The organism is Vibrio wakamikoensis (assembly GCF_050337275.1).
GTDB lineage: Bacteria > Pseudomonadota > Gammaproteobacteria > Enterobacterales > Vibrionaceae > Vibrio > Vibrio chaetopteri.
In genome coordinates this window covers 230,686-288,356 of the sequence record NZ_JAKJST010000012.1, presented here as the reverse complement: position 1 = coordinate 288,356, position 57,671 = coordinate 230,686, and the positions used below count along the sequence as shown (strand labels likewise).

The 57,671-nt window shown below is 45.4% G+C and carries 52 protein-coding genes (2 of these 52 only partly in view); 23 read left to right on the top strand and 29 right to left on the bottom strand.

Annotation, left to right across the window (positions count from 1 at the left end):
* A protein-coding gene (locus tag L4C42_RS02045; RefSeq protein WP_353498579.1) for a DUF2867 domain-containing protein crosses the window boundary here: on the top strand, positions 1 to 279 show its final stretch. Its footprint begins 1,146 nt before the window's first position; 279 of the gene's 1,425 nt are visible here — the last part of the coding sequence; the start codon falls outside the window, past its left edge; it ends in the stop codon at positions 277 to 279.
* Positions 280 to 460: 181 nt separating this feature from the next.
* Here L4C42_RS02045 and L4C42_RS02040 read toward each other — a convergent pair whose 3' ends face one another.
* The 3 genes from L4C42_RS02040 to rsuA all read right to left on the bottom strand — a co-directional run bounded on the left by L4C42_RS02040 (position 461) and on the right by rsuA (position 3,229).
* The gene (locus L4C42_RS02040; protein WP_353498578.1) at positions 461 to 1,114 is read right to left on the bottom strand and encodes a DUF2913 family protein; all 654 of its coding nucleotides are present in this window, start codon (positions 1,112 to 1,114) and stop codon (positions 461 to 463) included.
* Positions 1,114 to 2,319, bottom strand: coding sequence for a Bcr/CflA family multidrug efflux MFS transporter (locus L4C42_RS02035; protein WP_353498577.1), 1,206 nt, complete (start codon positions 2,317 to 2,319; stop codon positions 1,114 to 1,116). The genes L4C42_RS02040 and L4C42_RS02035 overlap by 1 nt, the downstream gene beginning before the upstream one ends.
* Before the next feature lie 211 nt (positions 2,320 to 2,530).
* Positions 2,531 to 3,229 carry a 16S rRNA pseudouridine(516) synthase RsuA gene (rsuA, locus tag L4C42_RS02030; RefSeq protein ID WP_353498576.1) on the bottom strand — a complete coding sequence of 233 codons (699 nt, stop codon included), beginning with the start codon at positions 3,227 to 3,229 and terminating at the stop codon, positions 2,531 to 2,533.
* A gap of 70 nt (positions 3,230 to 3,299) precedes the next feature.
* Here rsuA and radD point away from each other — a divergent pair, with 70 nt between their 5' ends.
* The 5 genes from radD to rplY all read left to right on the top strand — a co-directional run bounded on the left by radD (position 3,300) and on the right by rplY (position 8,021).
* Positions 3,300 to 5,036 carry a DNA repair helicase RadD gene (gene radD, locus L4C42_RS02025; protein ID WP_353498575.1) on the top strand — a complete coding sequence of 579 codons (1,737 nt, stop codon included), beginning with the start codon at positions 3,300 to 3,302 and terminating at the stop codon, positions 5,034 to 5,036.
* Between the two features lie 72 nt (positions 5,037 to 5,108).
* Complete coding sequence (locus L4C42_RS02020; protein WP_353498574.1) at positions 5,109 to 5,531, top strand: PepSY domain-containing protein; 423 nt, start codon at positions 5,109 to 5,111, stop codon at positions 5,529 to 5,531.
* A gap of 33 nt (positions 5,532 to 5,564) precedes the next feature.
* Entirely contained in the window at positions 5,565 to 6,221 is a 657-nt protein-coding gene (locus tag L4C42_RS02015) for a response regulator transcription factor (protein WP_353498573.1), read from the top strand.
* Entirely contained in the window at positions 6,214 to 7,581 is a 1,368-nt protein-coding gene (locus L4C42_RS02010) for an ATP-binding protein (RefSeq protein ID WP_429759111.1), read from the top strand. The genes L4C42_RS02015 and L4C42_RS02010 overlap by 8 nt, the downstream gene beginning before the upstream one ends.
* A gap of 161 nt (positions 7,582 to 7,742) precedes the next feature.
* A complete protein-coding gene (gene rplY / locus L4C42_RS02005) occupies positions 7,743 to 8,021 on the top strand; it encodes a 50S ribosomal protein L25 (RefSeq protein WP_353498571.1) in 279 nt (92 codons plus the stop codon).
* A gap of 297 nt (positions 8,022 to 8,318) precedes the next feature.
* On the opposite strand, the gene L4C42_RS02000 is transcribed toward rplY, so the two are convergent.
* The 7 genes from L4C42_RS02000 to L4C42_RS01970 form a co-directional block, all read right to left on the bottom strand.
* Positions 8,319 to 9,581, bottom strand: a complete 1,263-nt coding sequence (locus tag L4C42_RS02000) for a metal-dependent hydrolase family protein (RefSeq protein WP_429759109.1) — start codon at positions 9,579 to 9,581, stop codon at positions 8,319 to 8,321.
* A 294-nt stretch (positions 9,582 to 9,875) separates the two neighbouring features.
* Positions 9,876 to 11,699: a bifunctional sugar phosphate isomerase/epimerase/4-hydroxyphenylpyruvate dioxygenase family protein gene (locus tag L4C42_RS01995; protein WP_429759107.1), complete on the bottom strand. Its 1,824-nt coding sequence runs from the start codon at positions 11,697 to 11,699 to the stop codon at positions 9,876 to 9,878.
* Between the two features lie 9 nt (positions 11,700 to 11,708).
* On the bottom strand, positions 11,709 to 12,782 hold the full coding sequence (locus L4C42_RS01990) for a Gfo/Idh/MocA family protein (protein ID WP_429759105.1): 1,074 nt from the start codon (positions 12,780 to 12,782) through the stop codon (positions 11,709 to 11,711).
* 46 nt (positions 12,783 to 12,828) lie between these two features.
* Positions 12,829 to 13,755: an AEC family transporter gene (locus tag L4C42_RS01985; RefSeq protein ID WP_353498567.1), complete on the bottom strand. Its 927-nt coding sequence runs from the start codon at positions 13,753 to 13,755 to the stop codon at positions 12,829 to 12,831.
* 9 nt (positions 13,756 to 13,764) lie between these two features.
* Complete coding sequence (locus tag L4C42_RS01980; protein WP_353498566.1) at positions 13,765 to 15,030, bottom strand: TRAP transporter large permease; 1,266 nt, start codon at positions 15,028 to 15,030, stop codon at positions 13,765 to 13,767.
* A gap of 9 nt (positions 15,031 to 15,039) precedes the next feature.
* A complete protein-coding gene (locus L4C42_RS01975; protein WP_429759102.1) occupies positions 15,040 to 15,534 on the bottom strand; it encodes a TRAP transporter small permease in 495 nt (164 codons plus the stop codon).
* A 65-nt stretch (positions 15,535 to 15,599) separates the two neighbouring features.
* Entirely contained in the window at positions 15,600 to 16,604 is a 1,005-nt protein-coding gene (locus L4C42_RS01970; protein WP_353498564.1) for a TRAP transporter substrate-binding protein, read from the bottom strand.
* Between the two features lie 416 nt (positions 16,605 to 17,020).
* Here L4C42_RS01970 and L4C42_RS01965 point away from each other — a divergent pair, with 416 nt between their 5' ends.
* Positions 17,021 to 18,238, top strand: coding sequence for a LysR family transcriptional regulator (locus L4C42_RS01965; protein WP_353498563.1), 1,218 nt, complete (start codon positions 17,021 to 17,023; stop codon positions 18,236 to 18,238).
* Here L4C42_RS01965 and L4C42_RS01960 read toward each other — a convergent pair.
* Positions 18,206 to 18,460, bottom strand: coding sequence for a hypothetical protein (locus L4C42_RS01960; protein ID WP_429759299.1), 255 nt, complete (start codon positions 18,458 to 18,460; stop codon positions 18,206 to 18,208). The genes L4C42_RS01965 and L4C42_RS01960 overlap by 33 nt on opposite strands.
* Between L4C42_RS01960 and L4C42_RS01955 the strand changes: the two genes are divergently transcribed.
* The 6 genes from L4C42_RS01955 (at position 18,348) to L4C42_RS01930 (ending at position 25,199) form a co-directional block, all read left to right on the top strand.
* Positions 18,348 to 19,241 carry a DUF1932 domain-containing protein gene (locus L4C42_RS01955; protein WP_429759099.1) on the top strand — a complete coding sequence of 298 codons (894 nt, stop codon included), beginning with the start codon at positions 18,348 to 18,350 and terminating at the stop codon, positions 19,239 to 19,241. The genes L4C42_RS01960 and L4C42_RS01955 overlap by 113 nt on opposite strands.
* A 64-nt stretch (positions 19,242 to 19,305) precedes the next feature.
* Positions 19,306 to 20,259: a Gfo/Idh/MocA family oxidoreductase gene (locus tag L4C42_RS01950; protein WP_353498561.1), complete on the top strand. Its 954-nt coding sequence runs from the start codon at positions 19,306 to 19,308 to the stop codon at positions 20,257 to 20,259.
* Between the two features lie 9 nt (positions 20,260 to 20,268).
* Positions 20,269 to 21,273, top strand: a complete 1,005-nt coding sequence (locus tag L4C42_RS01945) for an aldo/keto reductase (RefSeq protein ID WP_429759097.1) — start codon at positions 20,269 to 20,271, stop codon at positions 21,271 to 21,273.
* A gap of 64 nt (positions 21,274 to 21,337) precedes the next feature.
* Positions 21,338 to 22,069: a PIG-L deacetylase family protein gene (locus L4C42_RS01940; protein WP_353498559.1), complete on the top strand. Its 732-nt coding sequence runs from the start codon at positions 21,338 to 21,340 to the stop codon at positions 22,067 to 22,069.
* A 245-nt stretch (positions 22,070 to 22,314) separates the two neighbouring features.
* Positions 22,315 to 23,253, top strand: coding sequence for a TAXI family TRAP transporter solute-binding subunit (locus L4C42_RS01935; RefSeq protein WP_353498558.1), 939 nt, complete (start codon positions 22,315 to 22,317; stop codon positions 23,251 to 23,253).
* An 11-nt stretch (positions 23,254 to 23,264) separates the two neighbouring features.
* Positions 23,265 to 25,199, top strand: coding sequence for a TRAP transporter permease (locus L4C42_RS01930; RefSeq protein ID WP_353498557.1), 1,935 nt, complete (start codon positions 23,265 to 23,267; stop codon positions 25,197 to 25,199).
* Between the two features lie 384 nt (positions 25,200 to 25,583).
* Here the strand turns inward: L4C42_RS01930 and L4C42_RS01925 are convergent, their stop codons facing one another.
* From L4C42_RS01925 to L4C42_RS01905, 5 genes are read right to left on the bottom strand one after another with little or no spacing between them, the layout of a single operon-like run.
* Complete coding sequence (locus tag L4C42_RS01925) at positions 25,584 to 26,423, bottom strand: class III extradiol dioxygenase family protein (RefSeq protein ID WP_353498556.1); 840 nt, start codon at positions 26,421 to 26,423, stop codon at positions 25,584 to 25,586.
* A 2-nt stretch (positions 26,424 to 26,425) separates the two neighbouring features.
* A complete protein-coding gene (locus L4C42_RS01920) occupies positions 26,426 to 26,776 on the bottom strand; it encodes a protocatechuate 4,5-dioxygenase subunit alpha (RefSeq protein ID WP_353498555.1) in 351 nt (116 codons plus the stop codon).
* Position 26,777: 1 nt separating this feature from the next.
* A complete protein-coding gene (locus L4C42_RS01915) occupies positions 26,778 to 27,656 on the bottom strand; it encodes an amidohydrolase family protein (protein ID WP_353498554.1) in 879 nt (292 codons plus the stop codon).
* 18 nt (positions 27,657 to 27,674) lie between these two features.
* On the bottom strand, positions 27,675 to 28,748 hold the full coding sequence (locus tag L4C42_RS01910) for a 4-oxalomesaconate tautomerase (protein ID WP_429759093.1): 1,074 nt from the start codon (positions 28,746 to 28,748) through the stop codon (positions 27,675 to 27,677).
* Positions 28,741 to 29,418 carry a 4-carboxy-4-hydroxy-2-oxoadipate aldolase/oxaloacetate decarboxylase gene (locus L4C42_RS01905; RefSeq protein WP_353498552.1) on the bottom strand — a complete coding sequence of 226 codons (678 nt, stop codon included), beginning with the start codon at positions 29,416 to 29,418 and terminating at the stop codon, positions 28,741 to 28,743. Before L4C42_RS01905 ends, L4C42_RS01910 begins: the two co-directional genes overlap by 8 nt.
* A gap of 347 nt (positions 29,419 to 29,765) precedes the next feature.
* Here L4C42_RS01905 and L4C42_RS01900 point away from each other — a divergent pair, with 347 nt between their 5' ends.
* Together L4C42_RS01900 and aroQ are read left to right on the top strand one after the other, a co-directional pair.
* Positions 29,766 to 30,605: a shikimate dehydrogenase family protein gene (locus L4C42_RS01900; RefSeq protein WP_353498551.1), complete on the top strand. Its 840-nt coding sequence runs from the start codon at positions 29,766 to 29,768 to the stop codon at positions 30,603 to 30,605.
* 14 nt (positions 30,606 to 30,619) lie between these two features.
* Positions 30,620 to 31,063, top strand: a complete 444-nt coding sequence (aroQ, locus tag L4C42_RS01895; RefSeq protein WP_429759091.1) for a type II 3-dehydroquinate dehydratase — start codon at positions 30,620 to 30,622, stop codon at positions 31,061 to 31,063.
* Between the two features lie 151 nt (positions 31,064 to 31,214).
* Here aroQ and L4C42_RS01890 read toward each other — a convergent pair whose 3' ends face one another.
* Together L4C42_RS01890 and L4C42_RS01885 are read right to left on the bottom strand one after the other, a co-directional pair.
* Positions 31,215 to 33,581, bottom strand: a complete 2,367-nt coding sequence (locus L4C42_RS01890; RefSeq protein ID WP_429759089.1) for a GH36-type glycosyl hydrolase domain-containing protein — start codon at positions 33,579 to 33,581, stop codon at positions 31,215 to 31,217.
* 34 nt (positions 33,582 to 33,615) lie between these two features.
* On the bottom strand, positions 33,616 to 34,620 hold the full coding sequence (locus L4C42_RS01885) for a LacI family DNA-binding transcriptional regulator (RefSeq protein ID WP_429759087.1): 1,005 nt from the start codon (positions 34,618 to 34,620) through the stop codon (positions 33,616 to 33,618).
* 256 nt (positions 34,621 to 34,876) lie between these two features.
* On the opposite strand from L4C42_RS01885, the gene L4C42_RS01880 reads away from it, so the two are divergent.
* The 6 genes from L4C42_RS01880 (at position 34,877) to L4C42_RS01855 (ending at position 42,560) form a co-directional block, all read left to right on the top strand.
* Positions 34,877 to 36,103, top strand: a complete 1,227-nt coding sequence (locus tag L4C42_RS01880) for an ABC transporter substrate-binding protein (protein WP_429759085.1) — start codon at positions 34,877 to 34,879, stop codon at positions 36,101 to 36,103.
* Positions 36,104 to 36,183: 80 nt separating this feature from the next.
* On the top strand, positions 36,184 to 37,077 hold the full coding sequence (locus L4C42_RS01875; protein ID WP_429759083.1) for a carbohydrate ABC transporter permease: 894 nt from the start codon (positions 36,184 to 36,186) through the stop codon (positions 37,075 to 37,077).
* A gap of 3 nt (positions 37,078 to 37,080) precedes the next feature.
* Positions 37,081 to 37,989, top strand: coding sequence for a carbohydrate ABC transporter permease (locus L4C42_RS01870; RefSeq protein ID WP_429759081.1), 909 nt, complete (start codon positions 37,081 to 37,083; stop codon positions 37,987 to 37,989).
* A 4-nt stretch (positions 37,990 to 37,993) separates the two neighbouring features.
* Positions 37,994 to 39,079: an ABC transporter ATP-binding protein gene (locus tag L4C42_RS01865; RefSeq protein ID WP_429759079.1), complete on the top strand. Its 1,086-nt coding sequence runs from the start codon at positions 37,994 to 37,996 to the stop codon at positions 39,077 to 39,079.
* A gap of 20 nt (positions 39,080 to 39,099) precedes the next feature.
* Complete coding sequence (locus L4C42_RS01860) at positions 39,100 to 39,303, top strand: hypothetical protein (RefSeq protein WP_353498544.1); 204 nt, start codon at positions 39,100 to 39,102, stop codon at positions 39,301 to 39,303.
* Between the two features lie 431 nt (positions 39,304 to 39,734).
* Positions 39,735 to 42,560: a glycine betaine ABC transporter substrate-binding protein gene (locus L4C42_RS01855; RefSeq protein ID WP_429759077.1), complete on the top strand. Its 2,826-nt coding sequence runs from the start codon at positions 39,735 to 39,737 to the stop codon at positions 42,558 to 42,560.
* 121 nt (positions 42,561 to 42,681) lie between these two features.
* Here L4C42_RS01855 and L4C42_RS01850 read toward each other — a convergent pair whose 3' ends face one another.
* The 10 genes from L4C42_RS01850 to L4C42_RS01805 form a co-directional block, all read right to left on the bottom strand.
* Complete coding sequence (locus L4C42_RS01850; protein WP_353498542.1) at positions 42,682 to 43,242, bottom strand: aldolase/citrate lyase/malate synthase family protein; 561 nt, start codon at positions 43,240 to 43,242, stop codon at positions 42,682 to 42,684.
* Between the two features lie 402 nt (positions 43,243 to 43,644).
* Complete coding sequence (locus L4C42_RS01845; protein ID WP_353498541.1) at positions 43,645 to 44,019, bottom strand: hypothetical protein; 375 nt, start codon at positions 44,017 to 44,019, stop codon at positions 43,645 to 43,647.
* Between the two features lie 4 nt (positions 44,020 to 44,023).
* Positions 44,024 to 45,343, bottom strand: a complete 1,320-nt coding sequence (locus L4C42_RS01840; protein ID WP_429759074.1) for a hypothetical protein — start codon at positions 45,341 to 45,343, stop codon at positions 44,024 to 44,026.
* A gap of 390 nt (positions 45,344 to 45,733) precedes the next feature.
* A complete protein-coding gene (gene proX / locus L4C42_RS01835) occupies positions 45,734 to 46,741 on the bottom strand; it encodes a glycine betaine/L-proline ABC transporter substrate-binding protein ProX (RefSeq protein ID WP_353498539.1) in 1,008 nt (335 codons plus the stop codon).
* Complete coding sequence (gene proW / locus L4C42_RS01830) at positions 46,734 to 47,852, bottom strand: glycine betaine/L-proline ABC transporter permease ProW (RefSeq protein ID WP_353498538.1); 1,119 nt, start codon at positions 47,850 to 47,852, stop codon at positions 46,734 to 46,736. The genes proX and proW overlap by 8 nt, the downstream gene beginning before the upstream one ends.
* Positions 47,853 to 47,856: 4 nt before the next feature.
* Positions 47,857 to 49,044 carry a glycine betaine/L-proline ABC transporter ATP-binding protein ProV gene (gene proV, locus L4C42_RS01825; protein WP_429759072.1) on the bottom strand — a complete coding sequence of 396 codons (1,188 nt, stop codon included), beginning with the start codon at positions 49,042 to 49,044 and terminating at the stop codon, positions 47,857 to 47,859.
* A 373-nt stretch (positions 49,045 to 49,417) separates the two neighbouring features.
* On the bottom strand, positions 49,418 to 50,644 hold the full coding sequence (gene glpC / locus L4C42_RS01820) for an anaerobic glycerol-3-phosphate dehydrogenase subunit GlpC (RefSeq protein ID WP_429759289.1): 1,227 nt from the start codon (positions 50,642 to 50,644) through the stop codon (positions 49,418 to 49,420).
* Between the two features lie 23 nt (positions 50,645 to 50,667).
* Positions 50,668 to 52,050, bottom strand: coding sequence for a glycerol-3-phosphate dehydrogenase subunit GlpB (gene glpB, locus L4C42_RS01815; protein WP_429759070.1), 1,383 nt, complete (start codon positions 52,048 to 52,050; stop codon positions 50,668 to 50,670).
* A complete protein-coding gene (gene glpA, locus L4C42_RS01810) occupies positions 52,047 to 53,729 on the bottom strand; it encodes an anaerobic glycerol-3-phosphate dehydrogenase subunit A (protein WP_353498534.1) in 1,683 nt (560 codons plus the stop codon). Before glpA ends, glpB begins: the two co-directional genes overlap by 4 nt.
* A 215-nt stretch (positions 53,730 to 53,944) precedes the next feature.
* Positions 53,945 to 54,706, bottom strand: a complete 762-nt coding sequence (locus tag L4C42_RS01805) for a DeoR/GlpR family transcriptional regulator (protein ID WP_353498533.1) — start codon at positions 54,704 to 54,706, stop codon at positions 53,945 to 53,947.
* Positions 54,707 to 55,022: 316 nt separating this feature from the next.
* Between L4C42_RS01805 and L4C42_RS01800 the strand changes: the two genes are divergently transcribed.
* Together L4C42_RS01800 and glpK are read left to right on the top strand one after the other, a co-directional pair.
* The gene (locus L4C42_RS01800; RefSeq protein ID WP_042498305.1) at positions 55,023 to 55,883 is read left to right on the top strand and encodes an MIP/aquaporin family protein; all 861 of its coding nucleotides are present in this window, start codon (positions 55,023 to 55,025) and stop codon (positions 55,881 to 55,883) included.
* 54 nt (positions 55,884 to 55,937) lie between these two features.
* A complete protein-coding gene (gene glpK / locus L4C42_RS01795) occupies positions 55,938 to 57,455 on the top strand; it encodes a glycerol kinase GlpK (protein ID WP_353498532.1) in 1,518 nt (505 codons plus the stop codon).
* A gap of 10 nt (positions 57,456 to 57,465) precedes the next feature.
* On the opposite strand, the gene L4C42_RS01790 is transcribed toward glpK, so the two are convergent.
* Positions 57,466 to 57,671: the 3' portion of a DUF3995 domain-containing protein gene (locus L4C42_RS01790; RefSeq protein WP_353498531.1), read on the bottom strand. Its footprint extends 283 nt past the window's final position; 206 of the gene's 489 nt are visible here — the last part of the coding sequence; its start codon lies off the right edge, out of view; the stop codon is at positions 57,466 to 57,468.

Below are 57,671 nucleotides of genomic sequence, written 5' to 3'. Positions count from 1 at the left end.
GAAGGGCCAGGGCTAAAGGTGGGTGACTTTATCGATTCATGGAAAGTCATTCGCTGCGAGCCGCCTTACTTTCTATCCCTTCTATTTGGGATGAAAGGGCCTGGACTTGGACGGCTAGAGTTCACCATCACAGACCATGGTGACAAACGTGAGATAAACATCAGCGCTTGGTGGCACCCTAAAGGCTTTTTAGGACTACTGTATTGGTTTGCGATGATGCCAGCTCACCTGTTCATTTTTAAAGGCATGGTTCGAGCTATTGTTCGCAAATCTAAATAGTTCGTAAAGCTAAATAGTTGGTAAAGCAAGGCGATTCGCAAAACTAACTAAACAGATAGCAAGCCCAGTTAAACGAGTATGACATTGATTCAGAAACAAAAAAGCGTAGCACCCATTAACTAAGATGGAGCTACGCTTTTCTAAACCAGCTTTTTTGAACCAACTCTTTAAAACCAAATAGCTACGCTTTAAATGAAAGCGGAATTTCCGCTAACTGCGTACCCTGGTTAAGTGGATAAACAAGGTACTCACCGTGGTATTTCACTTTCGACTTATAATCGGTCACTTTGTGAAGCATAAATCCAGCCTCATAAGCTTTCGTGACGAACTCAGCGTGGTTACCACGAACAAACCAGCTCATTGGTTTCACTAGGTTCTCACCATCAAAGCAGTCATCACATTGATTAGCACACACAGCAAACGAGTTGGCGCCATCGGTGAAGAATTGGACTTTGCTGCCATCGGTCAATACTTCCGACGTACACACGCCCCAGCCAGCTTGTTCCATATCATCAATGAACTGCTCGATTTTAGCATCAGTAATCGGGGCTATCTCGCAACCGAAGAAGCCTTCGTAATAGGCAGAGATGCGTTTGAACGTAGGCTCTAGCATCGACTCATTGCCCTTAGAACGCCCAGTCTTTTGCCATTGGATAAGGTTCGCACTCGTCGCTTTACCAAAACGTTGAGTTTTAATCGCACGTGTTACCCACCTCAACAAAAAGTGGTTATTCGATACAGGTGAGTTAATCAACTTCCCTGTTGCGTGCTCTGCCGCCAACTCTTCTAATGCTGAGTTCACGACCTTTTGAATTTCTGAATAATATGCAGACATTACGCTTTCTTTCCAAACGTCCAATACAAGGCGGCGGATAATACCGAACAAATCGCCATTAATGCAATCATTGGCCACGGTGTACCACTCGGTAAAAACGCCACAATAGCGCCGACCACCGATCCTGTGCCAAATCGTAACGTACCCGCTAACGACGAAGCTGTGCCAGCCATTGTCGGGTAACCACTAAGCAGTAAGCCCATAGCATTACTACCAATCGTAGACAGCGTACCAACAAATAGCATCACAAACGGCACAATGCCCCAAATACCAAGATCAAGTACGCCACTCACTAATAGCCCCATGCCAGCAAATAGCTGGACACCGATACCAAAGCGCAGCATACCGTGCAAACCTACTTTCTTAACAAAGCGGCCGTTTAAACTGGTCATGATGATCATAGTCACAATGTTCAGCCCAAACAGGTAACCAAATTGATCAGGCGACACACCATAGATATCAATATAGACAAACGAACCGGCTGTCAGAAAGGCAAACATGCCCGCAAATGAAAATGCACCGGAAAAAATAAGCCCCATCGCAACTGGGTTGTGACAAAGACGCAGGTAATTTTTTATTGTGGTTCTAAATCGCAGCGGTTGTCTGTTTTCTGGAGCCAGCGTCTCTGGAATTTTCCAAAGAACAGCTGCAATAACGATCACCGAAAAGCCGGTCAACACCCAAAAGATTGAGCGCCACCCAAACCAAACGGCAAGATGACCACCAATCATTGGTGCAACCAAAGGTGCCAAGGTAATAACCAAGGTAACAAACGACATCGTGCGCGCGAAGTCTTCTTTATCAAACATGTCACGAACGACAGCTTGGATAATCACCGCGGCAGCAGCACCAGCAAACCCTTGCGCAGTACGAACCAAAGTAAGCGATTCAATACTGGTCGTGGTCGCACACACTGCGGAGGCAACACCGAAAAAGAACACGCCAAATAACAAGATAGGCCTGCGTCCAAAACTGTCCGCAAGCGGGCCATGCAAAAGCTGACCAATAGCAAACCCAGCGGTATACACGGTTAACGTGATTTGCACAGCGCCAGCGGTGACACCCATATCCTGCGCGATCGTTGGCATCGCAGGGAGGTACATGTCAATCGCCAGCGGCGTCAATGCACCAATAGCGCCAAGCACTAAAAACAGTAACAAACCAAGTTGGGGTGTATTGGGCTGCGATGTGGTTTGAGAACTCATATCGCTCCTAAAACGTCGATGAGCCGCATTCCTTGCTTTTATGCTCATGTTTTACTCAACGTCCCGTTGAGTGAGGTTGGTTGTGAAACTGGCTGCGAGAATAGGAAGGTCGTCAGCACAAAGCGCAGTCTGCTTTGCACTGATTAGATTAGGGGCTCACAGCCACTGTGTTCACAAAATGAATCTAAACTTATAAATCAAACTATTAGTATTACTTTTTCCAGACTGAGTCAATTTCTTCTTGAGTGAGATAACGATACTCGCCCGGCTCAAGCATCTCATCCAAAACAATTTCACCCACACTCTCACGATGAAGACCTTCAACCTTGTTGCCAAGTGCCGCAAACATGCGCTTAACTTGATGGTATTTGCCTTCATGAATAGTCAATAACACTTCGTTATCATCAATGATTTCAAGCTGCGCTGGAAGGGTTGGCGCTTTTTCGTTTCTAAGCTCGATGCCTTCTTCAAACGCTTGCTGATAGTTTGGCTGAACAGGATCGGCCAACCACACGCGATAAGTCTTAGCACACTTGTGTTTTGGCGATGTAATTCTGTGTGACCACTGACCATCATCGGTAATTAACACCAGGCCGGTAGTATCCACGTCCAATCGACCAGCAAAGTGGAGATTTTCCATTTTCACTTCATCAAGCAGCACAAAGGCCGTGTGGTTAAAACCATCTTCATGAGAGCAAACAAAACCATCAGGCTTAAATAACATGATGTAGCGAGGCCCTTGCATACGCACCTCACGATCTTGCCACTCAACACAGCTCTCTTCTGTTACCTTGATTGCACCACTCTTTTGAATCACGCCATCAACAGTCACGTCACCTGACTTGATGATTCTTGTGGCTTCTTTACGTGTAGCGCCTAACGCGTCACACAAAAACTTATCTAAACGCATGAATACCTCGTTTTCATTTCGTGGGGTATTATAGAGGGGTTTTTCAAAATGTAGAGTAAAACTGAGCCGTATGTACACGCTTCGACCTTATCAAGCCGACTCCGTTAAAGCCGTTATCCATTATTTCCGCAAAAATGACACCCCAGCTGTCATCGTGCTCCCAACAGGCGCCGGTAAAAGCTTGGTCATTGCTGAGCTCGCTCGCCTTGCACGCGGTCGAGTACTCGTGCTCGCCCACGTTAAAGAGTTAGTGGAGCAAAACCACGCAAAATATGAAGGCTACGGCCTGAAAGGGTCGATATTCTCAGCGGGTCTCGGGCGCAAAGAAACCTCCGAACAAGTCGTCTTCGCTTCAGTACAATCTGTGGTGAGAAACCTTGATGCATTCGCCAATCAGTTCTCATTGCTGGTCATCGATGAATGCCACCGCGTGCCAGAGACCAAAACATCGAGCTACCAAAAAGTCATCAGTCATTTATGCGATATTAACCCTGGCATAAAAATACTTGGACTGACCGCGACCCCATATCGCCTTGGTGTCGGCTGGATTTACCAATATCACACCAAAGGCTTGGTGCGTAGCGATGAGCCGCGCTTCTTCAAAGACTGTATTTTTGAACTTCCGATTCAGTACCTTTTGGATGAAGGATTCCTTACCCCTGCAAAACTCATTGATGCTCCAGTACTGAGCTACGACTTCTCTCAGTTAAAGCCCACCAGCATGGGTAAATACAAGGAGTCGGAAATGGACTTGGTGATTGAGCAGTCCAAGCGCGCGACGCCTCAGATTGTGGAGCAGATCATCCGCTACAGTGAGGATAAGCAAGGCGTGATGATTTTTGCCGCAACGGTGCGTCACGCACAAGAGATCCTTTCGCTGCTGCCAGAACAAGCCAGTCAAATCGTCATAGGCGATACACCAACGCCCGAGCGCGACGACATCATAACCCGCTTCAAACAGCGAGAAATCAAATTCTTGGTCAACGTATCCGTACTAACCACAGGCTTTGATGCGCCGCATGTCGATTTAATTGCGATACTGCGTCCAACTGAATCCGTCAGTCTGTATCAGCAAATTGTTGGCCGTGGCCTTCGCCTTTCTGATGGAAAAACGGAATGTTTAGTACTCGATTATGCAGGAAACACTTACGATCTCTATCAACCTGAAGTTGGCAACCCAAAACCCGATTCAGACTCGGAAATCATTACCATCCCCTGCCCTGCCTGCGGCTTTAACAATGACTTTTGGGGTAAACTCGATGCCAACGGTTTTTTAATTGAGCACTTTGGCCGCAAATGCCAAGGCTACTTTACCGATGAAGAGACTGGTGAGCGTGAACACTGCGACTATCGATTCAGAGCCAAATACTGCTCTGAATGTGGCGCAGATAACGACATTGCCGCTCGAATTTGTCACGAGTGCGACGCTACCTTGGTCGACCCAGATAAAAAACTCAAAGAGGCGCTCAACCTTAAAGACGCATTAGTCTTCGAGTGCGTCGACATGAACCTGCAAGTTCATAAGGATGACAAAGGCAAAAGCAGTCTGCGTGTTAATTACATTGGCGACAACGATGCTCAGGTGAGTGAGTTCTGGTCTTTGAGCACCAAAAAGCAAAAACAGACCTTTTTATCTAAATTCGTGCGCCCGCATTTGGCGGATAAGCATCGTGAGTTTGACGCCACCTCGCCAACTAAAGTGGTAAACAATCAGCACAGGTTTAGATTGCCCGCTTTTGTCATTGCTCGTAAAAGTGGCCGTTTCTGGAAAATGCGCGATAAAGTATTCGATGATGAATTAAACTGAAAACCTGTTCAGGTTTGATTCATATTTCGCCCTTTATATTAATACCATGTTTGATAACGCTGAGATCTTGCTATGCCTTACCCAGTAAATAAAATCTTTGCCACACTCGCTCTTTCAGCCTCGCTAGTCGTACCTTTAACGGCAAACGCAGGCTTTTTCTCTGACGACCAAGCTGCTAATAAACAGAGCGGTCACGAGTTAGTCCAAGATGTAGAAACGGGTGATACTCGCGTAGAGTTCGATGAAGATCAAGACGAAGTCTTTGATGCCGTTCAACAAGGTCTTATCAAACCTTTCTCAGAGCTATTTGCGACGGTTGAAAACGATCTCAACGGTCGCGTGATAAAAGTCGAGCTTGAAGAAGATGATAACGAATGGATATACGAGCTCAAGCTCTTGCATGATCAAGACGTTATAAAAGTCGAATACAATGCAACGACACTGGAGATGATGGAGATCAAAGGCCATAATCTACAACGAGTTATCAAAAAATAAATCGCAAGCAACTATAAATAAAAGAGAAAGATAATGAAGATTCTTGTTGTTGAAGATGAACCAAGATTGGGTGAACAAATCTTAGAAACTCTTGAAAGCGCAGGCTGGGTACCTGAGCTGGCTCTAGATGGTATTGATGCACTTTATCGCGCTACGTCTGAAGATTGGGATGCGATTGTTCTCGACCTAGGGCTTCCTAAAATCGATGGCCTAACAGTGTTAAAAGGTATTCGAGATGAAGGCATTAACACGCCAGTCGTAATCCTTAGCGCTCGTGACACACTTACACAACGCGTTGAAGGCCTTAACGCAGGTGCAGACGACTACCTCACCAAACCATTTGAAATGATTGAACTCATCGCCCGTATCCGTGCACAGCTGCGCCGCGCCTCGGGTAACGCCTCTCCACTGATGCAAATTGGCGATCTGAGCCTAGATACACGAACGTCTAAAGTCATTTGGCAAGGCAGTGCAGTGAGTCTCACGGCACTTGAGTACAAAGTTGTTGCTTACTTTATGCATAATGCCGACAAAGTCATTTCCCGTACTGAACTGGTCGAGCATATTTACAAACAAGATTTTGATCGCGACTCCAATACGATTGAAGTCTTCATCGGACGCATCCGTAAAAAGATCGCTCCAAATGTCATAAGAACCGTTCGAGGACTCGGGTATCAATTGAATGCCTAATCTTTCCAAAGAGAGACTACGCAAGGGAGCCAAAAAGCTCAGTCTCAAAACTCGTCTATTGCTCGCAGCGACGCTGTGGCTCTCCGCGATGACAATTGCCGCTGGCGTATCCATTCCTGGGTTAGTTCGAGATTACCTAATCAGTGATCTCGAAGTTCAACTTGGTCATGCCATGGATGAAATTGCCGCCAACCTCGAGGTCGACGACAAAGGTCAACTTATTCTTTCGGCTCAACTTTCCGATCCTCGCTTCACTCAGCCATACAGTGGTCTCTACTGGCAAATTGAAACCAAGCAAGACACCCTGCGCTCACGTTCTCTTTGGGATCAAACACTGCGTACCAAAGGTAAAGACAAACAGCCCCATTACTTTGGCGCCAAAGATGAAAAGCTCATCACGATAAGGCGTACTTTGTTTTTGCCAGAGGCAAGTGACGGTGTCACTATTATTATCGGCCAAAATGAAGATCCTATTGATGACACACTAGAGTCTCTTACCGGTGAGCTCTGGCTCATTCTTGGGGTTATGGTCTTCGGTATATTGGCACTCATCATTGGCCAGGTGAGCTGGTCTTTGCGTCCACTAGGGAAAATGCAACGTGAGCTACAAAGTCTAAGGGCTGCCGAACAGCACTCATTAGACGAGCAATACCCTAAAGAGATCGCGCCGCTGGTAAAAGACCTTAATGCCCTACTCTTTCACTATCAGGAGCTTCTTGAACGAGCAAGGCATCATGCAGGCAACCTATCACACGCACTTAAAACGCCGCTATCTGTGCTCAAGAACGAGCTTGAAAGCTTATCTGCTGAAGACCGTGCTAAGTTGGAGCCACAAATCGCTCAAATCCAAGCGCAGATTGATTACCACTTAGGTCGTGCACGTATGGCGGGTGCGATGAACATCCTCGCAGTGAAATCTTCACCTAGCGAGCGCGTCGATGCTATCTCACTCGCCTTTGACAAGGTCTTTGCCGAACGAGAGATTGCTCTTATTAGCGAGCTGGATACCGATTTGGAAGTCGCTGTAGAAAAAGCCGACTTAGATGAGATGCTTGGCAACCTACTAGAGAACGCTTACAAGTGGGGCAACAGTATAATTCGAGTTCACTCAAATGATATTGACGACTCTGAAGTCGAACTCATCATCGAAGACGACGGGCCGGGCATTCCAGCAGAGCAATGCCGAGAAGTCACCAAACGCGGCGTTCGCCTGGATGAAAGCACACCTGGCACGGGTCTTGGACTTAATATTGTCTCTGAAATGGCGCACAGTTATCGTGGCCAACTAGAGCTTGGAGAGAGTAAAATGGGCGGATTGCGCGCAGTTCTTAAGCTAAAGCGCGCAAAGGGCGAAAAATAGTAGAGATATAAGCAATTTGCTATTGCCGAGCCCCAGTATGGATGTTAGTATCCGCGCTCGTTTTGAGAGTATCTTTACGATCCCTTAAAACGATTTAAGTTTTGACTAGGTCGCTATGTCAAAACGTATTTGTTAATTTTACTATTTTGAGAGTAAAAACTATGAAATTCGAAGCAGTAGTACGTACTGAACTAGGTAAGGGTGCGAGCCGCCGCCTACGTCACGCTGGTCAATTCCCAGCAATCGTTTACGGTGGTGAAGCAGCACCTCTATCAGTTGCTCTAAACCACGATGACATCGTAAACCAAATGGACAAGCCAGAATTCTACGAAGGCATCACTCTAGTGGTTGCTGGCGAAGAAGTTAAGGTTAAGCCACAAGACGTTCAACGTCACGCGTTCAAGCCAAAAGTTGAGCACATGGACTTCATCCGTATCTAATTCCCCTACCAAGGAATTAATCGGATTTAATCCAAACCTTATGCATAGAAAGATTCTCGGCCTTACCAACCAAGAATTTTAGAAAATTCGAAACCCCGATGCTACCAACATCGGGGTTTCACCGTTTTAAAAGAGAGCAAAACTCTCTTAACCTCTTGTTACTATATAGAGTGCCGGAAATACAGAATAGCTTTGTGAGGAAACTAGTTCTAGCTGTTCAATCGTATAGTTTCAAACTACCTCTGAATTCGTACAGTTAACGAAAAAGAGCCACACTGGCTCTTTTCTCTCTCATCACTACAGCGTGTTTTTGTATATATCACCGTCTTTCATAATCACTTTCTTAGCCTCATCGCTCATCACACACTCAACACCTTCCAACGGGTTGCCATCGATAATTAAAAGGTCGGCATACGCCCCTTCCACGATTTGTCCCAGCTTACCTTCTTGGTATGGGTGCTGATAGGTAGACATTTCGAACAGTCGTCCACAGTTTGATGTTGCCATGCGTAGAGCTGTAATAGTGTCGAACGTCTTTTCAATTGCTCCTAGCTCTTGCATCTGAGTTTCATGGACATTCGATGCGCCCACACAATCAGTGCCAAACGCCAAGTTTTCGATTTGGTACTTCTTAATCAAATCGGCTGACTTAAACATCGCCTTGCCAACGCGCTCGGTCTTACGATACGTCTCTTCGTTAGGTAGCGGAATTTTGCGCTCAGCAATCAAAGATGACGTGAAGTAAGACGGTACAACCCAAATCCCTTTCTCTTTGATGATCTGGGCAACTTCGTCATCCATAATCGTGGCGTGCTCAAAGCACTTAACTCCAGCTTCGGCTGCTCTTTTCATTGCCGGAATGGTGTGGATGTGCGCTGCTACATAAGTGCCATAGTCAGATGCCGCTTCTACCGCTGCTTTCATTTCATCAAGTGTGAACTGAAGTGTATCTAATGGATCGAACGTTGAAGAAGCACCACCACCAGCCATTATTTTGATTTGTGATGCACCTAAAAACAGTTGCTCACGAACAGCCTTCATCACTTCAGCACGACCATCCGCTACTTTGAAAGTACCTGTTTTCATCAAAGGCGAGTCTTCATGTCCGTTAGCTAGGCGCTCTTGCGCTTGATTTTGGCGATAGTCTGAATGGCCACAAGTTTGAGAAATTGCCGCTTGAGATGGCAGAATTCGGGGGCCTGTTGCGTATCCGCTATCAATGGCGTTTTTAAGACCAAGCGTATTGCCACCAACATCTCGACAAGTCGTAAACCCTCGCATCAGCATTTCTTGAGATATTTTCGCTGAACGGATAGCAATCTCTTCTCTTGTCATTGCATCAAGCGTTGTAAAGCCCGCAGATAACGTGATGTGAACGTGGGCATCGATTAGCCCAGGCATCACGATCCCGCCCTTCGCATCAATAATTTCGTCAGCGATCGATGGGTCGACGTCGCCAATTTGAGTAATCAGGTTGTCTTCAATAAGAACCGATACGTTCTCGATAAGCTTGTCATCAGTACCATTAAAAACGTTCGCGTTAGTAATTAGCTTTTTCATGTCGTGTTCCTCGTTTCTGTTGAGCATTGTTAGCTGATGCACTCATCATAAACGCACACCGAACACAGAAATGGCCATTTGACGACACCAATAGAGCGCAAACTCGACAGTAACTACTTCTTCGAGGATGTAAAAAAGCCAACTCTTTCCGAGTTGGCTTTAGAATCAGACCTTGTTCTATCTACATACATTATTTGACGAAACAATTGTTGACTGACGAGAGATTTATAACAATTGACCAGCAACCGAGAAACGTCACTAATCAACCCTTATTTATTCGCTGTCACAAGAGCATTAATCGCTGTACGACTGAGACGCTAAACGAATGAACGCATTGGTCTCACCATACTTTTTATACTCATCAACTCTCTGCAGTACTTCGAAGAACAGACCATTCACTTCTTTTGTATAGAAATGGAAAAAGCTGCCCGTTTCATCTTCGGTGTACAGAATGTTGTTGTGTTTCAGCTTCTCAATCAATCCATCATCGAGATCGTATTGTGCTTGTATGTCGAGATAATAGTTGGTGGAGATCTTCAGCTGATAGATAGGCGAAAGGTTCTCTGCTGCTTTGAATATATCTTTACACTCCAAAGCAACTTGATTGATACTCGCTCCATTAGACTCATTAAGAAACCTCTGCGCGGACGTGCGCTTAGCATTGGTTGTGTTTAGTGCAATCTTAATCTTCTCGTTCGGACTTTTGATGGTTCGGCTAGTAATCAATCCGTTAATATCGGGTAGATCAAAGCTCTCTTCAGGAACAAAGCCAAAGATAGATTTGTAGAAAAATAGGTTCGACAATAACGTATCCGTCGACACGACCTGACCAATATGGTCGATACGTAATAAGTTGTCATTGACGGCCAGAGATGGCTCTACAGCGACAAAATCAACGTCGTAGAATTTCTCGGCATGATTTTCATCCAGTAAATGAATCATAAGCTGACTTGAGCTTTTTAACGTTGGAATGTCTAGTTCATTTTCCTGGCGCGCCTGGAATATCGCTGGGCTATTATAGCGTTTTGCCAACTCCGCCAATCGGTCTGAATCTTTGGTCAAGACGCCCAAGGCACATACCGACTCACCATGTCCTTCAAGGTAGCTTTGCGCATTACTGTTCTTCTCGTAATTGAAGATCAGATTGATGTCCCCTATCTGATAAAGGTCAACATTTTTGCTTTTATGGTTGTGCGTTTTTTGGAAACCAAGCGACTCAATTACATCAGTAAACGCGTTATCCTCTCGATCTTTGACAGCAAACTCAATGAAACTCAGGTCAGACACACTCGGCATTTCAAATAAGTTGTCTGTTTGGTCTTCTAGCCATTTCAGAGAACGAATGCCATCAACGGCCTTCTCTTTAGGGGAAGAGGCTCGAAACTCATCATTAAACACTTCGTGTGAGAGATAGTCGTCATACCCTTTGTCCTTCAGCGTCTTCACAAAGTCTATGACCGGAAAGTCTCCTTGTCCTGGGAAGCATCGGTAATGTCGGCTGTATTGCAAGATGTCCATTTGCATTTTTGGCGCATCGGCGACTTGAACCAGAGCAATCTTTTCTACCGGAATATCATTACGTAATGTGTCTAACGTGTTGCCGCGTGCGAACATATGGAAGGTATCAAGCACGACACCAAGATTGGGGTGGTTCACCATGTTCACCAAATTCCATGCGTCATCGTAGTCAGCAATATGACGTCCCCATGCAAGCGCCTCATAACCAAGCTCCAAGTCTTCACGCTTAGCCAGTTCGGCCAACGCGTAAAGATCTTCCGCGCAGCGGTCTAAGTTATTTGTGGAACGCGGGTGTACGTTACTGCACATCATTAGGCGTTTGGTGCCAAGCTGGTGTGCGAGCTCCATTTTGCGCTCCATCATTTTGTATTTCTTCTGGCGCAAACCATCTGGCATCCCTTCCATATCACGGAAAGGCTGAAGCACTAAAATGTCCAAGCCCATACTGTCAGCAATGCGCTTTACATCGGAGGCAGAGCCACGATATTGAGTCAGATCATTTTCAAATATCTCGATAGCATGGAATCCTGCTTTTGCCGCTGCATGCATCTTCTGCTCAAGAGTACCGGATAGACAAACCGTTGCGATTGAGTATTTCATTCTGAGCTCCTATTTATCGATTAACACAGATACATCTTGAACCGACACATACGCTTCTGTTTCGGTCGCCTTAATAATGGCGTCGACAACTAATAAGTTTTGCAAGCCATCATAAACACTCACGCGTGGGGTATTTTCATCGCCACGGATCAACGCACAAAAGTGTTCCAACTGACGTTTTAGTGGGTCTTCTCTTGTTACTTCTTCCTGACGCTCCTCCATTGCATTCCACCATGACGGCGTAACTTCATTTTGGAATGTCTTAATTTGCATGGTTGGGATAGACAACGAACCTTTGGTGCCCGCTACGTGGTAGCAATCTTCGGTCTCGTACGTCGCGTAGGACTTATTCTCTTGTGATGTTTGCTCCCAGCTGCGAGGACTTGCTGAAGAGTCTGACAGTAAAAACGAGCCGAGTGTGCCGTTCGTAAATCGAAGCGAAATAACCGTGGTATCTTCGACTTCAAATTCACGCGTTGCATTAGAGTTGAGCGCTTGAACGCCAACAATGTCACCCACTAAGTGACGGAGATTACCAATTTCATGGATCATATTAATAAGAATTGGGCCGCCGCCTTTTACTTTGCGCCATGGGCCTTCATCGTAGTAATCATCAGGCTTGTAAAACATTGCACAGCCCATAATCGACACGGTTTTACCCAGCTCACCACTGTCAATAATCGATTTGGCCTTCTCAAGTAAAGGGCTATATGCACGGTGATGGCCAACTAGCATTTTGGTTTCTTCACGCTTGGCATGTTTAAACAGCTCAATCGCATCATCAATGGAATCTGTCACCGGCTTCTCGACAATAGCAGGCACCCCAGCTTGGATACATTCATGGGCTTGGATCGCGTGTAGTTTATTGGGAGTGGCAAGAATGACACCATCGGGTTTGTCTTGCGCAAACAGTTCCTCCAAGCTCGAGTAAACTTTCACGCCATGTTCATTCGCGATCGCTTGGGCACTCGGAAATGGGTCAACAATGGCCGACAACGTCGATTGATTATTTTCCGACACAAGTTTGATGTGAGTTTTTCCGATCAAACCGGCTCCAACAACAGCTATTTTAACTTGTTTCATGTTTTAACCTTTTATTTACGTTACGCGCTCTGGCGCGTGTTTATAGTTATGATGTGGTAAGTGAGATAACGACTGACAGCGAAAAACCCGATGCTATTGTGGTGACGATCAACGTATTTAAACAAAAGCGCTGCTGCTGATAACAGCCACCAAGAATTGGATAGATAGATAGCATTGGTGCCGCTGCAAAAATCAGTAGTACGTATTGCATGTCCCCCTCAACTGGCAGTTGCGATAACAGCATCAACGCCACCAAGGGAAAGAAAACCAGCTTCATAGACGACACAAATGCGATGCGTTTATATTGCTCAAACTGCAGTGACTGCCCCAATGCCCCACCTATGGCAAACAGCGCTAATGCCACCGATGTTGTTGCGAAAATGGATACGCTATCAGCAACAAAACTTGGCAACGTGACACCGGTGATATTGACCATAAGTGCAAACAGAATCGCCAAGATAATGGGGTTTTTGGATACGCGCTCCAGCACGCCCATGATCTGAGTTTTCCAACCTGCGCTTTTGCCCTGAGCAAACTCCAATAACACTAAGCTAATGGGAATAAACACTAAGTTCTCCACCAGCACGCACATTAAAAACGCTTCAACGTACTGACCGTTATAAAGCGAGAGAACAATAGGCAAGCCCACAAATGCACTGTTGGGCATTCCGCTACCTAGCCCGTTGATGTAACTCTCAGTCCAGTTAAATTTGAACATGTAACGGCTTATCACTATCGAGGCTATCATCGACACCAAACCAGCAATGGCATAAATCAACATAAAGTTGAGGTCGATGACTTGAGTGAGTTCTATGCTTGTTAAACTGCTGACTATGACCGCAGGCAGTGAGACATACAGCACGAACTTGCTGGTTTCCGCGACAAACTGTTGGCTAAAAAGCCGTTTTTTGATTGAGAGAAACCCTGCCACTACAATCAATATGAGTGGCAGTAATACTTCTAGAACAAACATTATTAGCGTCTAATACCCGAGCAATTGTGGTAAGAAGAGGACGCTTTGGGGCACGAAGGTAATAAAGAACAATACCAACACCTCAAGCAAAAATAATGGCATTACCTGCTTAGATATGGCGGCTATTCCCACCTTAGAAATCGTATTCGACACGAACAAACAGATCCCCATTGGCGGCGTTATCAAACCAATCATCAGATTAAAAATCACCACAATGCCAAAATGGACTGGGTCGATACCGAAGCTCATTGCTATTGGATGGAAGATTGGAATGAGAATCAGCATTGCGGCAATGCCTTCCAAAAATAACCCAACAACCAAGAGGATGACATTAACCATAATGAGGAACATGATTGGGTCAGAAATCGAACTCAATACCTGTTGGCTAATAAACTGAGGAACTCTAGAGAATGTTAATAGCCAGTTCGCGACAGACACAACAGCAATCAAAATCAGCACAATGGATGAGTCACGCATCGATCGCATAAATACTTCTGGTAAGTCTTTAATCGTGATCGATTTATATAAGAACATACCCACAGATAGCGCATAGAAAGCGGCGAAAGCTGCAGCTTCCGTTGGGGTAACCACTCCCAACAAAATAGAGCCGAGAATAAAGATTGGCATACTCAAGGGAACAAATGCTTTGACCAATGCTTTACGGCGACTCGTTCTTTGGGTCGTACCAACAATGTTGTGCTTAGTCGCGTAGAAGAACACGAAAGTAGACAGTGCGATGGCCGACAAAATACCCGGTACAATACCCGCCAGGAATAATGCAGGGACAGAAACACCACTGGCGATCAATGCATAGATTATTACCGGAATACTCGGTGGGATCATAGGACCGATAACCGATGAGGCTGCGGTCAGCGCAGAGGAAAACGCTTTGCTGTAGCCCTCTTTTTCCATTTGAGGAATAAACACACGCCCTAGAGCAGATGTATCAGCGACGGCAGAACCGGAAATACCCGCGAACATAACAGAGGACCAAATATTCACTTGAGCGAGACCGCCACGAAGGTGACCAAACAGCGCATTAGCGAAGTCAATAATGCGATTTGTGATGCCGCTTTTATTCATCAATTCACCAGCCAAAACAAACAGTGGCACAGCAAGAATCGAGAATGAATCTAAGCCGCTAAATATGCGCTGGGCTACCAAGCTGATTGAGATAGGAGTGCTCGCTACGTAAAATGACATTGCCAACATAATGGCAAATACCAGAGGAACACCAAATACGAGCATACCGCCCATTAAAGCTATTGATGGCATAGTAAATCCTTATACGTCGCCTTGAGTTAAACGAGAAGAAGTCTGTTGATTACGCAGTACTTTCACATGTTCGGCCAAGCGCAGTAACGCTGAGACAATCAAACAAATGCCGCCTACCACTAACGCGGCCTGAAAGTAATACATGTTCACGCCAATTCCTGGGGACTCGATGCCACCGCGTTTCATCACAAAAAGGTAGCCGGAATACGTCATGACACCCGCACACACCAGTACTAAAATATCAACGATGACTTCCAGAGCTTTTTGAAACAAGCTTGATTTGATTGAGTCGAGGACTGCAAACTTAATGTGTAGCCCTTCTAAATAACACAGCGACGTACCAAACATAACGCCGTAAATCATCGAGTATTTGCACAGTTCTTCACCCCATAAGATCGACGTATTAAAAAAATAGCGACTGATGGTGGTAATTAACATCACCGAAAACAGTACAAATAGTGATGAACCCGCACAAAACGCTAAGAGTTTTTTATACTGTTCCATCATAATTACCCTTCCCCTAGCAGAGAACCGCGGCACGACATTGCGTTGTGCCGCAGTAAATAGATTTACTTGCTTGCAGCCTCAACAGCCTGAAGCGCCCCATCAATCCATTTAGAGTCAACCGTACCCTCTAGCCATTTGATAACCGCTGGTTGCGTTTGATCGCGGAACTGCTTCTGTTGCTCTGGTGTTAGCGACGTAATCTTCATGCCTTTTTGTGCGAGAACTTCAAGCCCCTCTGCTGAGTTGACTTGCTGAATCGCACGGCCGACGGTTCCTGCTACATTAGACGCGCGATCAATGATGGCTCGGTCAGCATCAGATAGGCTCTGATAGAAGTCCTCATTCATTAACAAGAAATCGGTACCATAGACGTGACCATCAAGTGTGATGTACTTTTGCAGCTCGTAGAACTTGTTCGCACTGATAACACTAACTGGGTTTTCTTGACCGTCTATGACACCCGTAGTCAAAGCCGCTGGCACTTCTGGGAATGCAATTGGCGTTGGTTCCGCTTTTAGCGACTTGAGTAACTCAACGTACAACGGTGTTGTCATTACGCGAATTTTTAGACCTTGTAGATCATCTGGGGATTTGATCTCACGCTTTGAATTAGTGAAGTGACGAAAGCCCGTTTCACCGTACGCTAAGTTACGTAAACCGGTTGTTTTAAGACATTGCTCGCTTAGTTTCTGACCAAATTCACCATCTAGCACTTCCCAGGCAACCGGTGCCGATGGGAAAAGATAAGGAATCTCTAAAACGTTAGCTTCTTTACAGAGCTTAGAGTATGCCCCAGAGACCATCGCCATCGTCAGCATTCCCTCTTGCGCTGACTGTAGTAGCTCGGTCTCACCACCGAGCTGACCAGATGGATAGATGTTAACGGCGATTCGACCACCCGATTCCGCTTCAACGATATTCTTGAATACTTGTGTCGCAGCACCTTTCTTAGAGATAGTCCAATCTTGAGAATCAACATGCCCAATCGAAATATCGATGTCAGCAGCGTGAGTGTTTACAGCGAAAGCCATGGATACGGCAAGGGATACAGTTTTTATAGTTTTCATCGGGTAGAACCTCCTGTTTCATTGCCGATAAAACTAACACTTGGATTTAACAAGTTAAAATTCACTTACTGAAAGCATTATTCAAAATTTAGATAACAATACCGTTTATAAGAACTTAAAGAACAAAAACAATCCTTTTTAAACAGCAACTTAAGATGGAGCAAATAACCTACACACCATCAATAAATAGTCATAAACATCACGAGAATAGCCATTCATTATAGAGAATTAAGTCACACTTTCGAAACATTGTACCGTTATCACCTTCATCAAACGCCTATTTTCCGTTACTAATAGGTCATTCAGTAAAGGCACAGTGTTTGTAAGTGATATCTATATATCATTCTTAGTTTTATCGCTGGTCTCGACATCCTTATCAACACATCTAAGTTAAATTAATCACTTAAGGAAACTGCATGTTTAATATCCCTAATCTACGTCACTTACGAGCTATCTCTGAAGTCGTGCATACGGGAAGTATTAGCAAAGCATCCGATTCTGTATTTCTATCTCAGCCCGCGATAACCCAAGCCATCTCCAAACTTGAGAAAAACATCAATAGCGAGTTGTTCGAGCGCACCAGCGACGGCATGAAACCCACAGAACAAGGAAAAACGTTCGCATTTCGAATTGACCGAGCACTAGAAAACATAAGCCAAGGCATTGCTGACGCACTCAAAGTTGCAACCAAACAACGTAAAAGCAGTGTGCAACGCTACCTCTTCAATATCACGACAACCCAATTAAAAGCATTGATCGCCGTAGCAAATGGACAGAGCTTTACTGAGGCCAGTCGAATCCTGGAAGTATCCCAATCATCTGTATACCGAGCATCGAAAGATCTTGAACATATTCTCGGTTTCACGCTGTTTGAAAAAACCAGCACAGGTGTTACGCTCTCCAAAGCGGGTTCGGTTCTGAACAAAGCAAGTAAGCTTGCTTTTGTTGAAATAAAACAAGGCCTTGATGAAGTTGACCTGTTAAGTAATCGTCACAGTAGTACCATCACTGTCGGCTGCCTACCTCTTGCTCGAACAGGCCTACTACCGAGCACTATCAATGAATTCTCCTTAGCTTACCCAGACTGCCAAATACAGGTTATTGATGGCCCCTATAAAGATCTTCTTAACCACTTAAAGTATGGCGAGATCGACATCTTAATTGGCGCACTACGCTTTCCTATACCAAGCACTGACATCCGCCAAGAAACATTATTCGAGTCCAAAAACACCATACTTTGCCGAGCAAACCACCCTCTAACACAAAAAGACCATGTCAGCTTAGAGGATCTACAGCAATCCAGTTGGGTGGTATCATCAAAAGCAACGCCAACGAGAAAAATGTTCGAAGATCTTTTTACTAAAGGTGATATCGAAGTGCCAAATCGACTGGTAGAAGCCAGCTCACAGATGCTGGTAAAAGAGCTGCTACTAGGCAGTGATCGGTTGACGTTACTTTCCCAACATCAAATTCAACGAGAACTCAAAGAAGGACACCTAACTGCCCTACCTTTTGAAGGCGACGATCAGTCCCGACCTATTGGTTTAACCGTTCGCAAGAACTGGTTTGCTACCTCTGTACAAAAACATTTCCTGCAATTATTAAGAACAAACGGCGTCAAAATGGCGGTCTAATTCGACCGCTTTTTCCCAAAATTGAATACCCTTACTCTTTAATTGATTATCCATACCGAATGGCCAATGGTACTGTTTTGCTGTAACCAAAATAATTAAAGACGACAAGGTGGTTATAGTGAGGGTCACAAGAATTGCATTTATTGGCTTTGGTGAAGCAGCGAAATCTTTTATTTCCGCTTGGAGCAATAAAGCCCCAGAAATAATGAATGCGTTTGACATAAAAACAAATAGATCCATATCTAGGGAAACAAAACTTCTCGAATATATCGATTATGGCGTCCAAGGTACATTTAGAGCGCAAGAGGCTATTCATGGCGCGCAAGTCGTGTTTTCTCTTGTAACAGCAGACCAGGCTGAAACAGCAATAAAAGATATCATCCCGTCACTGGGTCACAAGCAGCTGGTTTTGGATTGTAACTCCTGCTCTCCACAAACAAAAAAAGAGCTTGCAAGGCTAACTGAACAACAAGGCTCAAACTATGTTGATGTTGCTATCATGGCGCCTGTACTTCACAGCGCTCCAGCGATTCCAGTTAACCTTTCAGGTCCTAAAGCAAAACAAGCCGCCAGTTACCTCACCAGTTTGGGGTTTAAGACGCAAGTCATCTCAGAGAGGGTTGGAGATGCATCAAGCATTAAAATACTGCGCTCCATACTCGTCAAAGGCTTTGAAGCACTCACTACCGAATGTCTTGTTGCTGCACGTAAGTCGGGAGTGGAAAAACAAGTGCTTAAGTCCTTGAGCGACACCTACCCTGAGCTGGCACTGGCTAAACTGAGTCGCTACCACATGGAAAGAATGCTAAATCACGGAGAGCGAAGACATTCAGAGCTGAAAGAAGTCGAGGCATTGCTGAAGGATCTCAAGATAAACCACTCTATGGTGACGGGTGCCATGAACTGGCATCAGATGTTGGGCGCTATGCCTATAGAAGAGCAGCAACTGCCCTTGGAAGAACTGTCAGATGAAATAATCAAACACTTGCACGCGCCAAATTAACTCGCGAATGCAAAATATATTACCAATCCAAACCCTACATCGCTTGAATATAAAAGGAATGATTATGAACGTGTGTGTCGTAGGCGCAACCGGCGCTTTTGGTCAAAAACACCTCGAAGCTTTACGTAATATCGAAGACGTCAATGTAACTGCCTTGGTGGCACCAGAGCAGGACAAGCTTGACCAGCTAATTACCGAGAAATATCAAGCAGCACAAGGCTTCAGTTCTCTCGAACAAGCGCTGAAGTCCGACGACTTCCAAGCAGTGATCCTTGCGACGCCAACCCAAATGCACGCTGAACAAGCAATACAGTGTATGGAGGCCGGCAAACACGTTTTGGTTGAAATACCAATGGCTGACAATATCGAGGACAGCTATAAAGTCGTTGAAACACAGAAGAAAACCGGTGTCGTTGCTATGGCTGGACACACACGTCGCTTCAACCCTAGCCATCAGTGGATACACAACAAAATCGCCGCAGGTGAACTGACTATTCAGCAAATGGACGTTCAAACCTATTTCTTCCGCCGCACCAATACCAACGCTAAGGGAGAGCCGCGAACGTGGACTGATCACCTACTTTGGCACCACGCTTGCCATACCGTCGATCTTTTCCAATATCAAACGGGTCAAAAAGCCTCCAAAATTCAAGCAATGCAAGGACCGATTCATCCTGAACTTAACATTGCCATGGACATGAGCATTGGAATGAAAACCCCATCAGGCGCGCTGTGTACACTGTCTTTGTCATTCAACAATGATGGACCGTTTGGCACCTTCTTCCGTTATATCTGCGATGAGGGAACCTACATTGCACGTTATGACGACTTATTTGATGGCAATGAGAACCCTATCTCGCTTGAAGGTGTTGCTGTTTCGAATAATGGTATCGAACTGATCGATAGAGAGTTTATCGACGCTATCCGCACAGGTCGCGAACCTAATTCCAGCGTTGCAAGCTGCTTACCCGCGATGGAAACCCTACATGAACTTGAACAACAACTACAAGAACAGTAGGGACGACGAATGCGAAAGATTGGCGGAACTACGTTAGCTCCAGTGGCATTAGGCTGTATGAACCTGTCCCACGCCTATGGGACACCACCGACTGAGAAACACGGTATTGAACTTCTCAACCAAGCACTAGATCTCGGTTGCAACATGCTAGATACCGCTGCGCTGTATGGGTTCGGAGACAACGAGCAACTGCTAGCTAAAGCGGTGGGACATCGCCGCAATGAATATTTGCTTGCAAGTAAGTGCGGCATGTTCAAAGGAGCGAATGGTAAACGCACCATAGATGGTCGCCCTGAAACCCTTCGCCAGACTTGTGAGCAAGCACTCCGTCGATTAAATACCGATGTGATCGACCTTTATTACCTGCATCGTTGGGACAAATCAGTTCCGATAGAAGAGAGTGTGGGCGAGCTATCAAGACTCGTCGACGAGGGCAAGATTAAACACATTGGCTTATCTGAAGTGTCAGCAACCACACTTGAAAAAGCGCATTGCATCCACCCTATTGCAGCAGTGCAATCGGAGTATTCCCTATGGTCTAGAAATGCTGAAATCGCTGTGATTGATAAGTGTCGTGAGCTTGGCAGTGCGTTTGTTTCATTCAGCCCTGTCGGACGTGGAATTCTCAGTGGTGAATTGCAAAGCAATCAATTTGTCGCAGGAGATATTCGTAATGCTATGCCGCGCTTCAATGACGATCACTTCAGCACTAACTTAGCGACAGTCGATCAGTTTGCTTGCCTGCTTCCAATGTTTGCAGAAGAAAATACTTCTTTGCCATCCCCAACATTGGCGCAATTTGCATTAGCTTGGACACTAGCAAAAGCACCCAACTCGATTGCATTGCCCGGCACCACCAGCATCAAGCACTTAGAAGACAACTGGAATGCTCAGCAATATTCAATCTCAAGCGCTCTATTGGATCAAATTGAACGTACTGTGCCGCAAACAGCGTTTATCGGCAGCAGGTACAACACACAGACACAAGCAGAGATTGATACCGAAGAGTATTAGCCTCAAACCAAACAATGAAAACAAGCTCAAAAAAGAGCGATAAAGAAAGTGAAGGATTAATAACATGACAAAGAAAACAGCTTTAGTAATCAGTGCCCATTCTGCCGATTTCGTATGGCGTTGTGGCGGAGCCATCGCCTTACATCAAAAACTCGGCTATGAAGTGACCATCGCTTGTCTTTCTTATGGCGAGCGTGGCGAGTCAGCAAAGCTATGGAAGCAAGAAGGAATGACAATTGAAGATGTTAAACGCATCCGTCATCAAGAGGCGACCGCTGCCGCTGCTGCCCTGGGCGTTAGCGACATTCGTTTTTTCGACTTCGGGGACTACCCTCTTGAAATCGACAAAGAAGGCAAATACCAAATCGTCGACCTAATTCGTGAAGTTCAACCTGAGTTCATCATGACGCACTCTAAATGGGATCCTTACAACACCGATCACATGTACGCCACAGAGATCGCTCTTCAATGTCGAATGATCGCTCAAGCATGGGGTCATAACCCTGGTGAAAAAGTACTTGGTGCACCACAGGTTTACCTATTCGAACCACATCAAAGTGAGCAAATGGAATGGAAACCTAATACCTTCTTAGACATCTCTGAAGTGTGGGAAAGCAAAAAAGCGGCCATCGAATGCATGCAAGGTCAGGAACATCTATGGACTTTTTATGAAAATCTTGCTGAAAATCGCGGCAATCACTTTAGAAGAAACTCTGGTGGACAAGCAGGTGGCCGAAGCTGTCAACATGCCGAAGGTTTTCAGGCTATCTTCCCGCAATGTGTCGACTCGCTGTAGCACGAATAATTGTGTATGAGTGCATTAAAACACTCAAAACAATAGCAATAAAACTGTACGCATATCTCTATTGCCTCACGATTGAGGCAATAGTGCAACGATCACAAAATCGACCACTTATGTGGGGATTAAATTACAAATAACAAGTTTAAGACATCTGTAAGTCCCACCTTCAATATATTATTGGGCAGGTCAGCTTACACTCGCCACGACTATAAAATTACTACTCCAGGGACGAGACAAACATGAAAAAGAACATCCTAATTGCAGCGCTGCTCACTGCTGTAATGACTTCTAGCGCTTCACTTGCTACTGAGCGCATTTCAATCGGTACGGGCGGCACTGGCGGTCTATTTTACGTTATCGGTGCGGGTATCGCAGAAACCGTAAACAAACATGTTGACGATACAACCGCTCGCGCAGAAGTGACTGGCGCATCTGTCGAAAACAACCACAGAGTCGCTGCTGGCCAAATGACGATCGGCTTCTCTTCTTCCTCCACACTGTTTGAAGCTAAAAATGGACAAGGACCATTTGAAAGAACCGGGGCGTTAGATGTAGCAAGTGTCGCGTATCTTTATCCGGCGGTTTTGCAAGTGGCAACGGTCAAAGGTAAAGGGATTAACTCATTTGACGACTTGAAGGGAAAGCGTGTGAGTGTAGGTCCTCCGGGTAGTAATGCTGCCGTTATCACGCAGCGTTTGCTTGAAGAGTATGGCGTTTTCAAACAGATAACCCCACGCTTTTTATCATACACTGAGGGCGTAAAAGCGCTTGTTAGTGGTCAGGTTGATGCCACAGTTGTTTTAGCCGGTGCGCCAACCTCTTCTCTCATCGATTTAAACTCTCAAGTAGATATGAAGCTACTTTCCGCCGATAAAGAGAAGCTTCAAAGCATGGTCGAAAAGTATCCTTTCTATCAAGTCGCTCAATTGCAGCCAGGGGTTTACTCTGATATTGCAGAGCCAGTTACGGTTATTAATGACCCGGCGATTTTGTTCACCAGTAGTAAAGTAGACAAAAACCAAATCTACAGCATTACCAATGCAATTTTCTCTAATTTGGATGAGCTGGTACAAGTGCATCCCCAAGCTAAAAATATCCAATTAGAAACCGCTCCAACGACCCCTATCGATTTGCACCCGGGTGCGAAACAATACTTCGACGAGTCTAAAACTAACTAAAGGAACTCTCTATGAAGCAGACCTCTTTCTCAAGTCTGCTTCTTCCATCTGAGTCCTTAGGTTGGAAGGAGCAACTTGTCGTATCTATTTTGTTCAGTGTATTAGCCGTTGCGACGGCTGGTCTTGTTCTTTACGGCGCCTATTACGGGGGCATCACTGCCCTACTTTTACGTTCATCATTTTTCTCTTTAGTCGCTTGTGCGGCCATGGTTTTCTACGCCTCCCAAACACAGTCAGTGTTTCTACGGACTGGTCTCTACTTGCTGTCCCTCATCGCGTTAATTCCCGGCCCCTACTTATGGAACTCTTATATTGACATCATCATGCGTGGTGCGATGTCCGTTTCTGAAGACATTTGGGTATTCCTCGCCCTCATCTTAGTCATTTTTGTATTTGTAAGGCAGGCCGTTGGCCGAGCTCTGATCATTTTAATGGCTACTGCTTTTACTTATGTCTATTTTGGTGACTTAATTCCAGGTGAGTACGGACACGGTGGCTATGATCTGCACCGATTAACATCAACACTGCTTCTTTCAACAGAAGGTGTTTATGGTGTGCCTATGGGGGTCGCCGTAGAGTACATTTTCTTGTTCGGTTTATTTGGAACCATACTAACCAAGATAGGAACCGGAGCCGTATTTGTTGATATCGCTAGAGGACTAACAGGACGCGTTCAGGGTGGTCCTGGATTATCCGCTGCACTGTCGAGCGCTTTGCTCGGCTCTCTCAATGGCAGTGCGGTAGCAAATGTGGTCACCACGGGTACATTCACTATCCCCCTAATGAAGCGTGTTGGCTACAGCCCGAAATTAGCAGGCGCAATAGAAGCCGCCGCCTCGTCAGCAGGACAGATCATGCCACCTGTCATGGGGGCTGCTGCCTTCTTAATGGCAGAAATGATCGGTGTTCCTTACGCAGAAATCGCACTGGCTGCCTTAGTTCCTGCACTGCTATATCTACTCGCACTAATGATTTCAGTGCGCTTAGAAGCAGGCCGATTAGGTCTTAAACCCGACTCTGAGGCGGGTTGGGCGCTACTTAAAGCGACCCTGCAGACTAAGATTTACCTGCTATTGCCTCTGGCCGTCCTAGTGGGTCTGATGATCTCCGGACAGTCACCAACCCAAGCGGCGGTCATGGGTATTATTGCCGGCCTGGTTATTAGTCCATGGAAGCCAGAGACTCGTGTTAACTGGGTCGATCTGATTGATTCCTGCAAGGACACCTTGGTCAATACACTGCCCATCGTAGCGGCTGTTGCCTCTGCGGGTATTGTGATTGGTATTTTGAACTTAACGGGCATGGGTCTGATGATTTCTGGCCTTATCATTGACGTTGGTGACGGCAGTCTCTGGACGGTTTTGCTGTTAACGGCACTCGCTTCTTTTGTTCTTGGAATGGGACTGCCAACCTCAGCGGCCTACCTTCTCTTGGCAGTTCTCGTTGCGCCTGCAATGACACAACTGGGCATGGAAACGATTTCCGCCCACATGTTCATTTTCTATTTTGGTTTGGTGTCAGCAATTACGCCACCAGTCGCACTCGCAGCGTATGCCGCAGCCACAATTTCAGGAGCAGACGCCAATGAGACGGCCATCGAATCAATGCGTTTAGGGTTTGTTAAATTACTCATCCCATTCTTATTTGTCACTATGCCAGGCGTGTTACTGATCGGTGATGGTTTAAGTATAGTAGTGGCTATCTCCCTAGCGACTATGGCAACAATATCCATGAGTATTGGTTTCTCTGGCTGGTTAGGTGTTCCATTGACATGGATGAAACGAAGCGGCTTTATCGCTGCTGCGATTTTTATCGCTTGGCCAGAGGCTGCAACTAACTTTAGTACGCCGATAGTGTTAACTAGAGCGTTGGGCTTCATTTTGTTTGTCGCGCTATGCTTCCTTGTACGCGCTAAAACCAAGCAGCAAATGGCTCACATTGTTTAGACACTAACATCGAGGACAATGGAAAGCCCTTTTCCTGAGCTCGAACCTAGAACCTAGAAAACATGTTAGGCCAGTCGTTGAATCGACTGGCCTTTTTTGTGTCGTTAAGTGCGCCAACACCATGGCTAACCAAGCCTCTTCTCTTCATGGCTTTGGCTCCGGTTCTAGCTCTGACGCCCATTCAACACTCTTGTATTTCGCGGCCTCCTTAGTAACTGGGTTGTTCGCAAAAGACTCTGCCGATAGCTTACGCTGCGCTAAAGCCTCTTATTCGATTGATGCAGTATCAGAGCGTGTCCGGAGTCGTCGCTTTCCCTAGATACTAAAAAACCTCAAGCATCACTGCTTGAGGTTTCAAAAAAGAGAACGGTTAGACGTTTATGCCTAATTGTTCTCAATCAGCATGGTACCTGCACCTGTATTTGAAATAGGCGCATGATAGCTACTTTTAAGAACATTTAACTCACCCGTTAGTGCGCCTCTCATGCCTAACCACATAATCAATTCCGCGCCCTGTGCACCGCCTTGCTCGACCAGATCGTAAATCGACAGTTTGGTTAGTGTTTCGGGATCATCAATGAGTTTTTCCATACAATAAAGATCAAACTCTTTGTTAATAAAGCCAGCGCGTTCGCCATCAAGTTGATGCGACAACCCTCCTGTACCAAGCACAACCACTTTAAGGTTTTGGTCGTAACTTTCGATCGCTTTACCTATCGCCTTACCGAAGTCAAAACAACGTTTCGGCGATGGCATTGGGTGTTGCTCAACGTTGATGCAAACAGGGATCACCTTCATATGACCATAGCTAAAGTTCGGCCACATAAGCTGCATCGGAACCGTTAACCCATGGTCTACTTTCATTTCTTGGCAAATCGTAATGTCGAATTCATCTTCCACCAACTGGTTACAGATATGCCAGGAAAGCTCTGGGTCGCCTTTAATTTCAGGAATAGTCGGAATCCCCCAACCTTCATCGGCATTTTTATAAGAAGGTGCAGCACCGATCGCAAATGTCGGCTTTTTATCCAAGAAAAATTCCAAGCCATGATCATTGTAGAAAACAACGGCTACATCCGGCTTAACCTCATCAAGCCAATGATGGATAGGTGGGTAGGCATCAAACAGTGGCTTCCAATAGTCTGTCTGCTGTAGATTGTTCTCAATAGCCTTACCAATTGAAGGAATGTGAGAGGTAGTAATACCACCAACAACTTTTGCCATAATTATTTCCCCGCCTCTACTAACATTTGTTTGAATTCTTCTACTGTCATACCCGTCTGTAATGCACCAATGTCTTGCATATTTAGACCCAACATTCCGACGAATTTTGCCAGATAGTAAATACTGCCACCTTCGCGGATAAGCCCTAAGACATCACGTTGCTGAATCGCTGTTTTCTGAGCTTCTGTTAAGCCATATTTGTCGCAGTAGTCCATCTCATTAGCAGTGAATTCGTCACGACCACACTGCTCGTTGAGCGAATGACACATCTTATTTAGGCCGTAGCCTTTACAAGCCATCTTGCCGTCAAACATCGTAGTACCAGGGATAGGTTTATTATTTAAGTAAGTCATGTTACACACTCTCCGGCCAGTAGAGTTTCATTGGATTGGTTACTAACAGCATCTGTTGCTGTTGTGCAGTCGTTGCAATTTGAGGGATCACATCCACTAAGTGACCATCATCTGGCGTATGTGACTTCATATTAGGATGCGGCCAATCCGTCCCCCAAAGCACTCGGCTTGGAAATAAGTCAACCAGGGTCTTAGCAAATGGCACAACATCCGAATAATCTGGTGGAGTATGTGTAAGTCGCTCAGGACAACTTACTTTGCACCAGATGTTTGGATTGCGCTCCATCAAAGAGATAAACTTTCCAAACTCAGGGCTATCGATACCTTTTTCGACATTAGGGCGGCCCATGTGGTCGATCACTACGGTCATGTTGAGTTCTTCAAGGAATGGAATGACATCGTCAATGTCTTGCGACTCAAAGTAGACAACCACGTGCCAACCTAACGGGCGAATTTTATCGGCAATAGCTCTTAGTTTTTCGACTGGCACGGTATCCACCAAGCGCTTCACAAAGTTAAAACGCACTCCGCGAACACCTGCTTTGTCCATTTCAGAGAGCTCTTGTTCGGTAATCGTCTCATCAACAAAGGCGATGCCACGCGCGAGATCACCAGCGGTTTCAAGCGCATCAACCAAAGCTCGATTATCCGTGCTGTGACAAGAAGCTTGTACAATAACGTTACGGCTGAAACCAAGAAAATCACGTAGCGCAAACAGCTGCTCTTTTGATGCATCACAAGGCGTGTACTTGCGTGCAGGTGAGTAGGGAAACTTTGAAGCTGGACCAAACACATGACAGTGAACGTCCACCGCGCCTTCAGGTACGACAAATTTAGGCTGGCTTGGATTAGGGTGGAATGGTAAGTAATCAGCGTCCATTTTTCTTCCTTGTTATATTCAGTAGGTCTGCTGTCCAAATACGGTTCCATCAAACAACTTACGCGCTGTTCGAAGAATGGCCGCGGACTTTACCTGATTGTTTTCAACGTCCAACACCACACTCATCTTTCCTATTGGGTGTTCAACATCCATCTTAATTGGATCTTCTGTAGTGACTTTGGCAATTCGACTTGCTGGGGTTTCTGGCAACATGCATGCCGTTGCTACACTGACGGCACCTAAAACGCCAATGGAAGCATGACAGCGATGTGGTATGAACGTGCGGGTAGATACCGCTCCGCCATACTGTGAAGCACTAACCAGCGCCATCTTCGGCACTGATAACGCTCGCACATCTCCCAAGTTCATCAACGGCCCCGCTTTTAGGCGAATCGACTCCAATCGCCGCTTTAACTCCACATTGTCATCGAGTGCTTCACGTGATTCATCTCCAGTCAGCCCAAAGTCTTTCGCGTCTAGCACCACCACTGGCATGCCACTATCAATCAACGTAACTTCAACCCCTTCAATCACATCAACGTGATTGCCACTTGGAAGTAGTGCGCCACAGCTCGAGCCAGCAGTATCTTCAAAACAGACCGCAATAGGTGCAGACGTATTAGGTACGCCGTCTATGGCGCAGTCACCAACATAGCTGACTCGCTTATTCGGAGTTTGAACCGTCACCGTAGCAATCTGCATCGTGTTCTTCATAAAGATCCGAACAGAGGTTTCTCCCTCTTGCGCTTCCACCAATCCTCGTTCAATGACAAAAGGCGCGACACCTGCTAAAATGTTGCCGCAATTTTGCTTCTCACTGATCAACTTTTTATCCACAAAGACTTGCAAAAATAGGTAATCAATATCGACGCCTTCACGTGTTGAAGGCTCTACGACCGCCACTTTTGAAGTAAGAGGATCAGCGCCTCCAATACCATCAATCTGCCTTACATCTGGCGAACCCATGATTGATAGCAAAAAATCATCTCGTTGCTTGTCATTGCTGGGTAAATCTTGACGGAGAAAGTAAGCACCCTTTGACGTACCCGAACGCATCCACATACAAGGGGCACTCAATACAGGACTAGACATATTTCAGCCCTTTCGCAGCCAGACGGTCACGCATTTGGTAAATATCCAGACCTAGCTCACCATTGGCCAAACGAACCCGTTTGTCTTCTTCACGCTCCATGCGAGCTAATGATTCATGCAGTACTTCTTCAGCTTCTTCGCGTCGAACGACCACTACACCATCATCATCAGCCACTACAATATCGCCAGGATAAACAAGCTCACCGGCACACGTCAGCGGAACATTTACGGAACCAAGAGTTTCTTTGATTGTACCCTCGCTAAATACGGCTTTAGACCAAACTGGAAAGTTCATTTCTCGTAAATCACGAGTATCGCGCACGCCGCCTTCAATCACTAATCCCACCACGCCACGAGCTTGCGCTGATGTAGCCAGAAGATCACCAAAGTAGCCGTGATTCGACGGTGATGTTGGCGCAAAGATTAAGAAGTCACCCTCTTGCGCTTGTTCTATCGCCACATGCATCATCCAGTTATCACCAGCCGCACCCGATATGGTCAACGCAGAGCCTGCTACGGCATCGCCTTGGAAAATCGGGCGCATGTAATGAGCAAGTAACCCCTTGCGGCCCTGCGATTCATGAATCGTGGCGACACCACATTTACGTAAACTCTCAACCACATTTTTATCTGGTCTTTGAATGTGTTGGACTACAAGATTGTTCTGCATGTTAATACCTTATTATCCTTGTAAATATCTGAACATACGGTTTGTTCTTGCTCTTCAAGCCGTAAAGCCCAAAGGCTGAAAAACTGAGTAAAATGAGGCCAAAAGCATCCGTAAATGGCGCGCTGAATGACTAAAGCCACTATAGCGGCCAGGTTGGTAATGCGATATTTCAATTATTTCTCAAGGTATAAGATTTTGAGATAGAAGTGACATTTACTTCGGACAGCGCGAGGGATTAAAACCCCGCTGCAAGTGGTTCTACAAAAATGAATAGGTGTTAATTAAAAGCAATTATCGCAAACGGACAACATTTGATAGCGTGATGAAAACACAACAAGGAATGAACTATGATTCAATGCCGACTTATTGGACAGAACATCCAACGCTCTCAATCCCCTGCTTTTCACAATCAGCTGGCACGCTCACTTAATATAGATTTGAACTATGAGCTGGACGAACTCACAACAAACTGCGCTCATGAGCTACAACAACATACTCTCGAACTGTTTAACGGCAATGTTGATTCTGCCAATGTCACTTACCCATACAAAGAACAAGTACTCATTGCAGCCGATAGCATCGCCCCATGTGCGCAAAGGGTAAATGCAGCCAACACCCTAGTTAAAAGAAATGACAAAATTGTCGCCTTTAACACCGATTACAGTGGGTTTATCACCGCATTTAAGCAATTTCGTTCCAAACAGCCAGGTAATGTGGTTTTACTCGGGTGTGGTGGTGTCGGCAAAGCTATCTGCTTTTCACTTGTCGATTTAGGGGCTACTCAAATTGCCCTTTACGATAAAGAACCGAGCAAAGTCGCTGAGCTTGAACAGGCGCTCTCTAACGAGAGCATCGATACCATTCACTTAGATGAGTCGAACCTCGAACACTACATAAGACGCGCCGACGGGGTTCTAAACTGCACTCCTGTTGGGCATTATTCTACGCCTGGGTGCCCTATCGACTCGTCGTGGCTTGAAGAACAGTCTTGGGTGTTTGATGCCGTCTACACGCCTCACATTACAAAATTTACAATCGCCGCATCGCGCGCGTCTATTGACGTATTAAGTGGCTTCGAGCTCTTTTTCCACCAAGCCAATGATGCCTTCATGCTTTTTACTGGTGAAACCCCCACTAAAGAACAACTCGATTCCATTAAACACTCGCAGCTTTCGAAACTAGATTAAGGACGAACTACCCCATGAAAAAACTACTGATAGTTAACGGCCCCAACTTAAACTTACTTGGCTCCCGTGAACCACAGCAATATGGCTACGAAACACTTGCCGATGTTGAGGAAAACTGCCGTAAAGTGGCTTCAGAGTATGGCTATGAGACAGAGTGCTTACAGAGCAACACCGAAGGCCATTTGATTGATGCTATTCATAAAGCTGGCGCTGAGTTCAAGCAAGGGCATTGTGATGGCGTGGTGTTCAACCCTGGCGCTTATACTCATACGTCAATCGCTCTACACGATGCAATCAAAAGCGTCGATGTTCCTGTAATCGAAGTACACATTTCTAACGTACACGCCCGTGAGACCTTCCGTCATCACTCCTATATCTCTCCCGTTGCTGCGGGCACTATCATTGGCATGGGAACGAAAGGCTATAAATTGGCAATCAACTTCTTATTGGATCGATAGACATTTATTAACGAAAATCGCATCTTACTTAGTCTTCAAAAAGACAAAAATGCAGTAACTAATAACTTAAAAAAAACCTCCAAAGTCTGACTTTGGAGGTTTTCCTGTACCTAGTAGCTATTAGATGTCATTAATGTGCACTACCCACTATTCACCCACCATTGTGATAGTTAACCACCACTGAATAATGCTTACCGGCAGCAATATCCTCGATCAAGTTACTCGATAGCACCACTCCATCAACTTCAATACAAGCCTGGGTTTTATCACTCACCAATTGATATTCAACGTCAAGTATCGCGCCTCTAAATTCACGCTTAACTCTCGCCTTTTGCCACTCAGTAGGCAGTTGAGGGGAAATCACCAGCCCTTCCCGACAGCCCTTAAGGCCGAATAGATTTTCGATAACTAGACGATAGAACCAAGCCCCTGTACCGGTATTGAAGAGGTTACTCGAACGGCCTGCTGTGTCAGGATATTGATAGTACGCACCGCGATAGTAGTTTGGAATGTAAAGTGGCAGCTGTCCTCTTTGAACAAAAGACTCACACTCTGGATCGGCCAGCATTTTACGCAAGGTGCTAAAGGCTCTATCTGACTGATTAATATGGTACATACTTGCTGCATAAAACGCAGCGGCATGGTTGTAGACGGAGCCATTCTCTCCTGAGCCTGGCCATTTTTGTGTTACGCGACCCACATCTTCACGCATTGCAGTAAATGCTGGTGCACACAGCATCACGCCGTATGGGGTATCCAGTTGCTCATCCACCGCCTTTAACATTCTCTCGGTTTGCAGTGCATTGGGCATATTGGCAAGGAATGCCCAGCTTTGGGTATTTAAGAAAATACGCCCTTCTTTATCCTCTGGCACTCCGAATGTTACCCCATCATCGGTAATTCCTCGCGCGTACCAATCTCCCTTCCATAGATACTCATCAGCAATCACAACGAGCTCATCAACGGTGTGTTGGAACCTATCCAACTCGTTAGCGTCATTCACATCTCGAGATAAACGTATCCAAGACTGCAGTGCAAAACTGAGTGCTTGAGTGAGCCAGCCGGAAACGCCTTTACCCTTTGGCCCTACCATATTCATAGGGTCACACCAGTCACCTTGAGCAATATAAGGCAAACCACGTTCGTCACGTGCGCCGCACATATGGTGCATTGCCATGTTCATGTGTTCTAAGACGGTACTCTTGTCATCAGAGTCTTGCCACGTCAGTAGCTCATCGAGAATAGCCCAGTCGTTACTCTCGTTAATATAAGACTCAAGGATCAGAGTAAGCCAAACTGAATGATCAGTGTGCGGTATCTGGTTGATGTATTTCAGCTCTGCTTCTGGAGTTAACAAGATGCCATCTGGCATTTCACCATCGCGCTTTTGCTGGCTTAGTGAAGTAAGGATGACCTGTTTTGTCGCCTCATGGTTAACATAGGCCATTCCCATCCCATCTTGCAGGTAATTACGAGTTTGCGGATCGGTTGTCAGGCGATGAGTATCGCCATGATAGAACACTTGTCTAGGAAGCCAGTTGTTGACGAACTGATCAAAGATCTTATCCGGCGTTGAGATGTTTAAAACCCCTTTGCCAGACTCAATGTAGCTGGCGTAATCCGCTGCTGCATGCGCTTTATTGTCACTTAGAGTAAGCTCAAGCGTGTCAGCGATTTCTTCTTTATCTAATGCAGGGCCAAAAGCAAAGTTGTACTCACGTTCATCTCCCGGCTGTAGGTCAAGTTCAAACTGCATAATGCAGGCTGGCATTTCGTAATGACTTGGCTGGTCACTTAGGCTACGTTTGTCGCTAAGTCCTGTTGGATTATGAAGACCGCCCTGCCCTTCAAATCGAGGCAAACTGGTTTCAAAGTGCGTTGGCTTAACATCGCACGCCAAGTACGTAATGTCTTTTAGATGTTTGTTCTTCGCGTAATCTTCAAGCTTTTGGTAGGGAGTAATAGACGTACACACCACGGCATTGAGCTCATCATCAAAGTGTGCGCCCATGTTCATCCAGGACATGTATCCCACAGGGAAATACGGAACCAATGACACGTTTCTTGATTGGTTGTCACTATTACGCACCTTGACATGCCATAGCTCTGCCGCTAAGTCAGGACTGAGTGTCAGTGTCATCTCAAGTTCAATATCTGAGTGCTTGATCTTCCACTTAATATCACTGAGGCCAGGTTGAAATTCAAAGCTATCTAGGTCTGCCTTAATTGGCGCAAATGGTGCAGAGAAAAGCTCTCCACTTTCATCATCACGAAGATAGAAAAAACGTCCCGGATGGTGCGCAAAATAAGGCTGCTCCGGCTGCATGAAACTCGTCGCGGCCATGTTCGGGTTATGGGCGTATTTTTTCGGTTCTGGATTCATATATTGAGCGACAGCGTAGCCCTGACAATTCATGTGAATCATCATATGTTTGTTCCACAAGTATCCCGCTGAATTTGGCACCAACGTTGGGCTATCTAGCGAAAATCGTGCGCCAGCTTCAATGTAGTTTGTCATTCTATCTCCCTCTGAAATACAACTTTATTTGCGATTATTTTACTGAGTGAGTTGATTCTCGAACCGACAGTGTCGGCTCAAAACGTGTTTGGATAGGGAGAGATTCCCCGTAGCATAAGTTAAGGAGCTGGTGACAGGCATTGATAGAGATATCTTCTAAAGGAATGCGCACACTCGTCATGGCTGGCGACGTATATTGAGAGATATCAATATCATCATAACCGACAATCGAGACCTGCTTACCCACCGCAATACCCTGTTTGTTGAAAGTGGCAATCGCGGCCATGGCACTGTTGTCATTTCCACAGAAAAGCGCTGTAAATGGGCGCTTTTTGTCTATCAATCGCTGCGTAGCTTCTTGACCGAGCTCAAAGCTGTAACCACCATGCTCAATGAGGTCGGCATCAACCTCGATACCCTCTTCCGCTAATCGATCAATAAACCCTTGGTGTCGGCTGAGTGCATCTTGGGCATTCATTCGACCTGTCACGATGGCAATCTCTTTGTGCCCTAACTCTATAAGGTGTTCTGCTGCTAATCGGCCTCCTTGGTAGTGATTTACACAAAAGGTCTTATCAATCAGCTCTTCAATGTCTCTGTTTATAAACACCACTTTTGGATAACGCGCCTCAATCCGTGCCAGCTCGACAACAGAAAGCTCCGGACACGACATCAGAATTCCATCACAGTCACGTTCAATTAAGTAATCTAGGCAGCCGATGCGCTCTTTATCCGTTTTCGCATCCTCGGCATTGGCGAGAATAATATGCTTATCGCGTTTTCGTAGCTCTCGCTCGATGGTTTGCAGCATCTTTCGATGAAAGGAGCCCGAAAAAGAAGGCACCCACAGACCAATAATGTTTGAGCGCTTCGACGATAGTGAGCGCGCCATACTGTTTGGCCGATAATTTAACTCCGCCATCGCCGACGCTACTTTTTCCCCAGAAGCGGATGAGACTGACGCGCTCCCAGACAAGTATCTGGAAACAGTTCCAACACCCACACCTGCGAGTTTTGCCACGTCTTTTATTGTTGCCATTAGGTTTTACTCACGTTGGTTAAATTGATGACTTATCGTTAATACTAAAGCGATATCGGGCACTTATACAGCCAATTTTGCTAAAAATTGCGCATTTTACATGGAATGTGACCGGTAACACATGTTTATAAATCAATCAAAAAACCTCTAGAACAATACGGAAATGAGCGTTATAAAATAAATAAATGGAATCGATTCCATGACGACCAATCCAATTACAAAAACAGGCACAATAACGAAAACAAAAGGTATCCCCATGATGAAGAAACTTACGCTCGCTACGATCATTGGACTTATCGCATCTCCGGTTATTGCCAAGGAAGAAGCCGAAGTTATGCACTGGTGGACTTCGGGCGGCGAATCAGCAGCTATCAAAGTGTTAGCAGAATCATTTGAGGCGCAAGGTGGCACTTGGAAAGACAGTGCGGTTGCTGGAGGTTCTAATGCCCGAAGTGCAGCGATGAACCGTATGCTAGGTGGCTCTCCGACGACAGCGGCGCTATTCAATACCTCTCAGCAATACCATGAAATGATTGCTGAAGGGATGCTGAACAACATCGATGACGTAGCGACGGCCAACAATTGGGAACAGATCCTGCCTGAACCAACGCTAAACGCCATTAAAGTGGACGGACACTTCTATGCCGCTCCGGTCAACATTCATATGCCTGGTTGGTTCTGGTACTCGAAAGATGCATTTGAAAAAGCGGGCATTGATAAAGAGCCACAAACGATCGATGAGCTGTTCGCGAGCCTAGATAAACTCAAATCTGCTGGCTACATCCCACTTGCGCTTGGTGGTCAGAATTGGCAAGAGAACCTGCTATTCGCAACGGTTCTAAGTAATGTCGGCGGCAAGCAACTTTACCTAGATGCACTAGGTAAGCGGGACGCAAAAACACTAAATTCCGACGAGTTCAAACAGGTGGTCGATACCTTCCTGAAACTTAAGCCTTACGTCGATGCAGGTTCACCAGGTCGTAACTGGAATGACACGACCAGCCTTGTCATCAACGATAAAGCGGGTATGCAGATTATGGGTGACTGGGCAAAAGGTGAATTCACTCAAGCTAACAAGATCCCTGGTCAAGACTACGGCTGTTTCCCAGGTCTCGGTGACGACTCACTCTATATTGTCGGCGGGGATGTCTTTGTCTTCCCTAAAACGGACGATGGCGCTCAAGTCGCAGCTCAGAAAAAACTGGTGGAATCGATGCTGAGCCCAGAAACACAGGTGAAGTTCAATAACCTGAAAGGCTCAGTGCCAGTTCGTACCGATATCGACGTTTCCAGCATGGATGTGTGTGCACAAAAAGGTGCAGCCATCCTCAAAGTGGCTGAGCGTCAAGTCCCAGATGGCTCAATGCTAATGGAAGAGTACCTGTATGGCTCTTTAAAAGACGCCGTCACTGAGGTGTGGAACGCACAGAACATGACGACGGATAAGGCAGTCGCCATCTTCACTCAAGCACTTCGCGATTAATCTCACTGTTGTTAACGGCGCACCTCGGTGCGCCATTCAATGAAATGCTTCCTCATTAAGACTTACTTTGGAGTGCATCCATGAATGTTGCTGCGGTGCAAAGACACCTAAAACGTAACGCCCTAGCCTATGTGGCTGCTCTACCCATGGCATTAACGGTCATGATTGCCTACATGGGTACTATGGTTTGGTCAGTACGTCTGTCGTTTTCTAGCTCAAGAATGTTGCCGAAAAACGATTTCGTTGGCTTTGCTCAATATGAGCGACTCTTTAGCACATCCCGTTGGATCGTCTCGCTAGAAAACCTACTGATCATCGCCTTTCTCTTCTTAGCGATTTGCTTTGTGCTCGGATTTCTACTTTCTGTGTTTATTGACCAGAAAATTAAAGCCGAGAGCTTTTTCAGAACCGTTTTTCTATTCCCTTATGCAATGTCATTTATCGTGACCGGTTTAGTTTGGCAGTGGATATTTAACCCTCAGTTAGGCATTCAAAACACCATGCAATCTCTTGGCTGGGAATCGTTCACATTCGACTGGATTGTTAATCCAAATATGGTGCTTTACACCGTTGTTATTGCGGCCGTTTGGCAAGGTGCCGGACTGGTCATGGCGCTGCTCCTCGCAGGCCTTCGTGGCATTGATGACGATCTCTGGAAAGCGACAAAAATTGACGGTATTCCCACTTGGCGTGTCTACATCAGCATTATTTTACCTATGTTGCGCCCAATGATTATTACAACCGTTGTATTGCTGTCGATTAGCATCATCAAAATGTATGACGTTGTAGTCGCGATGACAGGTGGCGGTCCTGGCGTAGCCAGTGAAGTACCAGCAAAGTTCATTATGGATAACCTATTCGAGCGCGCCAATATCGGCCTTGCCACCGCGGCTTCAACGGTTATGTTGACCACGGTCTTGTGCTTGATTACGCCATTTATTTACTCGAACTACATCAAGAAACAAGGTAGGTAACTTATGTCTGCGACTCTTTCACCTACAATGGGTGCGACACCCACCAAACGCGTCATGTCCGTTAAAGCTCGCTGGGGACGTATTGGTGTCTATGGTTTTCTGACCATTACCGCTTTGTTTTTCTTGCTGCCGCTCTACGTCATGCTGGTCACTTCGTTCAAAGAGCTCGAAGAGATACGTCTATCCTCAATCTTTGCCCTACCGCAAAACTTCACGCTGGACGCTTGGAAAGTGGCTTGGAGCAGCGCATGTACTGGTCTTGATTGTAGTGGTCTACAAGTGGGTTTTTGGAACTCCGTCCGTATCTTAATCCCTAGTGTGGTCATCTCTGTGCTGTTTGGCGCAATCAACGGTTATGCCCTGTCATTTTGGAAAATAAAAGGCGCTAACTTACTGTTTGCCTGCCTTCTGCTTGGGGCATTCATCCCTTATCAAGTGTTTATCTACCCGCTGATTCGCGTTTACGCCGATATCGGAATTTATGGAACACTTACGGGCGTTGTGGTTTCACACGTTATCTTTGGCATGCCGATCATGACTCTACTATTTAGAAACTACTACAGTACGCTGCCAATGGAGCTGTTCAATGCCGCTCGCATCGACGGTGCAGGGTTTTTCAAAGTGTTCTTCACCATCATGCTACCTATGTCAGTGCCGATCATCATCGTTGCGGTGATCATGCAGGTGACCAATATCTGGAACGACTTCTTAATTGGTTTAGTCTTTGCGGGTAACGACAACCTTCCAATGACGGTTCAACTGAACAACATCGTCAACACCACTACTGGTGAGCGCGCCTATAACGTGAACATGGCCGCCACTATTCTTACATCACTAGTACCACTAATCATTTACGTCGCATCAGGACGCTGGTTTGTGCGTGGTATCGCCTCTGGTGCAGTTAAAGGATAACGCTATGGGAATCGTAAATATTAGCAAACTTGATATCAGCTACGACTCAATCAAGATCGTCGACCAACTAGACCTTGCCATTAATGACGGAGAATTTTTAGTACTCCTAGGCCCTTCAGGTTGTGGCAAATCCACCCTATTGAATGCCATTGGTGGGCTGATTGATACCTCTGGTGGTTCAATTCACTTTGATGGCAAAGACGTGACGTGGGCGGATCCTAAAGATCGTGGGATTGGCATGGTGTTTCAATCCTACGCACTTTACCCAACCATGAGCGTTGAAAAGAACATGTCATTTGGCCTTCGTATTGCGGGTGTCGACAAAGAGACGATCAATAAGAAAGTGGCGTGGGCAGCTAAATTGCTCCAACTCGAACCGCTATTAAAGCGTAAGCCTTCCGCACTTTCAGGTGGACAGCGCCAACGCGTGGCAATTGGTCGTGCCTTGGTTCGTGATGCCGATATCTATCTATTTGATGAACCTCTGTCGAATCTAGATGCAAAGCTTCGAGCTGAGCTAAGACTGGAAATCAAAAAGCTTCACAAAACGCTCCATGCCACCATGATCTATGTCACTCATGACCAAATTGAAGCACTGACGCTGGCGGATCGTATCGCGGTAATGAAAGACGGTATCATCCAACAGCTGGATACCCCGCACAATGTCTACAACAAGCCACAAAACCTGTTTGTTGCTACGTTCCTGGGTTCGCCTGCGATGAACTGCATCGAAGGGCAGTTGGAAGTGACTCAACAGGCAATCACGTTCAACTCTCACGGTTTACTCGTCGATGTCACTGACTATCCATTTTCGCAGCCTCCTGAGGATAAAATGAATGTCACACTTGGTATTAGACCAGAGCACTTAATGGTGAAAGAAAATGCCGCCAATAACGCTCTAGTCGGTCAAGTTGAACTCGTTGAACCAATGGGATCCGATACCTTAGTCTGGACGAAATTTAGCGACCAGCATACGTTGTCTCATCGAATCACCTCGGAAGAGAGCATTGCTGCTGGCGATCAAGTTACGGTCAATGTTGATGCAAACAACTGCTCAATTTTCGATTCACAGACTACGCTTAGGCTTTAGCTTCATTAACGGCTATTCTTGTGGTGTTAATTGGTGGTACTGCGATTGGTGGCGGTGAAGGCCAAGTACTACGTTCATTTGTAGGTGCGCTGATTATCATGACGCTGACTGTTGGGATGCTTATTCTCGTGCCTGCTTATTACCAAACTTTGGTGATTGGTGGTGCGTTATTGGCTGAGGCAGCATCGAATCACTTGATTAGTAGCAATCGTAGTGAAGAATAGAAAGAGCTAAGTTTACATATGATATCAGGCGCCCCCTGCCTTAATGCTTCTATTTACTGCATTATCTACCTAAATAAGACAACCCAACCACAGATACTATGGTTGGGTTGTTTGTTCTCATTTCTTTTACTGACTGTAAGGAAGCTAATTGCCTACTTCTGCCAATGCGAGATCCCTGCAAATTTATTGTTGTCACTAACGTAGCAACTATTCATGTCACCGGGTAACATCAAAAATGAACTCCGCCCCATAGCTAGTTAACTCTCGCTGGAGCCTGTTTCTTGAAGTGTCTAACGCTTTACACTGGTTGTTGTGTACCTATGTTACTATTGAACTAATGCACAATTAGTATAGATTAACTAGTTGACAATAGTGGCTCGACATATTTACGGGGCATTCAGTAATGGATTATTCGAATAAGGCACATATAAGTGAGTTCTAAACTGATTTTATTTTTGCGTCACCCTGTGATGCTCATGTTAGCAGCAGTTTTTTTGTGGATGCTATACCCACCTGTCGTGAACCACCTAATCGACCTAAGTAATGTTTTTTATGTCGCTGCTGTGGCTCACTCATTTGCTGCGATCTGCATTATTCTTTTTACTGTCTTTCTGTTTTTCGGCAAAAGTAGAGTGGGTTTAAGTGACATATATAACCGTTCAAATATCTCAAAACTACTGGTTCCAACACTTTGTTCTGGTTTTCTGATTTGTACTAACCACCTGTTACTGTACGCAGCTTTAAGTACATCGAAAGAGTTCGATGTGATTGCTATTTTGATATTCGAGACGTGGCCGATTTTATTTTTCCTAATTGATACAGCGTTAAGGCGAGATAAGCGGAAAGTCACTATAAGCGACTACATTTTTCCTGCTACTGCCTTTGGTGGTTTTATAGTCCTGACAGCGCCGAATATGGACTTAGCCGACTGGATTTTGCTTGATAGCCCGATGTTACAGACGATTGGTTTTGCACTAGCTGGTGGCATTGCGATGGCGGTTAACTGTTATTTTCGGATGAAGTGCATGGATGCGTGGAGTGAAATCTCAAGTTGCCAAAAGCTCCGTTTAAGTAGTTTTAAGCGAGGCTTGCTGACAGAAGCTGGAGTAAGAAGTATTGCGGCACCTCTTCTTATCATCGCACTGATGTTCTCAGGAGAAGAAGTGCCTGATCCTGACCCAATAAACTTATTACTTCTTTCGTTTGTTGGTGTGGTTATTTTGGCGGTTGGGAGCCTTATTTACGATTTATCTGTATACAAAGCGGATAACGCTTCGATAAGTGCATTATGGTATTTGATGCCGGTTGGTGCTGTAATTATCCTCGCGATCATGCAAGGCCGTTTGCTTAATCAATACGAAGCTGTAGCGTCTGTTTTGATAGTGGCCTCGAACGTATTCTTGGTCTTGAAATATCCGCTTAAGTCATCGCTACTTATTCTGTTCGCTTCGGTCTGTTTTATCGGAGTTTGGATTCTTTTCGCGCCAGCCGCCTCTATCGACAACTACTACGACCTGCTAGCTGTTTCTACGGTATTCTTTGTGCTACTTGCAACTTTTGCACTTGAGCGAACGACTGCATTAAACAGAGAGCGAGAGAATTTACTAGGTGAGTTTAGCGAATATGCCATGCGTATTGTAGAGCGCCTAAACAACGATAAAAATGTGACAACGACTCAACCCTTTCCTTCTGAACTTAAACAATATACATACACAAATCTTTTTAGCTTCCTGCGTGCCTTTAAGTCGTCAAAAGAACTCCGGTTAATGCAAAAGAGAACCCAAACCCTCAAATACAAACTGCTCTCCTATACTCAGGAAAACTCGGAAACACGTGATGATTTACTCGGCTTATTTAAAGTCGGGGATAAGCTACAAACAATGGAAAGTGATCGCTTACCGACTGAAGAGTTTGTCATCCTGTTTTTGTTGGGAGGCACCAATGTTATCTTCTCACTGTTGTTCCGACCTGAAACACTTTCTTCAAGTCTATTTGCCTTGATTGTCGGTACATCGATGATTTATCTGCTACTCATCATTTTCGAACGTGATAAATTTACTACCCTCCGACCTGACCATGCCATCATGTGTACTAACTTAGTACGGTATGTTCAAGGGAAACTTAGTTTTGGTGTCGATGACAAAAGGAGTTCTGAACTAGAATCCATAATATCTTCGTTGATAAAAGAAAAGTCCATTGCTGGGGCAAACAAACAGGGGGGCTACTGGATATTTAGTATCTTCACTTTCTTAATTGGTGGATTTGGTTATGCATTTCTTTACACTTCTCTTGAACAAACGCGTTCTATAGAAGCATCTCCGTTGGTGTTGGCCAACAACCCTGCTTCTAAAACAAAAGTGAACATAGCTCTACTAGACTGGCCAAGCGCGCAAATAAAGGGGCATATCCTCACTAAAATCATAAACCAGCATACAGAGCTAGATGCCTCACTTCGTTCGGTGTCCAATCAACAAGCATTCCAAGAAATGGACTTGGACAAAGGTTTAGTCGATATCCATCCAGAGTTTTGGGTTGAGAATAATCCAAACCTTGTTCGTCGTTATGTTAAAGCATTCGGTTCTGTATCTTTAGGAGGTGAGTCAACCAATGGTTCTCAAGGATTGTGTTATACGGATTATGGGCACCAATCTAACCCGCGACTGACTATGGATAATTTGAACGCTCCAGAGATGATTGCTCGCTTCGATCTAACCGGTGATGGTAAAGGTGATATCTGGGTAGGTGCAGACAGCTGGTCGTCGACAGAGATAGAACAGAGGCGCTTAAGTGCTTATGGCCTAGATACCTCTTACAATTACCATATTTTTGATAGCGAAGTGTTCCAAATGTTGCATTCAAGGAACAATCAAAATGAAGTTCCAAGCCTTTTCTTTTGCTACTATCCAGATGCCGTATTTGTGGACCAGCACGTCCACTTTATTGAGTCAAAACCCCACAATAGCGCGCTTTGGCAAGATATAGTTGTTCAACGCGAACAAATCGAACCAAACAGAGGAACCTCTTGGCCAAGGAGTACTATTCAAATCGCTTATCGTAGTGATTTGGTTAAAGAGCAAGCCGCTCTTGAAGTGCTGATGAACAACTTCGTCATCAGTAATAAGTCTTTAGTTAAAATGCTTGCAGAGGTTCAAGAAGGTGGAAGGGTCGATACAGTTGCGGAAAAGTGGATAGAAAAAAACCAAGACACCGTTCTAGAGTGGTTGACAGGGTTCAAGCTTTTGTCAGACAGCAACTAAAAGGCACGTACCAGTTGAATCCGTAGTCGATATTGTAATGACATAGATCCTTCAATGAAGTTTCAGACAGCACACAAAAAAGAGCCCACTTTGCTTGGGGCTCTTTTGTCTGTTGGCTTAATCAACAAGCGTAACTAAAGGTCAAACAGTAATCATCACCACCTTTAGCCACATATTCTTTATCTTCATTACTCGCCGATGGGTGACGTTTTTCGTCCCCTTTTACCAAGCTAACCCAGTGACGTAATCCGATCTCTTTGTATGCACCAAATGTCGTGCATGTTTCGATTTGGATATCATCAATTTCAACCAGTTCAAGACAACCTGTACCTTTGCTGCGGGCGATGGTCATTTCTACATGCGTGCCACTTTCGTCGCGGAACAAGATGTTGTCAGGGTTGCACTCATCACCAGTGTAAGCAACAAAGTGTTTGTTGTGGCGTAAACCGCTGTGCTGGCCGTTTTTGAAGAAGGCTTGTACGTGGCGGTAGTTGATTTCGTAACTCACTACGTCTTCGTGTGAACCGATCTCTAGCGGGAACAGCGTATCAAGGAGCTGCTTGGCCATTTTCTGCTTTTGCGTAGGCTCACCTGCGTCGACCATTTCAACGGCAAACACGGCTTGTGCGATAAAGTTTTGTGGGTTTTGTTGCTCTGTCTTATCGAATGTTTGCATGTTCATAGTCTATTCCTTCAGCTGCTTTGAGTACTGCATTAACCAAGCTCTATTACTTCTTTATGACCGTTTGGTTACCGCTTGATTTTTAGAATAGCGCTTTTTTACACACAATTTCACAACAAAATTTTTACACTGTCAATTTTACAAAAATGTGTTTTTACACACCTCATTTTGCCCTAAAGTCATGCTCAACGAAAAAAGGTTCATCGCTAATTAGCATGAGCCGAAAAGAAAAGTGGCAGTGATGGTTTTTTATAGTCACCAAACAAAAGTAAACTTACAGCCGCTACTTTCATGTAGGTAGCTATTCAAAGATTGCATACTTCGGAGAGGTGATTAGGAGTCAAATGAGCGCCGTGAACATTTTTTACCGATTCGAACGGACGCTCAGAGAGTGTAAAAGGGTTAGTCGAGTTTGAAATGATGGGATTCTACAACCTGACTTTCAATATGGACGTAACTCGAATTAGTAAGGAAGGTATTTTTGATCTGTTGTAGCTCACTCTTAATATGTTCAAATGCAAATGTTTGTTGATCTGGTAGCACAGATACAGAGAACACCACCAAAGGCTCACTCATTGCGTCGGTAGGATATTCTTCGAGGAACAGATGACTATCTGCAGTCCAATATCCTATCGCTCCCTCAGCGTTATTATAAAAAGTAACTCCTCCGAACAGTCTACTTAAACTGGAGCCTAATTGCTGACAAACGGGTGTAACTTGTTGGCGCGAGTTTACAGTAAAGCAAACATCAAATCGAACTCTGGTATTGGCGACCATTGGCTCAGTTCCTTTGTTTGTACAAGTAGAGAAAGATAAAACTGACGATTGCAATCGACATCCACGCAGAGCCATCATGAGGAATAGAGCTAAATACGTCAAACACACCAGGAATGTCATCTTGTTCTAAGTTGTCAGAGGCTGAAATCAGACTAATGGTGAGGTCGACAATAGCTAAACAGCCAATACCCGATAATAGGTATTCAACAGTTCTATTGATTTTTGCTTGCTGCTCACCAAGTATAGCGTCTATCCGTATACTAATAAGGTTTGCTCTCTGAATTGTGAGCTCCTGAAGTTCTTCTAAGCTCCAGGCTTCACAAAAATGGTTCATTAGTTTGCGACGACTGGACTGAGTGCCAATTCGAGCATCTTTGAACTCAAGGCTACAAAATTCAATATGCTCCAATGAACGCTGAGTTCTACTTAGGGTTGAACTTAACTCTCTGCGGCTTCCTGAACGAAGTTCATCACGCTCAGTTATCTCTGCATAGGTCCGTTTTAGCTTGGTGTTTAGAAGATAGAGTATGGCGTTATAGCATTGGCAAACGAGCTGAACTCGGTACCAGTCTTCGACCGATTTATAATCGAGCACAAGAATGTTTCCGGATCCGAGATAATACCCATCCAACTCATCTGATTCCTCAAGCCCAACCCAAGAGCGAAGTATATTTAGCAAAGAATCCGAATGTTCCAAAGGGCTAAATATCATGCGACCCGTCCACATTACTCCTTGGTGCTCATTTTTGTTGGGCTCAAAACTGATGTCGTTGAATATCCTAAACTTGTCCGGTTGTATAAGATGGTCGTAGCTAGTCAGGTTCAATGTTTTTGCAATCTTGTTGAACGCTGGCCTAAGAGAGTATTGATAGGCAATGTTTGCCAGTTCTGACAGATCGCTATCTATCTCTCCACGGAATAAATACTCAGCATCTTCATCGGTTTCGATGTTTAGATCGATTTCCAAATGCAATACGCCTACAGTATCGTCAAAAAAATGAACATCACTACGAATCAGCCGTGCTTTTTTCCACCAAGGGAATAATTTTCTTGATGATATGTATTCATCGGTTCGAATGAGGTCAACACTACCTGAGTACATCGCTTGAAAGAAGTAAGGATGATTGTCACAATCAATGTTGTTGTAGCCGTCATTCCTGACCTGCTGTACGGGCTCAAAGTGTGTATGAAACACTCTTTCTAGTCTGTATTTGAGACGTAGATGCTCTTTACTACTTAATGAAGAGCGAAGCTCACTGTTAGAGTTGAGCGGAGTTCTAATGGGGGAAAATGTTGATAATCGTATGGTGCCGTAACGATTCATAGGCCATCCTAGCTTACTTACTACGTTGTATATTTAGCCGTCAGTTTGAACTTTTCATGGTACCAAATAGCGTCATTTAAGCTATATTGGAGAGTGAACGTTGATCCATTCGCGCACTGCCAATTAGTCACAGCCTTGTCAGAAATTTGCTCACCAATCTATACTAATTCTTTTAAATTTCAATCATAAACGTATAACGTACATGTATAAAGTGAACCAGCCAGCTTTCTTCACCTTCACTTTTTAACTAAGGAAAACTCAATCAAAGCGGTCTTTGGTGAATGCAAAGAACACCAATGGCCGTTGTGGAATAGCTATTCAAAAAAAGGCCTCCTAGTATCTTGGGAGGCCTTCATGACAATTTGGGGGAGCTTAGTTAGACTAAATCAATTACATTGCTGCTTTTTTCGCTTCTGCTACCCAAGCATCAAACTGTTTTTGATTCGCTTTGATCCAACCGTTTACGTGCGCTTCGATATCAGCAGGGCTGCCCTTACCTTGACTCATCATCATGTTTTGAGCACTCACATCGTTGATGTTGAGCTTGATGATTTCAAATAGCTTAGCTGCCGCCGGGTTGCTCTGTGCGAACTCTTTGTTGGCTACTATGCGCATTGAATTCATTTCAAACCCATAGTTCTTGCCATTTGATAGTGCGGTATCAACGCTTTTACGGTCACCAGGAAGTGCGGAGAATGGCACTTCAAGCCATACTACGTCTCTACCTGGAACTAGCACACCACTCACCCAATATGGAGTCCAAGTGTAGTACAACACTGGGTCACCCTTTTTGTAACGTGAAATAGTATCAGCGATAATAGCGGCATAGTTGCCCTGATTATGTGTCACGGTATCGCTAAGTTTATACGCACTTAACTGTTCTTCAATAACTAACTCACAGCCCCAGCCAGGATTACAGCCTGTCAAATCGGCCTTACCATCACCGTTCGCATCAAATAGTGCAGCAATTTTTGGATCAGATAGCTGAGCAATATTGGTAATGTTGTATTTATCTGCGGTCTTCTTATCGATTAGGTAGCCTTGAGCCGCACCGCTCACGTACACTCCTTCACGGTAAAACTTATCATCACCACCGGACATGTTGTACTTATCAACGTGAAGTGGGAACCAGCCAACAGCAAGAAACGTCGCATCACCTTTAGCAACAGAAGTATAAGCAACGTTGTAGTCCACTTCTTTAGTTAGCTGAACATCGTAGCCAAGCTCTTCAAGAGCCCGGTTTACGATAGAAGTTTGGAACGTTTCTTCTGCCACTGTCGATTGTACAGGCTGAATAGACACACCTTCACCTGGTAACGCTGCAGCAACAGCTTGACCTGCAATAGTAATAGTCGCCAATGTACTCGCAGTCAGCACACTCTTCCATGAATTACTCATTGGTCGTTCTCCTAATAGATTGATTCGATATAACGTTTTTGGTTTTAAGTTTGTAAAAGTATGAGATTGGTCCGCTCTGGTACCATCGTGATTTAGTGTTACCCGCATTGACGCCAAGAACCTGAGTGATACGGTCAAGCAAAATGGCTAGAATAACGATGCCTAAGCCGCCCACAGCAGCTAAGCCCATATCAAGACGGCCGATTCCACGCAGTACCATTTGCCCCAAACCGCCTACTGCAATCATCGAGGCAATGACTACCATGGATAATGATAACATCAGAGTTTGGTTTACACCGGCCATGATAGTTGGCAATGCTAAAGGTAATTGAATGCGATATAACATTTGCTTTTTACTCGCTCCAAACGAGTGACCTGCTTCTATCAGGTCTTCTGGCACTTGTTGGATACCTAGAATGGTTAATCGTATAACAGGTGGTAAAGCGAAGATTATCGTCACCACTACCCCTGGGACGTTACCAATACCAAACAGCATAACGATAGGTACCAAATACACGAATGCTGGCGTGGTTTGCATAGCATCGAGAATCGGTCGAATAAACTTTGCAGCCGTTTCACTGCGCGCTAACCATATCCCGACCGGGAGTCCTATAAGCAAACAGAAGAATACGGAAGTAAGCACTAGAGATAACGTGGTCATAGCTTCAGACCAAGCACCAATTAAGCCGATAAAGATCAGTGATACCAAAGTTGATACACCGAGCTTCAGATTTGAGAACTGCCACGCTAACAAGAATAAAATGAGCAGCATGAATGGCGCGGGTGTTGATACCAGCGCAGTCTCAAATGACATCAAGATAAAGTCGATAGGAACTCGAATGGCTTGAAATACAGGCCTACCATGCTCGACCAGCCAGTTCAAACCAGATTCCACCCAATTATCTAGAGGCAATACCGCATCCTGGAAAGGATTAAGCACATCAAATTGCTTTTCTTCAACAGCTTCTGATGTAAGCCATTCGGTCGCAGGGGCTACTTCGCCGCCTTGCGCCCATGGGTCGCTTTGAGATTGTGAAGTATCGGCCCACGGATCACTTGCTGGCTGTGCTGTCTGCACCCAAGGATCGTTATTGTTTTGTTCAGATGACATATGACTAATCCTTATCCAGTGTTTGTAATAGACGTGACTTGGTTATAACACCAAAATAATTGCCCATATCATCTACCACTGGAACTGGGTATGGAACGCTTGCCACAACGCCTAATACATCATTCACTGGTTGATTCGGCTGAAGAGTTACCGATTCCTCAAGCTGCGCACTCGCCAAAGAGCGCTGCTCTTTGTAGGCTAAGCGCAATGAGTCGAGTGACACTATGCCTGAATAGTTCGACGCTTTATCGACAACAATGCCGAAATCACGATCATGATCCATTAGAAGTTGCATTGCAGAACCAGGCCCATCGTGTTCAGATTTTCTGAACATAGCAGCAGGTTTCTTACGGGCAATGTCTTTGGCGGTCAGGACGCTGGCTACGTTCACACCTCTAAAGAAGGCTTCCACGTAATCATTGGCTGGATTATGAAGGATTTCATCCGGGGTGCCCACTTGTACCACATCACCATTTTGCATGATGGCAATACGATCCCCAATGCGCATAGCTTCATCTAAGTCATGTGAAATAAATACAATGGTGCGTTTGTCATCGTTCTGCAGACGGATAAGTTCGTCTTGCATTTCAGTACGAATAAGAGGGTCGAGAGCGGAAAATGCCTCGTCCATTAGTAGAATATCTGGGTCACACGCCAGTGCACGAGCCAATCCGACACGCTGCTTCATACCTCCAGACAGTTCGTCAGGGTAAGATTCAGCATAAGTATCAAGACCTACGCGTTCAAGCGCTGACAATGCAGAACGATTTCGTTTATCAGACTCGACGCCAGCAAGTTCCAGACCAAACGCCGCATTTTCAATGACGGTCATGTGAGGCATAAGAGCAAAGTTTTGAAAAACCATCGAGATGTTATTGCGGCGAACTTCTCGTAGCTCTTCTTCAGAGATATGCGCTATGTCTTTACCTTTTAGGTAGACACTGCCTTTGGTGGGTTCGATCAAACGGTTAAGAAGTCGAACAAGGGTAGACTTGCCTGAGCCAGAAAGCCCCATGATGACGAAGATCTCACCTTCATTAATCGAAAGAGACACATCATTTACGCCAACGGTTAGACCTGTCTGCTCAAAGATGCTTTCTTTATCAACTTCTTTGTCTATGAGTGAGAATGCCCTTTCCGGGTTCTCCCCAAACACTTTATACAGTCCCTTAACTTCCAGAATGGGATCCATGTTGAGTTGTCCTTAAAGTACTTTGTAATGTAACGTTTAGCACTCTAAGTAAAGCCGACGTTAATTTCAAGGTATAGCATTCTGTTAACAACTAAAAAACATCAATAAATTAGTGATTTAGATATACGATCCACTTCACACAAAGTTAGTTAAACCACTGAATTAATTACAAAACCATACAACTAGTGCGAGATTAAATGTTACCTTTGCAAATAATTTTAAGTTTTTGATAATAAAAACAACAATTGGCAAACCGCTTTCTATGTGCTAGCCACTTCACCAAGCACATAATAATAATTAGAACACTAACCTTTATCCTATCCGTTTCGCCAAAGCTCACGGATAGATACACTCAACACTAAGCATATTTTCATCATTCAAGTGCTTCCACAATGAGACTCAAAGGATGTACACAAGATAACCCAGTATTCTCTTCGATTTGCCAACGACAAGTTTCGCAATCAGAAACCGCCAAATCGGCCTGTGAGTGATCAATTTTCTCAAATAAGCCGTGACCTATCTTCATTGATACATCGTAGTTTTCGCGCTTGTAACCATAAGTTCCGGCCAAGCCGCAGCACTCACTATCTAGCACTTGCACTTCCAGACCTGGGATCATTTTTAGAAGCTCAATAGTAAAGATATGGTCACCGCTACGCTCCAAGTGGCAAGGTGTGTGATACACAATACGCTTATTCAGTGGCTTCATTTTTGGTATGTTGCCCTCACGCCACTCACCGAACATAAAGCGGCTAAATAGATGTACTTTGTCAGCAACCTTCTGGTTATCGACATCGAGTACATGGGGATACTCTTCTTGTAAGGTAAACGCACAGGTCGACGACGTTGAGATCACCGACTCAGAGCGGCTCTCTAACGCTTTCTCCAACTGACTTACATTAAGCTCTGCGTTTTTCTTTGCTTTGGCGTGAAAACCGTTGGCAATCAAGGGCACTCCACAACACTTCTCTCGCTCTAATAGTTGGACACCAATGTTCATCGCGTTCATAACACGGATGAAGTTTTGGCCAACACTATGATCGTTATAGTTAACGTAGCAACCATGAAAATAGCTGATTTGCCGGCGATATTGGCTTTGATCGGCGACGTGTTTTTTGTACCAACGACGGAAAGTACCATGTGAATACTTAGGTAAAGACTTATGATCATGCACTTGAATCGTATGGTGCATGGCCTTTTTCACGAGGCTTTGCTCGGTTAGCTTATTTACAATAGGGGCAAACGGAGTGGCTAAGCTACCAAACAGATCAGTATGGCTCAGGACGAAATCTCTTGCCGTTGTCAGACTCAGCGGTTTGCGTCCATGCTTTCCTCGCGCGGAAGCAATAATGTCGCCAATACGCACCCCAGAGGGACAAGCAGTTTCACAGCGCTTGCAGTTAGTACAGAGCTTAAGTACATCATCAAAAAACTCTGGGCTTTTCAGTCTCAAACGCTCTCCATCAGGGCCACATTGTTTGGGTCCAGGGTATTCAGGGTTGGCTTTTGCGACTGGACAATAGACGGTACACACCGTGCACTTAATGCAGTTCTCAAAGGTTTTCGTTTGCTCATCACCATTAAGGCTAGCGACGGCGATTAGTTCAGCTGGGCGTACGGCAGTCATACTAGCGCTCCTTTCTTTGGTGATTGATTGGGCTGCTGTGAATGGCTTAATTTTTGTAAATAACACGCTAACACCTGGCTTTCAGCGATTGCATCGGCAACATGGAAACCAGTGCTTATTGCTACGCCCCCGCCACAGCCATGAGCAATAGGATCATAATGAGCAAGAATAGAGCCTGCACAATAGACATTGTCTATGCACTGATGCGCTTTAAGGGGCTTGAGCTCCCGATTAGTTGACACACCAAAGTTCATAAATGGATGGGATTTGTGTGAGAAAAAGTGCTTTGAATACCATGATTCCCGCCCACCGATGTCTTCAATATCTAAATCAAAGATAGGCTCGCTCACCTTATGATGCTCCGCTTTCAGGCCTTTGCTAAAGAAGCTCCCTGATGCCAGCACCACATGCTTCGTATTGATAGGTACAGTTCGCATTTTTCGAGTATACAAACACGCAAGCGAAAGCTGGTCACCGTTTTGCTTAAACACACCGTGCGTCACCTCGTCGCCAACATGAAGTGCACCACCCGCTTCAATAAATGCTCGTCTTAACGTGTCTTCGATTCGTATACCCAAAAGGGACGGCGGCATAGTGGGCACTTCATGAAACTTCAGATGTGTTTCAGAGGCCAGTTTTTCCATCAGTACTAAGCCATCTCCATTGCCAAGGATTGAAGGCATTAGTACCAAATCGTTCGGCGTGGCAACTTGCCTAAGCTGGGAACAAAAGTTCTTAAAGTCAGCCTCTTGACGCAGCAGCCGAGACACATCAATAGAACGAAATTCGTGGCAATTTCTTTGAGCTATACCTGATGTATCAAGCGTGATTTTTACTGTGAGCAGCTCTTTGTCAGCGAACATTGGTAAACTCGCCAACTTGGCTTTGGCAATCTCCGGCTGGAAATCTCGGAAACCTTCAATCGAGACTAAGATTACTCGTTCAATCTGATTGAGAGCCGCAAATTTCTGATCAAGTTGCCATACGTAAGGTTGAGATAACCATGTGGACTTTAGTGTGCCTAGGCTGCTGATTCGATAGTGATTATCCAATGAATCTTGATGTATCAAAGGCAGCCCATTCTTGCTCATCAACTGTTGAAACCAGCTGAGTGACTCGAAGACCCGTTTCTCACCTAACTTTGCGTAAGGATGTAAAGACGAAGTCTTAGCAAGCTCAGCAATTTCATTAAAAGGATTGCTCACTGCTTCGCCAGTTATTGGCGAATGACTCAGCACATCGATAGAGCCAGATGAAAAATGCATTGCACTTTGACCATGAGAAACCACGGCGGTTTTGAGTCCACGCTCAATGCATCTTAAAGCGCTGCTAAACCCTGCAAGGCCGCCACCAATGACAACCACATCATAATCAATCATTGCTCAGCCTCCACTTCCTTATCTGTCTCTTGTTTCGTTTCGTAGTGATTCACATCATCTTGTTTGAGCTCAAAATCCCCGGCCCCAAATAAGCCTTGATATATCCAGTAGCTAAATTCCGCCTCCCGCAGAGCATCGCCCCAAAGTACAGGTTTGGTGCCCTTCCAGCGCTCTTCAAGAAAGTCATGCAGCATCTCTCCAACTTCGTACCCCGAAAAGTTACCGTAGTCGGCCAATAGACTGGCTGCTCGATAGCTGCACATTTCGCCCTGACATGGCCCCATTCCCAACCTTGTTCTTCGACGTAAATCGACGAGGTTATGCACATCCAACGCTTTTACCGCGTATTCAATTTCACCTGCAGTGACCATCTCACACTCACAAATCACAGACTGGCTGGCTTGGTCATCAGATAAAAACGCCAGTGCCCGCTCTCCATGTCGATCAATCGCAGAGTGATAAACAGGCTTTGCGATACTTGCGGTTTTCTTAGCAGGAGTTGGGGCACTATAAGAGCCAGGCAAAGGTGTGGTGTGCGTGATACAAGGAATGGTGTTGCCAAGCTTTTTCGCGACGCTGTCGGTCGCCATTTGCGCCATGAGCCTATATGTCATTAGCTTGCCGCCAGTAATAGTGGTAAAGCCATGCAGGCCGTCAAACTCCGCGTGATCAACAAGAACGATGCCGCGGCTGATATTACGCCCGCTAGTGTCTTCACTGAGTGAAACTAAAGGTCTGACACCCGCATAAGCACGTAGCACCCGGCTTTGGCTCATAATTGGCGCAAGCTTTGCACCTTCCTCCAGTAGAATATCGACTTCATCGGCACTCACGCGAAGATCGTCTATTTGGTCGTAATCGATATGTTCGGATGTGGTTCCGATGAGAGAAATGGTGTCGCCAGGTACCAAAATATCGGCATCCGCCGGTTTGCGGCAACGATTGATGACTCGGTTATTGATGCGGTAGTCGAGTATCAGAAGAGATCCTTTAGCTGGGAACATTTTTACGCTGAGATCCGCATACTCACATATTGTCTGTCCCCAAATACCAGCAGCATTGATGACCTCTTGCCCAAACACCTCAAACGGTAACTGAGTGCGTGTATTGAAAGCATTAACACCAATGACTCGATCCCCTTCTCGGATGAGAGATGTCACAGCACAATGGCTAAATAGCCTAGCGCCTCTCTCTTTGGCATCGAGTACGTTTGAAGCACACAATCTAAATGGGTCAATGGTGCCGTCTGGTACTTTAATCGCGCCGAGCATTGCTGGATTGGCGTTAGGCTCAAACAGTAACGCTTCTTTGGTTGTCATTCGCTCGGTTTCGATTCCGGCAACATCGCACGCTGCAACGAACTCGTCTTGAAAGGAGAGCTCATCTTCTGGAAGCGTGATGAACATACCACCAGTGTCTTCAATACAGTGTGAGGCAATGGACTTTAAGATGCGATTTTCAGCAATACACTCCATTGCAGAATCAGGATCAGTGACAGCGTAACGCGCACCAGAATGCAATAAACCATGATTTCTGCCAGTTGTACCAGAGGCCAAGTCATCTCGCTCGAGCAAAATACAATCAATGCCCCGCAATGCGCAGTCCCGCATAATGCCAGATCCTGTTGCACCGCCTCCTATGACAATCACCTCTGTTTGATATCGAGCTATTGCTTTCATTGCATCCCACCCATTGAATTAACGCACAATTAGTGTGGCATTAAAACTCAATAAATTTCGGGATTTTGCTCACAAATGTTCGTTCGAACATTTAATCGCGCAATTTGGTTTCGGTAAAAACCTTTAATTTTGATAAATGCCATGACTACAAAACACAGATACAAAAAAACCAGCCATAAAGGCTGGTCTCTCAAGTCACGACTCGTTATCAGACGCTAAGCAATTTCGACGTTAATCTCATTATCTTTCAGAACATTGCAGATCTCTTTTGGTGGTTTCATATCAGAGATGACCAAGTCGACTTCTTCGATACCACCCAGTTTCACCATCGCATTGCGACCAAACTTACTGTGGTCGACTCCCAACAAAACGCTCCGACTGTTTTCAATGATCGCGCGTTTTACTCGAACTTCATGGTAATCGAAATCCAATAGTGAGCCATCATAATCAATGCCACTAATACCTAAAATACCAAAATCGAGTCTAAACTGAGCCACGAAATCAATGGTCGACTCTCCTGTGACGCCGCCATCGCGACCACGAACTTCACCTCCTGCTAAGATGACACGGAAGCTTTCTTTGTGCATCAACATCGATGCAACGTTGATATTGTTGGTCACAATACGCAAGTCACTGTGTTCAACCAATAGCGCTTTAGCAATGGCCTCTGGCGTGGTACCGATATCGATAAACAGTGTGGCACCATTCGGTATGTGTTTGACGAGCTGCGCAGCAATCCGCTCTTTCTCTGCCTGACTGGAGACTTTGCGGCTTTGGTAGGACGAATTTTCAGAGCTGGTCACAATGGTTGCCCCACCGTGATTACGTTTGATTTTGTTCGCATCCGCCAATTCGTTTAAGTCTCGACGAATCGTCTGTGGACTCACATGAAACTTTTCAACCAAATCTTCCGTGCTGACGTAGCCATGCGTGGTCACCAATTCAATGATTTCCTGATGTCTTTTTATCGCTTTCAACCACACTCCCTCGCGTTAAAACCATGGTGAACCTCGAGTTTACTTGGTATTGGTAAGGTTTTAAATAGTCGCTACACCAAATCTGTCCATTACTGTCTTCGATTACAGCTAAAGCAAACGAAGCTCTGCTCTATTTCGCGAAAAATAACCTAAACGAACATAAAATGTGCTTTGGATAACAATTGTGAACATAATACGAACATTTTTAACTTTCGTACGCACATATGAGATCTAAGCCGGATTTCTAACTGGTCTAATCAGCTACAATCCCAGCGCACATTTGATATGCATATGAAACAAGACCAAGGAAAGAACTATGAGTATAAAAAAAGATCCTGCGCTACTCGGCCAGTGTATCGCAGAGTTTATTGGTACTGGCTTGCTTATATTTTGGGGTGTCGGCTGCGTTGCGGCGTTAGTGTTAACCGGTGCTGAGTTCGGCCAATGGGAAGTGAGTATCGTATGGGGCTTAGCCGTAGCGCTTGCTGTGTACTGCACCGCAGGTGTTTCTGGTGCTCACATCAATCCAGCGGTGACCATTGCTCTTGCTGCGTTCCACGGGTTTGAAAAGCATAAGGTACTACCTTATATCGCATCGCAAGTTGCAGGTGCATTCTGTGCGGCGGCGTTGGTATATGGACTGTTCAGCAACTTGTTTGTCGACTGGGAACTTGCCAACGGCGTTGCACGAGATACACCTGAAGCACTCGCAACAGCAGGTATTTTCTCTACCTACCCTCACGCTTCTCTGTCCTTCTTAGGCGCAGCAGCGGTGGAATTTACCATCACAGCAGTTCTCATGTTCGGCATTTTAGCGTTTGGTGATAGCAATAACGGCGGCGAATCTCGCGGTGCGATGGTACCACTGTTGATTGGTTTACTTGTTGCGACAATTGGTGGTTCGCTCGGTGCACTGACCGGCTTTGCGATGAACCCTGCACGTGACTTCGGTCCTAAGCTATTTGCCTACTTTGCTGGTTGGGATTATGCACTGACGGGAGCGAAAGATATCCCATATTTCATTGTTCCTATTTTTGCCACTATCGCAGGCGGCCTATTTGGCGGCTGGCTATATCCAAAAGTGATTGGCGCTTACCTTCCTGCTGCTGGCGGTTGCACTAGCCCTGCGCAGTGCGAGGAAGAAGCTGAAGTCAACGACACGGAAGCACACGTTTAATAAGTTAACTCTATCCCCTACAGATAATTACAACGAAATCAAAAGGACACTACTATGACTAAGAAATACATCGTCGCTCTTGATCAAGGCACCACCAGCTCACGAACGGTCGTACTTGACCATGACGCTAATATTGTCAGTGTCGCCCAAAGAGAATTTACTCAAATCTATCCAGAAGCTGGATGGGTTGAGCATGATCCGCTAGAGATCTATGCCACGCAGAGCTCCACTCTGATTGAAGCACTTGGCCAAAAGGGCATCACTTCAGATGAAGTCGCCGCTATCGGCATTACCAACCAACGTGAAACGACCATCGTTTGGAACAAAGAAACGGGTGTGCCAGTCTACAACGCCATTGTCTGGCAATGTCGCCGCACAGCAGAAATCTGTCAAGAACTTAAACAACGCGACGGCCTTGAAGAATATGTTCGTAAGAACACAGGTCTGGTACTCGACCCATACTTCTCAGGCACGAAAGTTAAATGGATCCTCGATAACGTCGAAGATGCACGCGACCTTGCTGAAGAAGGCAAACTGATGTTTGGTACTGTAGACACATGGCTAGTCTGGAAGATGACTCAAGGCCGCGTCCACGTGACTGACTTCACCAACGCATCACGTACCATGCTTTTCAATATCAATACGCTTGAGTGGGACGAACGCATTCTCAAAGAATTTGATATTCCACTTTCTATGATGCCAGAAGTGAAACCATCTTCAGAAGTTTACGGCCAAACCAACATTGGTGGTAAAGGCGGTACACGTATCCCTATTGCCGGTATTGCAGGTGATCAACAAGCGGCGCTATTCGGCCAAATGTGTGTAGAACCAGGACAAGCGAAAAACACCTACGGCACAGGATGCTTTATGCTGATGAATACCGGTAAAGAGAAAATTAATTCTAAAAACTCTTTGCTAACGACCATCGCATGCGGCCCGAAAGGCGATCTTGCTTATGCGCTTGAAGGCTCTGTATTTATGGGAGGAGCATCTATTCAGTGGCTACGCGATGAAATGAAGCTATTGAGTGATGCGAAAGACTCTGAGTACTTTGCGAACAAAGTAGAGTCGAGTAATGGCGTGTATGTGGTTCCAGCCTTCACTGGCCTTGGCGCACCGTACTGGGATGCTTACGCACGCGGTACCATTATTGGTATGACGCGCGGGACAGGAGCGAATCATATCATCCGAGCGACATTGGAAAGTATTGCTTATCAAAGCCGTGACGTGATTGATGCCATGCAAGCTGACTCCGGCATTGAGCTCGCCTCTTTACGTGTAGACGGCGGTGCAGTTGCGAACAACTTCTTGATGCAGTTCCAAGCGGATCTATTGAACACAGAAGTACACAGACCAAAAGTGGTTGAAGTCACTGCACTCGGTGCAGCTTACCTCGCTGGTATTGCTGTCGGTTTCTGGGAGGGATTGGAGGAAGTATCCGGTAAAGCAGAAATCGACCGTACCTTTATTCCATCTGGTGATGCAGAAAAGCGTGAAACTCGTTATAGCGGTTGGAAACGCGCAGTACAAGGTGTATTGAGCTGGTCTGAGTTTACTCAAGCTGAAAAATAGTCACGATTAGTCATTGGAGCGCATTCGAAGTGTAACTACCTCGGTGCGCTCTTTTCGTTTGTTCACTATTACGTCTCTCCACACCAGACCAGATAGAAGTAGCCCGAGCCAAGCAATAAACACAGCGGTGAATAGAGCACATTCTCAAGCACGGCAAAATCACCCTGTTTGTTTTTTTGGTAAAGCCAACCAAGTTAAAGTCGCCTATCGCTCTTA

Bases quoted from the DNA above. Each gene is read 5' to 3' on its own strand.
- L4C42_RS01840 (WP_429759074.1), bottom strand. From the start codon at position 45,343: ATGAATCGTTACGGCACCATACGATTATCAACATTTTCCCCCATTAGA.
- L4C42_RS01870 (WP_429759081.1), top strand. From the start codon at position 37,081: ATGTCTGCGACTCTTTCACCTACAATGGGTGCGACACCCACCAAACGC.
- L4C42_RS01865 (WP_429759079.1), top strand. From the start codon at position 37,994: ATGGGAATCGTAAATATTAGCAAACTTGATATCAGCTACGACTCAATC.
- L4C42_RS01845 (WP_353498541.1), bottom strand. From the start codon at position 44,019: ATGGTCGCCAATACCAGAGTTCGATTTGATGTTTGCTTTACTGTAAAC.
- L4C42_RS01945 (WP_429759097.1), top strand. From the start codon at position 20,269: ATGCGAAAGATTGGCGGAACTACGTTAGCTCCAGTGGCATTAGGCTGT.
- L4C42_RS01910 (WP_429759093.1), bottom strand. From the start codon at position 28,748: ATGTCTAGTCCTGTATTGAGTGCCCCTTGTATGTGGATGCGTTCGGGT.
- L4C42_RS01800 (WP_042498305.1), top strand. From the start codon at position 55,023: ATGAGTATAAAAAAAGATCCTGCGCTACTCGGCCAGTGTATCGCAGAG.
- L4C42_RS01925 (WP_353498556.1), bottom strand. From the start codon at position 26,423: ATGGCAAAAGTTGTTGGTGGTATTACTACCTCTCACATTCCTTCAATT.
- L4C42_RS02035 (WP_353498577.1), bottom strand. From the start codon at position 2,319: ATGAGTTCTCAAACCACATCGCAGCCCAATACACCCCAACTTGGTTTG.
- L4C42_RS01850 (WP_353498542.1), bottom strand. From the start codon at position 43,242: ATGAACATGCAAACATTCGATAAGACAGAGCAACAAAACCCACAAAAC.
- glpA (WP_353498534.1), bottom strand. From the start codon at position 53,729: ATGAAAGCAATAGCTCGATATCAAACAGAGGTGATTGTCATAGGAGGC.
- L4C42_RS02020 (WP_353498574.1), top strand. From the start codon at position 5,109: ATGCCTTACCCAGTAAATAAAATCTTTGCCACACTCGCTCTTTCAGCC.
- glpK (WP_353498532.1), top strand. From the start codon at position 55,938: ATGACTAAGAAATACATCGTCGCTCTTGATCAAGGCACCACCAGCTCA.
- L4C42_RS01960 (WP_429759299.1), bottom strand. From the start codon at position 18,460: ATGTCAAACGCATTCATTATTTCTGGGGCTTTATTGCTCCAAGCGGAA.
- L4C42_RS01915 (WP_353498554.1), bottom strand. From the start codon at position 27,656: ATGGACGCTGATTACTTACCATTCCACCCTAATCCAAGCCAGCCTAAA.
- proW (WP_353498538.1), bottom strand. From the start codon at position 47,852: ATGTCATCTGAACAAAACAATAACGATCCTTGGGTGCAGACAGCACAG.
- L4C42_RS02010 (WP_429759111.1), top strand. From the start codon at position 6,214: ATGCCTAATCTTTCCAAAGAGAGACTACGCAAGGGAGCCAAAAAGCTC.
- glpB (WP_429759070.1), bottom strand. From the start codon at position 52,050: ATGATTGATTATGATGTGGTTGTCATTGGTGGCGGCCTTGCAGGGTTT.
- L4C42_RS02000 (WP_429759109.1), bottom strand. From the start codon at position 9,581: ATGAAAAAGCTAATTACTAACGCGAACGTTTTTAATGGTACTGATGAC.
- L4C42_RS01975 (WP_429759102.1), bottom strand. From the start codon at position 15,534: ATGGAACAGTATAAAAAACTCTTAGCGTTTTGTGCGGGTTCATCACTA.
- L4C42_RS01885 (WP_429759087.1), bottom strand. From the start codon at position 34,620: ATGGCAACAATAAAAGACGTGGCAAAACTCGCAGGTGTGGGTGTTGGA.
- L4C42_RS01965 (WP_353498563.1), top strand. From the start codon at position 17,021: ATGTTTAATATCCCTAATCTACGTCACTTACGAGCTATCTCTGAAGTC.
- L4C42_RS01935 (WP_353498558.1), top strand. From the start codon at position 22,315: ATGAAAAAGAACATCCTAATTGCAGCGCTGCTCACTGCTGTAATGACT.
- rsuA (WP_353498576.1), bottom strand. From the start codon at position 3,229: ATGCGTTTAGATAAGTTTTTGTGTGACGCGTTAGGCGCTACACGTAAA.
- L4C42_RS01880 (WP_429759085.1), top strand. From the start codon at position 34,877: ATGATGAAGAAACTTACGCTCGCTACGATCATTGGACTTATCGCATCT.
- L4C42_RS01990 (WP_429759105.1), bottom strand. From the start codon at position 12,782: ATGAAACAAGTTAAAATAGCTGTTGTTGGAGCCGGTTTGATCGGAAAA.
- L4C42_RS01970 (WP_353498564.1), bottom strand. From the start codon at position 16,604: ATGAAAACTATAAAAACTGTATCCCTTGCCGTATCCATGGCTTTCGCT.
- L4C42_RS01890 (WP_429759089.1), bottom strand. From the start codon at position 33,581: ATGACAAACTACATTGAAGCTGGCGCACGATTTTCGCTAGATAGCCCA.
- rplY (WP_353498571.1), top strand. From the start codon at position 7,743: ATGAAATTCGAAGCAGTAGTACGTACTGAACTAGGTAAGGGTGCGAGC.
- L4C42_RS02040 (WP_353498578.1), bottom strand. From the start codon at position 1,114: ATGTCTGCATATTATTCAGAAATTCAAAAGGTCGTGAACTCAGCATTA.
- L4C42_RS01900 (WP_353498551.1), top strand. From the start codon at position 29,766: ATGATTCAATGCCGACTTATTGGACAGAACATCCAACGCTCTCAATCC.
- radD (WP_353498575.1), top strand. From the start codon at position 3,300: ATGTACACGCTTCGACCTTATCAAGCCGACTCCGTTAAAGCCGTTATC.
- aroQ (WP_429759091.1), top strand. From the start codon at position 30,620: ATGAAAAAACTACTGATAGTTAACGGCCCCAACTTAAACTTACTTGGC.
- L4C42_RS01995 (WP_429759107.1), bottom strand. From the start codon at position 11,699: ATGAAATACTCAATCGCAACGGTTTGTCTATCCGGTACTCTTGAGCAG.
- proV (WP_429759072.1), bottom strand. From the start codon at position 49,044: ATGGATCCCATTCTGGAAGTTAAGGGACTGTATAAAGTGTTTGGGGAG.
- L4C42_RS01985 (WP_353498567.1), bottom strand. From the start codon at position 13,755: ATGTTTGTTCTAGAAGTATTACTGCCACTCATATTGATTGTAGTGGCA.
- L4C42_RS01950 (WP_353498561.1), top strand. From the start codon at position 19,306: ATGAACGTGTGTGTCGTAGGCGCAACCGGCGCTTTTGGTCAAAAACAC.
- L4C42_RS01905 (WP_353498552.1), bottom strand. From the start codon at position 29,418: ATGCAGAACAATCTTGTAGTCCAACACATTCAAAGACCAGATAAAAAT.
- L4C42_RS01930 (WP_353498557.1), top strand. From the start codon at position 23,265: ATGAAGCAGACCTCTTTCTCAAGTCTGCTTCTTCCATCTGAGTCCTTA.
- L4C42_RS02015 (WP_353498573.1), top strand. From the start codon at position 5,565: ATGAAGATTCTTGTTGTTGAAGATGAACCAAGATTGGGTGAACAAATC.
- L4C42_RS01980 (WP_353498566.1), bottom strand. From the start codon at position 15,030: ATGCCATCAATAGCTTTAATGGGCGGTATGCTCGTATTTGGTGTTCCT.
- L4C42_RS01920 (WP_353498555.1), bottom strand. From the start codon at position 26,776: ATGACTTACTTAAATAATAAACCTATCCCTGGTACTACGATGTTTGAC.
- proX (WP_353498539.1), bottom strand. From the start codon at position 46,741: ATGAGTAATTCATGGAAGAGTGTGCTGACTGCGAGTACATTGGCGACT.
- L4C42_RS01875 (WP_429759083.1), top strand. From the start codon at position 36,184: ATGAATGTTGCTGCGGTGCAAAGACACCTAAAACGTAACGCCCTAGCC.
- L4C42_RS01940 (WP_353498559.1), top strand. From the start codon at position 21,338: ATGACAAAGAAAACAGCTTTAGTAATCAGTGCCCATTCTGCCGATTTC.